Annotated in this window: 49 protein-coding genes (1 of these 49 running past the window's edge); 30 read left to right on the forward strand and 19 right to left on the reverse strand. The window is 37.2% G+C overall.

What is annotated here, in order from left to right:
• A partial coding sequence (locus tag AC1M9K_RS08715) for a BapA/Bap/LapF family large adhesin (RefSeq protein WP_481589051.1) occupies positions 1 to 3,151 on the forward strand: 3,151 nt, incomplete at its 5' end.
• A 953-nt stretch (positions 3,152 to 4,104) separates the two neighbouring features.
• Here the strand turns inward: AC1M9K_RS08715 and AC1M9K_RS08720 are convergent.
• The 6 genes from AC1M9K_RS08720 to AC1M9K_RS08745 form a co-directional block, all read right to left on the reverse strand.
• Positions 4,105 to 6,033: a TniQ family protein gene (locus AC1M9K_RS08720; RefSeq protein ID WP_481589052.1), complete on the reverse strand. Its 1,929-nt coding sequence runs from the start codon at positions 6,031 to 6,033 to the stop codon at positions 4,105 to 4,107.
• Positions 6,034 to 6,046: 13 nt separating this feature from the next.
• Positions 6,047 to 7,006 (reverse strand): TniB family NTP-binding protein, encoded by a 960-nt coding sequence (locus tag AC1M9K_RS08725; protein WP_481589053.1) that lies wholly within the window; start codon positions 7,004 to 7,006, stop codon positions 6,047 to 6,049.
• A gap of 4 nt (positions 7,007 to 7,010) precedes the next feature.
• Positions 7,011 to 8,858: a DDE-type integrase/transposase/recombinase gene (locus AC1M9K_RS08730; protein WP_481589054.1), complete on the reverse strand. Its 1,848-nt coding sequence runs from the start codon at positions 8,856 to 8,858 to the stop codon at positions 7,011 to 7,013.
• A gap of 8 nt (positions 8,859 to 8,866) precedes the next feature.
• Positions 8,867 to 9,550, reverse strand: a complete 684-nt coding sequence (locus AC1M9K_RS08735) for a PDDEXK family nuclease (RefSeq protein ID WP_481589055.1) — start codon at positions 9,548 to 9,550, stop codon at positions 8,867 to 8,869.
• A gap of 168 nt (positions 9,551 to 9,718) precedes the next feature.
• Positions 9,719 to 9,910, reverse strand: a complete 192-nt coding sequence (locus tag AC1M9K_RS08740; RefSeq protein WP_481589056.1) for a helix-turn-helix domain-containing protein — start codon at positions 9,908 to 9,910, stop codon at positions 9,719 to 9,721.
• 153 nt (positions 9,911 to 10,063) lie between these two features.
• Positions 10,064 to 10,546, reverse strand: a complete 483-nt coding sequence (locus AC1M9K_RS08745) for a hypothetical protein (RefSeq protein WP_481589057.1) — start codon at positions 10,544 to 10,546, stop codon at positions 10,064 to 10,066.
• A 331-nt stretch (positions 10,547 to 10,877) separates the two neighbouring features.
• Here AC1M9K_RS08745 and AC1M9K_RS08750 point away from each other — a divergent pair, with 331 nt between their 5' ends.
• Positions 10,878 to 11,090, forward strand: coding sequence for a helix-turn-helix domain-containing protein (locus AC1M9K_RS08750; protein WP_481589058.1), 213 nt, complete (start codon positions 10,878 to 10,880; stop codon positions 11,088 to 11,090).
• An 89-nt stretch (positions 11,091 to 11,179) separates the two neighbouring features.
• Here AC1M9K_RS08750 and AC1M9K_RS08755 read toward each other — a convergent pair whose 3' ends face one another.
• Entirely contained in the window at positions 11,180 to 11,437 is a 258-nt protein-coding gene (locus AC1M9K_RS08755) for a hypothetical protein (RefSeq protein ID WP_481589127.1), read from the reverse strand.
• A gap of 304 nt (positions 11,438 to 11,741) precedes the next feature.
• Positions 11,742 to 12,506 (reverse strand): hypothetical protein, encoded by a 765-nt coding sequence (locus tag AC1M9K_RS08760; protein WP_481589059.1) that lies wholly within the window; start codon positions 12,504 to 12,506, stop codon positions 11,742 to 11,744.
• A gap of 176 nt (positions 12,507 to 12,682) precedes the next feature.
• On the opposite strand from AC1M9K_RS08760, the gene AC1M9K_RS08765 reads away from it, so the two are divergent.
• The 3 genes from AC1M9K_RS08765 (at position 12,683) to AC1M9K_RS08775 (ending at position 19,003) form a co-directional block, all read left to right on the forward strand.
• Positions 12,683 to 13,117, forward strand: coding sequence for a Panacea domain-containing protein (locus AC1M9K_RS08765; protein WP_481589060.1), 435 nt, complete (start codon positions 12,683 to 12,685; stop codon positions 13,115 to 13,117).
• Positions 13,118 to 13,120: 3 nt separating this feature from the next.
• A complete protein-coding gene (locus tag AC1M9K_RS08770) occupies positions 13,121 to 13,732 on the forward strand; it encodes a hypothetical protein (protein ID WP_481589061.1) in 612 nt (203 codons plus the stop codon).
• Positions 13,733 to 14,314: 582 nt separating this feature from the next.
• The gene (locus AC1M9K_RS08775; protein ID WP_481589062.1) at positions 14,315 to 19,003 is read left to right on the forward strand and encodes an NB-ARC domain-containing protein; all 4,689 of its coding nucleotides are present in this window, start codon (positions 14,315 to 14,317) and stop codon (positions 19,001 to 19,003) included.
• A 135-nt stretch (positions 19,004 to 19,138) separates the two neighbouring features.
• On the opposite strand, the gene AC1M9K_RS08780 is transcribed toward AC1M9K_RS08775, so the two are convergent.
• From AC1M9K_RS08780 to AC1M9K_RS08795, 4 genes are all read right to left on the reverse strand, one after another.
• Positions 19,139 to 20,422 (reverse strand): ribonucleotide-diphosphate reductase subunit beta, encoded by a 1,284-nt coding sequence (locus tag AC1M9K_RS08780; RefSeq protein ID WP_035267248.1) that lies wholly within the window; start codon positions 20,420 to 20,422, stop codon positions 19,139 to 19,141.
• A 315-nt stretch (positions 20,423 to 20,737) separates the two neighbouring features.
• On the reverse strand, positions 20,738 to 20,974 hold the full coding sequence (locus AC1M9K_RS08785) for a DUF2188 domain-containing protein (protein WP_481589063.1): 237 nt from the start codon (positions 20,972 to 20,974) through the stop codon (positions 20,738 to 20,740).
• Positions 20,975 to 21,202: 228 nt separating this feature from the next.
• Positions 21,203 to 21,334 carry a preprotein translocase subunit YajC gene (locus tag AC1M9K_RS08790; RefSeq protein WP_481587302.1) on the reverse strand — a complete coding sequence of 44 codons (132 nt, stop codon included), beginning with the start codon at positions 21,332 to 21,334 and terminating at the stop codon, positions 21,203 to 21,205.
• A gap of 162 nt (positions 21,335 to 21,496) precedes the next feature.
• Entirely contained in the window at positions 21,497 to 24,322 is a 2,826-nt protein-coding gene (locus tag AC1M9K_RS08795) for a ribonucleoside-diphosphate reductase subunit alpha (protein ID WP_481589064.1), read from the reverse strand.
• 603 nt (positions 24,323 to 24,925) lie between these two features.
• Between AC1M9K_RS08795 and bfmR the strand changes: the two genes are divergently transcribed.
• Both bfmR and bfmS read left to right on the forward strand, forming a co-directional pair.
• Positions 24,926 to 25,642, forward strand: coding sequence for a response regulator transcription factor BfmR (gene bfmR, locus AC1M9K_RS08800; protein WP_035267251.1), 717 nt, complete (start codon positions 24,926 to 24,928; stop codon positions 25,640 to 25,642).
• A 47-nt stretch (positions 25,643 to 25,689) separates the two neighbouring features.
• Entirely contained in the window at positions 25,690 to 27,339 is a 1,650-nt protein-coding gene (gene bfmS / locus AC1M9K_RS08805) for a sensor histidine kinase BfmS (protein ID WP_035267252.1), read from the forward strand.
• A gap of 55 nt (positions 27,340 to 27,394) precedes the next feature.
• On the opposite strand, the gene AC1M9K_RS08810 is transcribed toward bfmS, so the two are convergent.
• Positions 27,395 to 27,751, reverse strand: coding sequence for a hypothetical protein (locus AC1M9K_RS08810; protein WP_481589065.1), 357 nt, complete (start codon positions 27,749 to 27,751; stop codon positions 27,395 to 27,397).
• A 469-nt stretch (positions 27,752 to 28,220) separates the two neighbouring features.
• On the opposite strand from AC1M9K_RS08810, the gene ndhC reads away from it, so the two are divergent.
• The 15 genes from ndhC (at position 28,221) to AC1M9K_RS08885 (ending at position 45,221) form a co-directional block, all read left to right on the forward strand.
• Positions 28,221 to 28,769 carry an NADH-quinone oxidoreductase subunit A gene (gene ndhC / locus AC1M9K_RS08815; RefSeq protein WP_035267255.1) on the forward strand — a complete coding sequence of 183 codons (549 nt, stop codon included), beginning with the start codon at positions 28,221 to 28,223 and terminating at the stop codon, positions 28,767 to 28,769.
• Between the two features lie 6 nt (positions 28,770 to 28,775).
• Positions 28,776 to 29,456, forward strand: a complete 681-nt coding sequence (locus AC1M9K_RS08820; protein WP_035267257.1) for a NuoB/complex I 20 kDa subunit family protein — start codon at positions 28,776 to 28,778, stop codon at positions 29,454 to 29,456.
• An 88-nt stretch (positions 29,457 to 29,544) separates the two neighbouring features.
• Positions 29,545 to 31,332: an NADH-quinone oxidoreductase subunit C/D gene (gene nuoC, locus AC1M9K_RS08825; protein WP_035267259.1), complete on the forward strand. Its 1,788-nt coding sequence runs from the start codon at positions 29,545 to 29,547 to the stop codon at positions 31,330 to 31,332.
• 12 nt (positions 31,333 to 31,344) lie between these two features.
• Positions 31,345 to 31,854, forward strand: coding sequence for an NADH-quinone oxidoreductase subunit NuoE (gene nuoE, locus AC1M9K_RS08830; protein WP_035267260.1), 510 nt, complete (start codon positions 31,345 to 31,347; stop codon positions 31,852 to 31,854).
• On the forward strand, positions 31,851 to 33,182 hold the full coding sequence (gene nuoF, locus AC1M9K_RS08835) for an NADH-quinone oxidoreductase subunit NuoF (RefSeq protein WP_481589066.1): 1,332 nt from the start codon (positions 31,851 to 31,853) through the stop codon (positions 33,180 to 33,182). Before nuoE ends, nuoF begins: the two co-directional genes overlap by 4 nt.
• Before the next feature lie 11 nt (positions 33,183 to 33,193).
• Positions 33,194 to 35,872: an NADH-quinone oxidoreductase subunit NuoG gene (nuoG, locus tag AC1M9K_RS08840; protein ID WP_035267264.1), complete on the forward strand. Its 2,679-nt coding sequence runs from the start codon at positions 33,194 to 33,196 to the stop codon at positions 35,870 to 35,872.
• A 3-nt stretch (positions 35,873 to 35,875) separates the two neighbouring features.
• A complete protein-coding gene (nuoH, locus tag AC1M9K_RS08845) occupies positions 35,876 to 36,886 on the forward strand; it encodes an NADH-quinone oxidoreductase subunit NuoH (RefSeq protein ID WP_035267266.1) in 1,011 nt (336 codons plus the stop codon).
• Between the two features lie 18 nt (positions 36,887 to 36,904).
• The gene (gene nuoI, locus AC1M9K_RS08850) at positions 36,905 to 37,447 is read left to right on the forward strand and encodes an NADH-quinone oxidoreductase subunit NuoI (protein WP_035267267.1); all 543 of its coding nucleotides are present in this window, start codon (positions 36,905 to 36,907) and stop codon (positions 37,445 to 37,447) included.
• Positions 37,447 to 37,965, forward strand: a complete 519-nt coding sequence (gene nuoJ, locus AC1M9K_RS08855) for an NADH-quinone oxidoreductase subunit J (RefSeq protein ID WP_171076777.1) — start codon at positions 37,447 to 37,449, stop codon at positions 37,963 to 37,965. The genes nuoI and nuoJ overlap by 1 nt, the downstream gene beginning before the upstream one ends.
• Positions 37,965 to 38,273: an NADH-quinone oxidoreductase subunit NuoK gene (gene nuoK, locus AC1M9K_RS08860; protein ID WP_004695395.1), complete on the forward strand. Its 309-nt coding sequence runs from the start codon at positions 37,965 to 37,967 to the stop codon at positions 38,271 to 38,273. Before nuoJ ends, nuoK begins: the two co-directional genes overlap by 1 nt.
• On the forward strand, positions 38,270 to 40,165 hold the full coding sequence (gene nuoL / locus AC1M9K_RS08865; RefSeq protein ID WP_481589067.1) for an NADH-quinone oxidoreductase subunit L: 1,896 nt from the start codon (positions 38,270 to 38,272) through the stop codon (positions 40,163 to 40,165). The genes nuoK and nuoL overlap by 4 nt, the downstream gene beginning before the upstream one ends.
• Before the next feature lies 1 nt (position 40,166).
• Complete coding sequence (nuoM, locus tag AC1M9K_RS08870) at positions 40,167 to 41,786, forward strand: NADH-quinone oxidoreductase subunit M (RefSeq protein ID WP_092766950.1); 1,620 nt, start codon at positions 40,167 to 40,169, stop codon at positions 41,784 to 41,786.
• Between the two features lie 3 nt (positions 41,787 to 41,789).
• The gene (gene nuoN / locus AC1M9K_RS08875) at positions 41,790 to 43,346 is read left to right on the forward strand and encodes an NADH-quinone oxidoreductase subunit NuoN (RefSeq protein WP_481589068.1); all 1,557 of its coding nucleotides are present in this window, start codon (positions 41,790 to 41,792) and stop codon (positions 43,344 to 43,346) included.
• Positions 43,347 to 43,478: 132 nt separating this feature from the next.
• The gene (gene upp / locus AC1M9K_RS08880) at positions 43,479 to 44,114 is read left to right on the forward strand and encodes a uracil phosphoribosyltransferase (RefSeq protein ID WP_035267277.1); all 636 of its coding nucleotides are present in this window, start codon (positions 43,479 to 43,481) and stop codon (positions 44,112 to 44,114) included.
• A gap of 117 nt (positions 44,115 to 44,231) precedes the next feature.
• Positions 44,232 to 45,221: a hypothetical protein gene (locus tag AC1M9K_RS08885; protein WP_481589069.1), complete on the forward strand. Its 990-nt coding sequence runs from the start codon at positions 44,232 to 44,234 to the stop codon at positions 45,219 to 45,221.
• Between the two features lie 28 nt (positions 45,222 to 45,249).
• On the opposite strand, the gene gigC is transcribed toward AC1M9K_RS08885, so the two are convergent.
• Entirely contained in the window at positions 45,250 to 46,128 is an 879-nt protein-coding gene (gene gigC / locus AC1M9K_RS08890) for a LysR family transcriptional regulator GigC (RefSeq protein ID WP_481587293.1), read from the reverse strand.
• An 84-nt stretch (positions 46,129 to 46,212) separates the two neighbouring features.
• On the opposite strand from gigC, the gene AC1M9K_RS08895 reads away from it, so the two are divergent.
• The gene (locus AC1M9K_RS08895) at positions 46,213 to 46,974 is read left to right on the forward strand and encodes a ferredoxin--NADP reductase (RefSeq protein ID WP_035267285.1); all 762 of its coding nucleotides are present in this window, start codon (positions 46,213 to 46,215) and stop codon (positions 46,972 to 46,974) included.
• Positions 46,975 to 47,076: 102 nt separating this feature from the next.
• Here AC1M9K_RS08895 and AC1M9K_RS08900 read toward each other — a convergent pair whose 3' ends face one another.
• On the reverse strand, positions 47,077 to 47,499 hold the full coding sequence (locus tag AC1M9K_RS08900) for a hypothetical protein (RefSeq protein ID WP_035267287.1): 423 nt from the start codon (positions 47,497 to 47,499) through the stop codon (positions 47,077 to 47,079).
• A gap of 158 nt (positions 47,500 to 47,657) precedes the next feature.
• Here AC1M9K_RS08900 and AC1M9K_RS08905 point away from each other — a divergent pair, with 158 nt between their 5' ends.
• The 3 genes from AC1M9K_RS08905 (at position 47,658) to AC1M9K_RS08915 (ending at position 50,066) form a co-directional block, all read left to right on the forward strand.
• Positions 47,658 to 47,909 carry a hypothetical protein gene (locus AC1M9K_RS08905; RefSeq protein ID WP_035267289.1) on the forward strand — a complete coding sequence of 84 codons (252 nt, stop codon included), beginning with the start codon at positions 47,658 to 47,660 and terminating at the stop codon, positions 47,907 to 47,909.
• 201 nt (positions 47,910 to 48,110) lie between these two features.
• Positions 48,111 to 49,790 (forward strand): mechanosensitive ion channel, encoded by a 1,680-nt coding sequence (locus AC1M9K_RS08910; RefSeq protein ID WP_481589070.1) that lies wholly within the window; start codon positions 48,111 to 48,113, stop codon positions 49,788 to 49,790.
• Positions 49,791 to 49,856: 66 nt separating this feature from the next.
• Positions 49,857 to 50,066 carry a hypothetical protein gene (locus tag AC1M9K_RS08915; protein WP_481589071.1) on the forward strand — a complete coding sequence of 70 codons (210 nt, stop codon included), beginning with the start codon at positions 49,857 to 49,859 and terminating at the stop codon, positions 50,064 to 50,066.
• Positions 50,067 to 50,186: 120 nt separating this feature from the next.
• On the opposite strand, the gene AC1M9K_RS08920 is transcribed toward AC1M9K_RS08915, so the two are convergent.
• Both AC1M9K_RS08920 and AC1M9K_RS08925 read right to left on the reverse strand, forming a co-directional pair.
• Positions 50,187 to 51,386: a BaiN/RdsA family NAD(P)/FAD-dependent oxidoreductase gene (locus tag AC1M9K_RS08920; RefSeq protein ID WP_481589072.1), complete on the reverse strand. Its 1,200-nt coding sequence runs from the start codon at positions 51,384 to 51,386 to the stop codon at positions 50,187 to 50,189.
• Between the two features lie 102 nt (positions 51,387 to 51,488).
• A complete protein-coding gene (locus tag AC1M9K_RS08925; RefSeq protein WP_481589073.1) occupies positions 51,489 to 52,349 on the reverse strand; it encodes a 1-aminocyclopropane-1-carboxylate deaminase/D-cysteine desulfhydrase in 861 nt (286 codons plus the stop codon).
• 144 nt (positions 52,350 to 52,493) lie between these two features.
• Between AC1M9K_RS08925 and AC1M9K_RS08930 the strand changes: the two genes are divergently transcribed.
• The 3 genes from AC1M9K_RS08930 (at position 52,494) to AC1M9K_RS08940 (ending at position 54,751) form a co-directional block, all read left to right on the forward strand.
• Positions 52,494 to 52,688 carry an NF038215 family lipoprotein gene (locus tag AC1M9K_RS08930; RefSeq protein WP_481589074.1) on the forward strand — a complete coding sequence of 65 codons (195 nt, stop codon included), beginning with the start codon at positions 52,494 to 52,496 and terminating at the stop codon, positions 52,686 to 52,688.
• 187 nt (positions 52,689 to 52,875) lie between these two features.
• Positions 52,876 to 53,499 (forward strand): LysE family translocator, encoded by a 624-nt coding sequence (locus tag AC1M9K_RS08935; RefSeq protein ID WP_481589075.1) that lies wholly within the window; start codon positions 52,876 to 52,878, stop codon positions 53,497 to 53,499.
• 133 nt (positions 53,500 to 53,632) lie between these two features.
• Entirely contained in the window at positions 53,633 to 54,751 is a 1,119-nt protein-coding gene (locus AC1M9K_RS08940) for a DUF6670 family protein (protein WP_481589076.1), read from the forward strand.
• Between the two features lie 61 nt (positions 54,752 to 54,812).
• Here the strand turns inward: AC1M9K_RS08940 and AC1M9K_RS08945 are convergent, their stop codons facing one another.
• Both AC1M9K_RS08945 and AC1M9K_RS08950 read right to left on the reverse strand, forming a co-directional pair.
• The gene (locus tag AC1M9K_RS08945; protein WP_035267298.1) at positions 54,813 to 55,169 is read right to left on the reverse strand and encodes a hypothetical protein; all 357 of its coding nucleotides are present in this window, start codon (positions 55,167 to 55,169) and stop codon (positions 54,813 to 54,815) included.
• A 75-nt stretch (positions 55,170 to 55,244) separates the two neighbouring features.
• The gene (locus AC1M9K_RS08950) at positions 55,245 to 56,213 is read right to left on the reverse strand and encodes an MBL fold metallo-hydrolase (RefSeq protein WP_481589077.1); all 969 of its coding nucleotides are present in this window, start codon (positions 56,211 to 56,213) and stop codon (positions 55,245 to 55,247) included.
• 105 nt (positions 56,214 to 56,318) lie between these two features.
• Between AC1M9K_RS08950 and AC1M9K_RS08955 the strand changes: the two genes are divergently transcribed.
• A protein-coding gene (locus AC1M9K_RS08955; RefSeq protein ID WP_481589078.1) for an ATP-binding protein crosses the window boundary here: on the forward strand, positions 56,319 to 57,671 show its 5' portion. Its footprint extends 642 nt past the window's final position; 1,353 of the gene's 1,995 nt are visible here — the first part of the coding sequence; the start codon lies at positions 56,319 to 56,321; its stop codon lies off the right edge, out of view.

Raw genomic sequence — 57,671 nt, forward strand, 5'->3', positions numbered from 1 at the left:
AGCACGTGATGATGCACTTGCTGCGAAAACAGAAGCACAAACAAAAGTGACAGCGTTACCTGAGGCAGTACAAGCAGAAAAAGATGCGCTACAAGGTCGTTTAAATGATCTGGTTGATATCACTTTACCAACAGTAAATGATCAAAATGAAAATGATATTTCTGATGATATTGATACTTTACTAGCGGGGGTCGAAGCTTTAATAGAAAGTGCTGAAGAAGCTTATACAACGGCTGAAGAGGATTTAGCTGACGCCTTGCAAGACGGTACTGTAACACAGGCAGAGGCTGATAAATTGCAAGAGTCCCTAGAAGCTGCTCAGGCAGCAAAAACTCTTGCACAACAAGCATTAGACAATATTGATCAAACTTCAGACGCGATTGAAGCTGCAAAAGCTCTATTGCAAGAAAGAATAGATGATCTCGTAGATATTGAGGTACCTGAGCCATTTGCAACAGCGAATAATGATGTGCAATTGGTATTGGATATCACACCGACTGTAGATGTTAATGAAACACCAACAGAGCTTAACTCAACAGGATTTACAGTGGGTTCTGTTGGCTTAGGTCCAGTGTTAAATGCAAGTGTGCTTGAAAGCGTATTTAGCTCTTCAGTTTCCCTTTCAGTCGAAGAAGGCACCGAAAGAGATATTAGTTTCTATGCTGATGCTGGTGGTCTTACAGCAGGGACGATGAACTTATTTATGTATAAGTTAAATGAGTCAACTGGTGAATATGAATTAAAAGAAAAAATTGATAATTGGTATCTCGTTGTATTAGGTGGTGTGTCAGAAACGATAAGTCGTTCTTTAGATGAAGGAGAGTGGCTCATTGTATTAGGTAACGGCCAAGGGTTGTCAGCTGCTACGGGGTATACATTAAGATTTGAATCAGATGCTGTACGTGATTTTAATAATCCAGAAGCTGTGACAGGAACAATAAATGGTAATGTGATTACGGATCAGGATTATCAAAATGGTACAGATGTCGTCCCAGAGGGTAGTAAAATCAGTGGAGTTATTCATGGTGAAGATACCATTAATCAATTTACCGATGGTATTGCAACAATTAAAGGGGAGTATGGCACTTTAACTATCTCTGAAAATGGACAATATACATATACAGTAGATCCATTATTTAGAGATTACGGTGAAGTTGATCGTTTTGTATATGAGGTAACGGCACCAAATGGTGAAAAACGCACAGCTGAATTAAATATTGAATTAGTGCGTGTTGCCACAGATGAAAATGCCATCATTGATAATACAGTATTACTTGATGTTACTCCTGATTTAACTGAAACCACAGGCGAAGCATTAGGTATTTCAAATGCAGTCGCATTGAATTTACTTGATCTAGGTATTGCTGGTGATGTGTTGTCTGCAAGTGTAATTGGTACGGAAGGTGTCATGGACTTCACTGTTGAAGACGGTACTTTCCAAGAAATGACCTTTACCGGTTCCGCGGGCGGGGTAACGATACTTTCAACATTTAGTTTGGTTATCTATCGTTTAGATGAGAATACTGAACAGTTGGTTCAAGTACACGAAATTCCAAATTTTGTTCAAGTGCTCATTGGCGGTGGTGTTTCAACCCCGGTAACATTGAGTTTTGGTGAGGGTACTTACGTTGGTATTATCAAGCAAACTAGTGGTGTAAACGTAATTGGAGGAGCTTCAGCTCAAGTTACAGATGTCAATATTTACGATTATGCAAACCCAGAAACGATAACTGGATCAGTTCAAGGTGATGCGACTCCGATTACGACAGATAAATTAATATTGGTAAATAACACTGATGTGGTTGAAGGTGAAGCTTTAGTTGTACAGGGTCAATATGGCTCACTCAATATTAATACTGACGGTACTTATACCTACAATGTTACAGTTCCACAAAGTACAGTAGGTTGGGCTCCACCATATGGGGAGATTGATCGTTTTGAGGTTGTAGTGGAACGAGCAGATGGCACAACTTACATTGAAGTTCTCAATATTAAGATTGATACCAATACAGTAGCTAACGATGCAGAAGTTGTAGACGTTCAAGCGGCAAACTATTCAACGCTCAATGAATCTGTAGAATCTGGAATTATTGGATCTGCAAGTCGTACATTAGAATTTAAAGTTGAAGAAGGATCTTATATTAGTAGCTTAGATCTCCAAGGTAATATCACTCGTACTTTAACTAATGATAATCCTTCAATGAGTGTTGTGATTAATAAGGTGACTACTCAGCTTGTCAACGGCGTTGAACAGCAAGTGCTTGAACAAGTTTATACCGGAAATGTTAGTATTACATGGCCAGCTGGAACAATATTGAATCCTTCGACATCAACGACTTATGCCTCAGAAATTATTTTAGATGATGGCAAAGTGCTCGATGCAGGTGATTATGTTATTTCAATTAACACAACGAGTGGTACATTTAATTCAGTGAATGTATCTAGTGCATCAATTACTGGAATAATGGTCAATAATATTACTCCAACTGATACACCATTGCTTGAGGGTGATTTATTTGAAAATGATACAGCTATCGACCAAATTGATATTCTGAAAATTGGATCTAAAGAGCTTTATGTAAATGATCCAGCTAAAGGTGGTCAAGAGTTCACAGTTCAAGGTAAGCATGGTGTCCTTACTGTGTTCAAAGATGGCACCTATGAGTATCAACCATCAGGTCTAAGTGGAGGTCTGGAAACATTCACCTATACAACAGTTTCTAAAGCGGGAACATCACAATCTGCAACACTTGAAATTAATGTTTCGATGACGTTAACTGGAAGTGAGGAGGCAGATACCGTACAAGCATCTGCTTCAATCGATACTTTTACTCTTGGTGAAGGTGCTGATACAGTCCTTTATGATGTGCTCAATCAAGCTCAACATACCGAAAGTCCAGATATTTGGACTGACTTTAATCAAGCTGAAGGTGATCGAGTTGATATTTCTGCTTTATTAAAAGATCAGAATGTTACATCGTCTAACATTGGTGAATTTGTAACGATCAAACAAGATGGTGCAAATACGGTGATTAGTGTTGATACTGATGGGGCTAAAACGAAATATAACCCAACTGAGCTTATTGTTCTGCAAAATACAGATAGCAGTCTTTATGCGATCGATGATCTGTTAAAATATAATCAAATTTAATTAAACAAATGAAAAGAGGTCTTTCGAGACCTCTTTTTATTTTTAAAAATGTGAAATCAAAAGTAACTGGTATGAAAAAAATAAAATTCTAATAATCTGAATAAATTAATTTTTGAAGAACAAGAATTTTATTTGTTATTTCGTCATTTGAAAAATATTCTAATAAAATAAAATTCATTATAGAGACGCGATTGCAACAAAAAAATCATATCTAAGCACCATTTTATAGAGCTTTATGTGTTAGTCATCAGGGATAGACTTAATCATAAAAAAATGTTGTTTAGGATTTATTGATAATAAAAAATGGTAATGATTCAAAAAATTAAATTCCTACTCCAAAGAGATTTTCATCTCTATATTTAGACCTGTTTTTTGAACGTTATTAAATAGAATATAGAAACAAACACTCGCTCCGTTAAAAAAAGTTAACCTTGCTCATTTTTATTTGTGTTTTCAGGTGGCTAGTATGGGGGGGAGTAGTAATGTCTAAGTTTATAACTCGATATGTGTTGCAGAATTAGGTTATAGAGATCATTTTGCCTGAGTTTGAAGAATAATCTGCTCATTACTCATTATTCACATTGGATTTAAAGGAGTGCTTGCATAATTCGATACTCTTAAATTGGTTGAAAACTCAGTGCTTTAACTTTGATTGATTTTGATGATCAAATAAACATGTGAATATGAAAATTTTAATCTGAAAACTTAACCCTGCTATTTTATTTTTTTATTCTTGTACCATACTAAACCTGCTTGAGTAAAAAAAATAAAAGAGCCATATAAGGCTCTTTTATTTTTAGATACAACGTAAGGCGACAAATGAAATTTCATTTTATAAAGTAATAGTCAATTGTTTACATCTCTCATACGACATAGGAATTTCATGTAACGACAAATAAAATTTCTATAATCCAGATTAACGACATATGAATTTTCTTTTATTGATTTAACTTTTAAAGACCATATTTTTCCTTTAGAGCATAAATGTCACTTTTTAAAAAAAGTCGTATTTTTTTTTCTTGTCCAAAATAATATGCTTTTACAAGCCCCTGAGTATGCAAGTTGGTTATATGTTGATGAGGCATATTTAGATATCTACTAGCTTCGACTCCAGTAAAATAATCAGTTCTTAAATTATTGATGTTGTTTAAGTCTGAATGTGAAACATATTTATCAATTTTTAAATCTATAATTTGTAGAAACTTCGTATCAATCCAATAACTCGTTAACCAATTTGGAGGACAAGCAATGATAGAAGGTACATTCTTCAAACTGATGAATTTTCCACTATTAATGATTTCGTTGACTTCATTTATAGACTCTTGAGATATATAAAAAGACTGAAGAAGAGATCTTTTGTATGATTTTAATATTCGATTTTTTATAAGTTTTTTTACATCTTTAATAGAAATATTCAGACATGAAGCGACTTTATTTATCTCATTGTTATCTCGACCATACATATAAGTTTTATGACCAAACCCTCTGTCATAATTTTTAATTGCAACGATTGATTCACGAGTTAAATCTTGTGTATCGACGCGTTTAAAAACGTCAATTTTACCATCATCAATTAGAGGACCATGTATAGCTTCAATTCCAATAGAACTTAGTTTGGCAGTGAGATATTGAGTAAGAACATTTAAATCTTTTGCTAGACGATTGACAGTTATATATTGTTGATTAAATTTTAGTAATTCTTTTCTGCTGATGACAGTTACAGGTCTATTATTTTTATAGACAGTTATTTTTTCTAAAAATCGATTTGATAATAATAATTTACATGTTAATTCATAGTAAATGCCAAGTACATTGGATGCTTCCATAAGAGTTAAATAGTCATTATGCTGTCCTTCTTTAACTGATGGGTGGGGTAAAACTCCTAACAAGTAATCATTGACCCTTTTAGCAGAAAAATAATTTTCATCTTTTAAGAAAGAAAAATAATTTTCGTCTAATTTTGCTCTGTTGGCACCGATCAGAATAGCTGTTGTTCTTTTTGTTAAAACAAAATCATTTTGTAATGAAGTAAAGTCGGCATTATTAAAACTATATTTTTTAAATATTTTGTTTGAAAATGCATGTATTTCAGGATGCATAGATGTTAAAAAGTGAACTAGTAACAATTTAGGATGTCCATTGGATTGATTATTATTAATAATTCTGAGGAAAACTTCCTCTGCTTTCGCCTGATTTGAGAAAAATAAATAAGTTAGTAGTATGGGGGGCTCTTCAATAATGAAATTTTTAAAAGTGATATAGGTCGCTTGTATAGCAGATAGAAAAATCTTAATCGATTTAATTAAATCTAAGTCATCAGATGAAAGTTGATCTAAAAACCATTGATTTGCTTTAACCTCATCCTGTAATAATTTTGTTGATGAGTCGTGATTAAAGATTTTCTGGCATTTATAGCATTCATTGATTGTTTTTCGATTCGAACTTATGGGGTGGTTACAAAAAGTGCATTCTGTTAACAATTTTAATTTATGTTTTGTACAACAGGTTAGGTGCTTCAACAACCATTCTTTTTTTAATATGCCAGATTCTTTCACACACTCAGAGCAAAGTTTTGAACCATCTGAATTAAAGAAATGATATGAAATTGGATGATTATTCCAAATTCGCTGTGATCTTTTTGTTGGACCATAAATACAAGGAATGATATCTACACTAGACTGACAAATAGACAATTTATCTATAATTTTTTTAAATTTTTCTTGATCACTTAACATGATATTTAAACTTTTCGTATGTACTGGAAATCCATAAGCATTTAAAAAAGATGAAAGTGATGGATAACCATTATTATAAGATGCTCTAAGTAATAAACTTGCTGCAGACTCATTTGGAAGCGGGATAGGGGTGTATATTAATGTCATTGTGTTTGACCAATTATTTTGTAATAGAATCATAAAAATTAAGTAGTTCTTGTTCTTTCATTATGAAAGGGTTTTTATCAGATAATTTTGATCTATCAGTAATTCCTGTATTCCAAGTAATTTCGAAATGCCGAAGATTTAGTACTGGGTCTGATGATTTAATTTGTAAAATTAGTGCACGTTTAATAAATTTCTTTAAAAAGTCAATATTTCCATTTGTCGCTATATAAATCTGAAGTACAAGTTCATCATTTGTTAAATCTATCGTATCTATATGGATCTCATTCCTAATAAATTCTTGTAATTGCTTAAGAAAAGGTTTGATATGTGTTCTATTATTATCTCTGTGAATAGTAAGTGGATGAATGTAAAATATATCTTTAAATCTTCTACTTTGTTGCGTATCTCGAAGAAATATATCTTCATATCCGGGTAGACTAGCTAAACAAATTGATATTTGATTTTCATCACCTAGAGATTTAATCCAATTTGCAATACTTTCATTGATGCTGCTATTTTTATCTTTAGAGTTTTTACTAGAGTAAATGTGATGAAACTCATCAAAAATTATGAGTTTAGTTTTACTTATTCTAAGTTTTGCTGTAAGTCTTAAATATCGATCAAAGGCAGTACCATAAGAAGGCTTCTCATCACCTAGTTTATGAAGAATTATTTTTGTTAAATTGTCAATACTAGAGTTTGGTGGTATTTTTATATATAGGGCTGGATTTACTAAAATTTTATGACCTTCACTAGTGACTTCTATTGAGGGGAACATTTCAATAACTTTATTGCATACAGTAGTTTTACCTAGGCCACCATCAGCGATTATCATACAGTTAATAGACTCACTTGGAGAGTAAAATGTCTCTTCATAACAATTAATAATGCCATTAATTGCTGAGTTATATTCAGTATGAGTAATTATGCAGTTTTCATAATTTTTTAATAGTAACTCTAATTTATTATTCATTATATTATCCATTAATAGACTCATAAGAAAATTCATCAAAATTACCAAATTCAATTTTTTTAATTTCCAAGTTGTTGTTAAATTTATTTTCTTTAGGTATTGTATTAATTGATTCATACAGAAAAGATGAAGGGTCGTGTGACTCTAAATATCTCTTTCGAGTTTGCTTATTTTGTTTTGTGTAATTTGCTACTAATTTATTTAAAGCTATACGTGCTAAAACATTTTCTGAAAATGGATAATTTTTTAAATCATTTTCTTTAATATGTTTTTTTATAATTTGAGCATCTATATGATCACTAAGAGTAAGGTTTGATGTATATTGGGAATCTGTTGAAATTGCTTCTAGTATCTCTTTATTTATAGGTGTCTTTACATAAATTTTACTAAGATCAGATTCATTTACATAAATTGTTACTTTATTTACTCCTTTATTTTCGAGTGATCTAAGTGCATGTGAATAATAAAATAAATTTTCATATTGAATTTGTCCATTTGAAATAGTTCTAAAATGTGGAATACGACAAATAAAATCTGCATAATCCTCTTCAATAATAATAGGACGATATGACTTAATTGCTTCATTATATTTAGCAAGTGGTACACGATGAATCCCAGAATGCATTGTTTTTTGGTATGTTGCTAACCAATCTAAGATGCAATGTTCAGCTTGTTCTAAAGTTAATGCTGCATACTTTTTAGATTTATATTCTTCTACTTTATATCTATTGGAGAATGTTGTACCGCTAATTTTTTGGACAAAATTTTGTGCTATTGTTCTAAAAAAACGTTCAATATGTGGTTTGTTATCTGGCGTTTTCACTTGAGATGGTGATAACGTTATTTGAAGCTCTCTGGCTAAAGCTAGAACTGAGTTATTTATAAATTCTGAGCCATTGTCTGGTACTATTACATCTGGCACACCAAACTTTGTAACCATTTTTTTTATAACTTGAAGTGTACTATAAGCATTAGGTGGATTTTCAGAAATATAAAATCCTACTGGAATCCTTGTATAAATATCAATGGCAGCGGTAATCCATGGCCGATTCTTAACTTCTAAATTTTCGTTATCAATTATGATTAGATCAAGTTGATGAGAATCTATTTCTACTAAATTTAGAAAGCCTTCACTCTGAATTTTTTGGCCACTGGCTTTAGCATTGTTCTGTGCAAATCTTACAGAATTTTTAGCTCTGTCTTTACTAAACTGGTCATTGTGTCTTTTCAGATAGCGTTGAATTTGTCTTAATGAATATAACTCATTTTCAGAATATTGAATTTTATTGTCAGTAAGATATTGCACCATGTCTATAAGTATATCTTCAGCACTATGCAAAAATGGAGAATTAAGTTTGTTTTCTAAAGCCAATGTTAATGCCTGATTAATATAGTAAGGTTTTCTAGAAGAAGTGTTTCCATCTCTTTTGTCAATTAATCCATTAAGATCAAAATTATTAGTAATATATAAATTAATCCAATTTGAAAGTGTTCGTGAAGTCGGAGGAGATTGATCATTAATTTTGTTAGAAATGATTTTTATAGTATTTTCTAGATTTGATTTGCTATGTGGGGAATGAATTTGTTCAAGAGCAAGTTTAATATATTGGTATTTTCTATTTAAAACTTTATAGTTGTTACTATCTTCTAAAATTTTATTTTTACTAAAAGTAATGGTTATTAATTTTTTTTGTGAAATTTCATCAAAATAGCTTCTTTTCCAATTCTTTCTTTTTCCACCGATAACTGTAGATACCCCAATAGTATCGAGAAATGTAGAAACAACTTCATACTCAGTATTTTTATATAAAAACTTCATTCCGAAATGAGGTATTATTAATAAATTTTCCATGATTCACCTCAAATATCAATCTTAACTTGAATATGTTTGTAAAAAACCAAGTAGCATATTTCATTGTAAGAAAAATTATACTTTGATAATTGATTTAAAAGGTGAGTAAAGTTTTTTATGGAATTTTTCGTTATTTTTTTTGAAAATTCTATTTTTGATTCATCAATTTTAATATTCTTAATGTTTTTATAAATTCTTAGTATTTCATTTACTTCTTTTTTATTTGGTAAAGTAGCTTCATCAAAAATTTTATAATTGATATTATGGGATTTAACAAAATTTTTTATTAATTCTAGTTTTTCTAATTTTTCACATGATAGAGATTTAAAATTTCCTTTAACTTCATGTATTTCATATTGTTTTAAATTGTTTAAAATTAAAAAATCTGGTATGGCATACATTTCTTCCGAGATATTAATTTTTAGGGCTTGTGTTCTATAACCAAGAATTCTGGAATCACGTTCTAAATTTATAGCATGTGCTAATTCAAGCTGGCTTTCTAATGAAAATGATCCTGAATTCTTAATACTTGAAAAAATTACTGTTCGTTTATTAAAAGAACCATGATGAATATTTCTTAGTCCAAGAAATTGCCCAGAAACTGTTGTAGGTTTATCAAAGGCTTCATTTAGTTGAGTGTTTAGATTGTTAGATATATTGAATTTTTTTCTATGGTTAGGCTTAAAACCCATTTTAGTTACCTCTAAAATAAATAGATATATTTATCCTTCGACTTTAAATTTAAGTCGAATCTTGACTAATTTGTGCAATCAAGAGATACTAAAAACACCACATAGTTAGTGATCTCTGGATTACAAACTGGTAGAGCGGATTCTTAGAATCCGCTTTATTTTTTTAAGTCATATTTTTGCCTCATTTTCAATTAAGCCTAAAGCAATTGCTATTCGTTTGCTTTCGCCTCGTTTGGGAATACGATTCGTATTTAATATTCGATATACAAGATCACGCGAAAAATTATGCTGAATGCTCCATTCTGAAATGGTAGTACCAGATCTTTCAAAATCATCTTTAATCTGTTGAATTGTCTTCATAGTAATAAGAGTAATCAGATTGATATTTACAGAATATTGTTTTTAGCTAAAAAAACAACTTCTAATTTTTTAGTATATTTATTTTTATTATGAATTTTATTTTTAAATAATAAATTTATTCTTAAATATTATTATTTTTATTTTATATAATAATTAATAAATGCAGTGTTCAATTCTTTTAATAATATTATTGATATTGTTTTTCTTTTTTATAATATTTTCTACATCAAAATTAATATTATTTATATATTTTTCTAGGCAAAAATCCAATTCTGGAATTTCTTTGATTAGATCATTAGTTAATTGAATTTCATAAATTTTCTCCATTTCTTGTTGCTTAATTTCAATTAATTTATTGTTTAATATTTCTGTTGCTTTTAACTTGCAATGATCAAATCTGAATTCTTCCAATTTTGAGGTTTCTGAATAATATTTTTTTCCGTTCGGACAGAAAATTTCTGTTAAATAATCGTGCTTAACGAGCTCTTTTAGAAGAGCATAAGTCTGTTGTTTTATTTGATCAGAAATTGTATCAAATTGTGTCCATATTTCTTTCGGTGTAAACATTACAAGAACAGTTTGTCGCTCGATAACCAATACGAACTGCTCTTTAACAGGATTTTGGATTTCTTTCATACTAGAACATAAATTTAAAAAGAGGATTATAGTCCGTAAAATTATGATCATCAAATTGTAAAAATACAAATTTAAAGCTTCGATCAATTAGTAGCTTAAGTCACTTTCACTAGATTGAAATTAATGTGATATCAACAGGAACTGATCTTAATAAAAATGAGCCAAATTTATATTTAGTACATAGTTACTTGGGAACAATGAATACTAGCTAGAAATATTATGGCTTTATAATTTTATGAAACTTTTAAAATGTTCTCCTGTTGAGGATTATAAGCCGTGGATACTTAGTCCTCAAAAATGAATAGTTCTATTCTTTGAGTGAATAGAACTTATGATCGATTTAGCACAACAAATTGGACATGCAATTCGGAGTTGTCGAGTTGAGCAGAAAATTTCCCAAGAAAAATTAGCATTGCTTTGCAATATTGACCGTAGTTATTTAGGGCGGATCGAACGAGGAGAAGTAAATATCACAGTGTTAAAACTCTATGAGATTGCAAAAATTCTTGAAATTTCTCCACAAGATTTACTACCTAAGAACTAGTAAGGCTTTTATCAATTTCTTAAGTTATAGCTTTATTAATAGATTTTAAATTTCTGTTTGAAGAGGAGTTGCGTTAGTTAGAAGGTAATTTAATTTTTGAAAGAATCAACACAACGTTTTTTGATTTTATAAGTCCCTCTAGCAGCAAACCTTTTTGCGAGTTCAGGGTTACGAGCAGATAGCTTTTTGATCAATACAGGTGTGCTATTTGGAGCTTTACTCCATATAATATCATTCTCTACATAAAGTACTGTTCTTGTACGTGCAACTTCAATAAAGCGTTTTTGAAGTATGAGAGCCACTGCTTTAGCTATTTCACGTTCATTCTCTGGGTCTTTAATTATCATATCTACAACCCTAAGTTGATTAGATTTCATTGATAGTGTTATTCACTACATCAAGATCAGATAACAATAAAAATTGAATATAGCTGTCTTTAGGTTTAATTCCAATAGCCATTATGACTAGGGACTGCAAAATTTGAATTTCTATACGTCTTGAAATTGATCCTTTATAAAAAGTTATTTCGCAGTTATGAAAAATTAAAGATCTAGTAGGATAGGTGGCAGAGTAATGGCTGTTGTCATTGCTCTGCACCATGTTCTTTCAAAGGTAACTTTAGCGTATTTCACTTCTTATCAATATAGGTAGTTAGAAATTCCCTTTTCTCAATGAAAAATTCCATCCTCTATTTATATATCCTTTGCTATCTAAATTTTTTATGATTCCCTGTGTCACTTCTTTTGAGGGGAAGCTAACAATAACTGAATCGCTCTTATCAATTATCTTTGCATTGTAGTGATCATTTGCAAATTTCCCCAAAACTTTGTCTTCTGTATTTAGATCTAAGTTCTGATTCATTGCTGTAGCTAGAATAAGCATGTCGTTAACTGTGTTCTTTATATTGTTTTTTACTTGAAAAGCTTTTGTAAATTCTGAAAGTAGAACCATCGCTAATTCGCAATCATTATTTCTTAAGCGATGACAAAAAACATTGTTATCAATAAGAAACTCCATTTTCTCTTTAAGTATTCTCTGCTTTTTCTTATTCATGTGAGCAATACTTATTTCGAAGATATTCATTGATTTATTGTTAATAATCTCCGAAATTGCTTCATTGCCAAACATTCGATATGGGTCAAAATAGCCATTTAAGTCTATTGTGATACTGTCAGTACGACGAGCACCTAATTTTGCCCATTTGGGATTTTTAAAACTCTCATTCATATATTGTAAAGCATGCTCATTGCCAAACCACATCGGGTTTATTACATAGTAATCGACCTTATTGTTCTCCCTTGTATGAAATAAAAGGAATTCACTGGCAGTTACAGAGGAAATTTGTGCATCAAGGACACCCATATCCTTCCAATGCCCTGAATAGCAATAAGATATTATTTGAGTATCGTAAATCATCATTTACTCGTCAGAAGAATCCTATTTAACAAATTCTATTTTGAATTCTAAAAGTTTATTGTCTAAACTTCAAATTAATCACTATTAGTTCAAAAATAGTATAGAATTTATCTATAGGGTAAGTTTTCAGATAACTTACCATTTTTTATATCCATAGTTTTTGTAAGGTAAAAAATATGGCTCAATTTCTTGATGTTGCAAAATATATTACAGAAAGAATGGGTGAAATTTCAGCAATGAAATTACAAAAATTAATGTATTACTCTCAAGCTTGGCATATGGCATGGGAAGATGAAGAGTTATTTTCAGAAGATTTTCAAGCTTGGGCAAATGGTCCTGTAATTCCAGAACTTTATCAGAAGCATAAAGGAATGTTTAAGGTTTCTTTTGAATTATTTTCAACTGCCAATGCAAATCTTTTACTTGATGGCGAGCGTGAGTCTATTGATGAAGTTTTAGATTATTATGGTGAGAAGAGTGCACAATGGCTAAGTAACTTAACTCATCAAGAAGATCCTTGGGTAAATGCCCGTGGAGAATGTACACCAGGTGAACGCTGTAATACAGTTATTTCAAAAGCTTCTATTCATGAATATTACACTGCGCTTTAATCTATGGGTTCTAAAAAAGAAAAAAGACTAATAAGACAGCAATTAAAATTAGATGAACATCAGCAAAAAAGTATTCGGACTAGAAATGTACTATTGTGTGAAAAAGAGCCTAAACAAGCTGAAATTGTAAAAACCTCAAAAAAAGAATTGAGTTTAGCTCCTCATCTGGAACGACAACAGCTTGAAGAAGAATTAAAAGCATTTCCAAAGCCTATTATGAAAACTTCACGTTTCTCCAGTAAAGTCACTTGGTGTATATCTAAAGCAGATATATTGGATTGTTGGTCTTGGGGAGAGAGTAGGACGTGGAGTGCTACTGAGTGGAATTCTGAAATTGAACCCAAATTTACAGACTTTGCAAAACTAACTTGGAAAGAAATAGACTCTTTTTCCTCTGATACTGGACATAAAATGCATCACAGTCATGAATTAAATGACTTACATGATGAAGCACAAATAAGATGGCTCTTAGATTTGGAATTAGATGAATTTTCAGATAACATTTTTCGATTCAGATTGGGAAATACACAAAGAGCTTGGGGATATATATTACAAGCACATTTTTTTCTCGTTTGGTATGAGCGTAAGCATATTATTTATACTGTAAATAGCTAAAGAACAAATAACCAAAAAATCTTTTAAAATTAACACATTTTATAGTAAGCCCGTGTTTTTCTTTATCTGTGTCTACTGATGACCTACTAGCTGTCAAAACTTACTACTGCCATGATTAATGGGTTATACGCAAAGGATATAGCATTTAAAAATGTGGTGTAGTCCTGATTTGCTTGGAACCTAAGGTAAGTCATGTCTACGGTATGTTTACTGACAGAAAGTTTATCGAGATTAGCGGTACTTTGATGGATTCACTGGAAAGGATTTATGGTGGGGTTTGGTAGAGTGAACTAGCTTGAGGAGGAAAGTTTGATACCCAATCACAGGTGGATTAAGTCACGTAATCAGTTGACTCAAAATTACTTCAAATGGGATCAATTGCTTATAGTGATATAAGTAATATTGTTAAATAAAGGGCTTAGCTAGTTTACACTCATTCATAGGGTGTTCAATTGTTATATTTAAAACTGTAGAAGATAAAATTTGTTTTTTAGTACTTTCAAATATTTTGATTGACTAAAAATTCTTTTAAATTAAATAATAAGTATAGATATTAATATTTTATACAATGGAAACTAAGCATTGATAAAGCCTGACTGGAATATTTTTAAAGCTAAATTTTCTGAAAATCCACAAAATAACTTTGAATGGTTAGCTTATTCATTGTTCTGTCGAGAGTTTAACCTTAAGACAGGTATGTTTAGGTTTAAAAATCAGAGAGGTATTGAAACTGAGCCAACTCGATATGATAAAGAATATATTGGTTGGCAGGCTAAATTTTATGATACTTCTTTAAGTAGTCATAAAGCTGACTTCATTAAGATGCTTGATAACACAAAAAAATCTCATCCAGATATTACTCAATTAATTGTTTTTACCAATACTGAATGGGGGCAGTCTAAAGGGCAGGAACCAAAGACTAAGACAGCTATTGATAATCATGCGAAGAAGAAAAATATCAAGTTAGAATGGCGTTGTGCTAGTTACTTTGAGACACCAGATGTAATTTCTGAAAATAAAGATTTATATAATCACTTTTTTTCTTTATCGCAAAGCATTTATGAAAAGTTAGAATTAATCCAGAAGCACTCAAATCGATTAATGGCAAGAATTTCTACATACATTGAATTTGATAATCAGAAAATTGTTGTTGATAGAACGTCTATTAAGGATTTTTTGTTGCAATCCTCCTCGCAAGTTGTTCTTCTCACGGGAAGTGGTGGCGTAGGGAAAACAGCAATTATTAAGCAAATTTACGAAGAGAATAAAGAGTCAGAAAGCGTTTATTATGTTCATAAAGCAAGTGAATTTAATGTAACGAAAGTAGCAAATTTCCTATTTGAAATTGACCTAGATGATTTTATTAAGGCTCATGAAAATTTATCAAATAAGGTAGTAATTATTGATTCTGCGGAAAGTTTATTGAGTATCAGTAACTTAGATCCATTTAAGGAGTATTTAGAAGCTCTATTAGCTGCAGATTGGAAGATTTGGTTTACTACAAGAGATCAATACAAAAGTGATTTCAGTTTTTTACTAGTACAGTCTTACCGAGTGTTATATGAAGATATTAATGTCCCTTTACTGAGTTCTTTAGAACTGAGAGAAATAGCTAGTAAGTACCAGTTTGAATTACCCCAAGATGATAAACTAAATGATTTATTAAGAAATCTTTTCTATTTTAATGAATATTTGAAATTTTACGAAAAGAATATGAACTTAGATTATAATAAGTTTAGCAATTCTTTATGGTCACAAGTAATCAGTAAGAATAATCCTCGAAGATCTAACTTGTTTATTGATATAGCAAAAAAACGTGCTAATACTGGGTGTTTTTTCGTCAATATTGGCATAGAACCAATTGAAGAAACACTTTTGAATGAGTTGATAGAAGATGGAATTTTAGTCAATGATCAATCGCATTATTATATTGCACATGATATCTATGAAGAGTGGGGGTTGAATCGATATATTGATCTCCAATATCAACTTCATGAGGAAGAAAAAGACTTTTTTCTAAATATAGGGGAATCACTACCGATCAGAAGAGCTTTTAGAAAATGGCTATCTGAAAAGTTAGTTAGTGAGTCTTATGAATTTATAGACTTTATTAAATATTGTTTTAACTCAAAAGATATATCTGTAATTTGGCTAGATGAGTTAATAACTTCTATTCTTCTATCTGAAAATTCAAAATTTTTCTTCAATTCTTATAAAGATCATATTTTAAATAATGATAATAAAATATTTAACAGAATAATTTCTTTCTTAAACATGTCATGTAAGCAATTAGATGAAAATATTTTTGGTGAATTAATGTTGAATTCACTTTCTGTTAAAGAATTAAATTATCTATTTACTAAACCTAAAGGAGATGGTTGGGTTCAATTTATAGATTTTGTGTACAAACACGTATCCCAGATAGAGGAATCTCAATTTAAAAATATAATTCCAATTTTAAAAGAGTGGAATAAAACTAATAAATCAGGTAAGGCTAATAAACAAGCTGGATTGATTGCAAAGTATATTTTTGAGAAAATAGTTGAAGATGAATTAAATTTTACACTCAGTGATGACCTTATATTAATAATAGTTAACTCAGTTAATGAAAATGAAAATGAAGTATCAGAACTGATAGATTTAGCAATCAAAGATAAAGTAAAGGAACATAATAGTCCTTATTTAAAATTTATCAATTACCTTTTAGTTAAGGTGGAAGGATGGCTATGTGCTTCACATTTGCCAGAAAAAATTAGAAATCTCGCAGAAGAAGTATGGTTTATAGAAGAAAACTCTCAAATTACTCGTTTAAATTCTTCATCGCGAAGAAATAGTATAAAATTTGGAATATCCTCAGATAATTACGAATACTATCCAGCTAGTGCATTTCAAACACCAACATATGTTTTGCTAAAAAATGACTTTGCAAATACACTGAATTTTGTATTAAAAATAGTAAATAAATCAGTAAATCAATATATTAAGCATGTTAGTGATTATAAAACTATTGCATTAAATATAGATGGGATAGAAGTTGAACAATATATAAATTCAACTTTATGGCTTATTTATCGTGGCAATCAGAACTGTCCAGATGTTTTAATATCAGTACATATGGCTTTAGAAAAATACTTACTAGAAATATGTGAAAAAACTAATGAAGAACAAACCATTAATCTTTTAAAAATAATTTTAAAACAGACACAATCAGCTTCTATAACAGCAATAGTAGCAAGTGTTGCTATGTCTTACTATGAGAAGTGCTTTGATATTATAAAAATACTAATAAGTAATAAGGATATCTTACTAAATGATGAAATTAGATTTAGACATGAGAGAACAGCACAATTTAGCCCATTTGTAAGAAATAATTACTTACAAGAAATTTTCGATAAAGAAAGAGAGGAGAGTAATAAGCTTGCTCATAGAAATTGCAGTTTAGACCATGTAATTAGATATTTTTCTTTCTTTAGTAATGAGGGTATTCCTAAAGAAACGGCAGAATCTCGTCTTAAAGATTTGTATTGTATTATTGATAATTATTACGAGGAATTAGAAAAAAAGGAATCGGAAAATTTTGAAGATAAGACTTGGCGTATTTTTTTGTCAAAAATAGATAGACGTCTTTTGCAAACCAATGTTAACGAACAAAATGGTCAGTTAGTTGTGGAATTTAAGCCACAGATATCTGAGGATCTAATAGAGTTTCAAAATGAAAATTTAAAGGATCTTAATGAGAGAACTAAGTATGTAAGTGTAGATTTATGGATTAGGTATAAATTAGATAATGATGAAAAAAGCAAGAGATTTGAAAATTATGAGGAAAATCCATTAACAGCATTAGATGAACTATTACCAATTTGGGAAGCACTAAAGACTGATAGTCTACCGGACCATTTATCTCCACATAGAGCATTGCCACTTTTAATAAGTGTTGTATTGATACGAGAGTATGTAGAATTACTAGATGAAAATAGGTTGGCTTTATGCGAGGAGATGCTCTTACGGTACGTTAGTGAAATATTCTTGCCAAATTTTCATTATGGTACTGAAAGAGGTGTTGTAGAAGCTATTAACATTCTTCCTAAGCTACTATGTCTTCAGAAAAATAAAAACTCTTCACTTAAATATTTGATAGTAGCCATTTTATTAAGACCTTTCCAAATTAATATGGGAAGTAGCTTATCAAGCGATGAACTAATTGACAGTATTTATAAATATTTGGCATCTGAATATGAAGAGATTCTTTCTATTTACAAAGGTTATTTGTATCTTGAAAGAAAAAGACAAATCGAATTTAAGAGGTTTGAGAAAGATAATACAAAAGATATTTTTCAACATGTTGATTATCATAAATTCTTTTTCGATTTCATGAAAAATAGTGAAATATTTTTTGAACAGATTTCTAGCAATGAAATTAATACTATTGAAATAGATGATTTCGAAGAATATGAAAAAGCATCACTTATTTCAGCTTTCAGATTTTCCTTATCGAACAATCATTCAAATTTCCAAATACCTTATACTGAAAAAATTATTAATGCTATTTTTACTAGCATCTTAAAAGATGATAGAAATGATTATGAAACGGGGTCTTACAATAAATCTAGATTCTTCCGTACCTTCGTTACATATGTCCTAGAATCGAAGAAAGCAAAGGATGTTGAGCGATTAATAGCCCCTATCTTACTAGATACTAATATATCAGAACCTTTAGCAGATTTGATAAATGAGTTTGTGTTAGCACAGGATAGACTAAATAAAAATGATAATTTCTGGATTGTATGGAATCTATTAAAGGATAAAGTCCTAAATATATATATAAACTATGGCTTTAGATATGATAGTGAAAGAATTATTAGTTCTTACATGTTTGCAAATACTAGATGGAAACAAGAGGCTAAAAGTTGGCCGGCTTTGGGAGCAGATAAAAAATTCTTCTTCGATGAATTAAGTAGTGAAATAGGTTCTAGTTGTACATATCTAAATAATTTAATAGACCTTGTCACTGGAATAGGTGAGATATATCAAGAAGATTCGATATATTGGCTTGCTCGTTCTATTAAAGAAAATGAAGTTAAAATTGTCAAACATAGGGATTTCAAGGGACTAATAGATAGATTAGAAAATCTACTGAGAAAATTTTGTTTGAGAAATAGAGATAAAATTAAGACAACCGTACGATTAAAAAAAGCAGTAACTAGTTTATTGAATTTTTTAGTTATTCAAGAATCAGTGACAGGCTATATGTTGAGGGATGAGATAGTTTAGTTTTTATATTGTTGTCATTTAATGATTTTCGCTAATTGAAAAAAGCCCGTCTATATAGACGGGCTTTTTTTCGATGAAATTTTATATGTCGCTAACGAAATTTTATATGTCGTCTTACGACAATAACGTGATCTATTACCAGCTTAACGCACCACCAGTTTGATAGTCTGTTACGCGAGTTTCGAAGAAATTCTTCTCTTTACGTAAGTCCATCATTTCTGACATCCACTGGAATGGATTGTTCACACCAGCAAATTGCTCAGGTAAACCTAATTGAGCTAAACGACGATTTGCGATGAACTTCAAGTATTCTTCCATCATTGCAGCATTCATACCTAATACACCGCGTGGCATTGTGTCACGTGCATATTCGATTTCAAGCATCGTACCTTCAAGAATCATTTGAATGATTTCTTCTTGGAACTCAGCAGTCCACAAATGTGGGTTCTCAATCTTGATTTGGTTAATCATATCGATACCAAAGTTCAAGTGCATTGACTCATCACGTAAGATGTACTGGAATTGCTCAGCAACACCATTCATCTTGTTACGACGACCCATTGACAAGATTTGAGAGAAACCACAGTAGAAGAAAATACCTTCAAGAACACAGTAGAATGCGATCAAGTTGCGAAGCAAGATTTGATCTGTTTCAGGTGTGCCTGTTTTGAATGTTGGATCACTTAATTCTTGAGTGTACTTCAAGCCCCATGCCGCTTTACGCGCAACTGATGGAACTTCGCGGTACATGTTGAAGACTTCGCCTTCATCCATACCTAAAGATTCGATGCAATATTGGTAAGCATGCGTGTGAATCGCTTCTTCAAATGATTGACGTAAGATGTACTGACGGCATTCAGGGTTAGTAATGTGTCGGTAAATCGCAAGAACCAAATTATTTGCAACCAACGAATCGGCAGTAGAGAAGAAGCCTAAAGAACGCATCACGATGGTACGCTCATCTTCAGTTAAGCCATCTTCTGACTTCCAAAGTGCGATATCGTGGTTCATGTTAACTTCTTGTGGCATCCAGTGGTTTGCACAACCATCTAGATATTTTTGCCAAGCCCATTCGTATTTGAATGGTACAAGTTGGTTCAAGTCAGCGCGACAGTTGATCATTGCTTTATCATCAACTTGAACACGTTGAGCGCCCATCTCTAACTCTTCAAGACCTGGAGCAACGTCCAAATGTTCTAAGGCGTTAGATGCTCTTGCCAACGGATCGGCTGAATTTGTTGTTCCGTTTGAACTGGTTCGAGCGGGTTGTGCAGCTGCCACACGCGTCGGTTCGTTGCGTGCATCAGATACCACTTGTGGATTAGGCGCTTTTTGCGGTTCGATGGGCGCAGACTGCTGTGCTTGTGCAGTTTGTTTCGGTTCATCATCTTCGAAATCGTCCCAACTGAGGATAGACATACTAATACTCTCAAAAATTATACGCTCCATTGGATGAATTTGTGAGTAACAATAAAGTAAGTGCTGCTCAAGTATTCAAAGGGGCGAAATAGTTTTAATTAAAAAATTGAAGATATTGTAGTTATCATTACCTAAATTTGATAGTTATTTCAAATGTGATTATATAAAAAATAAGCGTTTTTTTAGATATATTTCTGTTTTTTAATGAAAATTAAAAATGTAATAAAATCATTCACTTATAATATTTTTTTGAAATTATTTTACCCCGAATATATCGAGGTAAAATGCTTGATTTCTTGACGTTGTAAAGAAGATTTATCCTTTGATATGCCTTGGATCATTCCCAGGCGCAATGGTATTTTTCTCTCTAATCAAACCATTTGTGCCCTTGATAGTGATTTCACCACCACCTGATTTTTTAATCATGGTTTTGGCAGCGTTATAAGCGTCTTTTTGGGTGCTGTGTGCTGAGGAAGCTTTAGAGTTACCATTTGCTTTATTCAGCCATTTACCATCTTGTTGATAAACCATACGATCATTTGGCTTGCTCATGAGAAATACTCCTATTATTTGAGCGATCGAAAGAAGACTTATTTGACGATGGCTTAAAACTAATAGAGAATATTCCCTAGCTTTTTCGTAAGAAAAGTCATCGCCTGAAAGTTAGTCATATATCTTTCAGGAAAAGGGGGTATCGTTGGCGCGATATCCCTTTTTTCATTTTCTGGTATCAGCTAAAGAGCTGGCATAACCAAAAGAAGTTGCACTAAAACTTGAGAACTACTTATTTTGCTTACGCTTCTGTTGTTTGCGAATGGCTAAAAATGCATAGACCATCGGCGTGTAAAAGAAAATAAAGGCAAAGACCAATACCGCAAGTCCTAACATATAGTTATGGGTCATATGGTGCATGGTGATTTCCTTTTAAATTTGATGGCAGTGGTTATGCCCCTTATGGGGCATAACTGAATTAAACAACGATTTTTAAGGTTAATACTAAGAAGCCTGTTGAAGCTACTAATGCTGCTAACGCATAAATAAAGTTAGATAAATCTGCCATTTGTAAAGCTCTCCCTACTGACAAGCTTCACAATCAGGGTTGTCAATTGAACATGCCATTGGCACTGGCGCTGCTTGTTCGAAGCCTTCTTCTGACGCTGCTGCTTCAGGTTTAGCTTCTTGAGCAACTGCTGCTACTGGTGCTGCAACTGTCGCAGGTTTAACTGCGTTTAATGCACCTGTGTTAATCGTAGATTTCTCAGCAGATGTCGCACCCAATGCACGAAGGTAATAAGTCGTCTTAAGACCACGTAACCATGCCATCTTATACGTGATGTCCAATTTCTTACCATTCGCACCAGAGATGTAAAGGTTAAGAGATTGTGCTTGGTCGATCCATTTTTGACGACGTGATGCAGCATCAACAATCCAGCGTGCTTCAACTTCAAATGCTGTCGCGAAAATTGCTTTTAACTCTTCAGGAATACGCGCAATTTTTTGTACTGAACCTTCGAAATGTTTCAGGTCATTGACCATCACAGAATCCCAAAGACCACGTTCTTTTAATGCACGAACGAGGTAAGGGTTGATGACAGTGAACTCACCAGACAAGTTCGATTTCACATATAAGTTTTGGAATGTTGGCTCAATAGATTGAGATACACCACAAATATTTGAAATGGTTGCAGTCGGTGCAATGGCCATCACGTTCGAGTTACGCATACCATCTTTTTGGACTTTGGCACGTAACGTGTCCCAATCCAAACGTTGTGTGCGATCGACTTCAAACATACGTTCTGGGCGAGATTTCGCAACGAGCTCAAGAGAGTCAATTGGTAAAATACCTTGATCCCACAATGAACCTTTAAATGTTTCATACGTACCACGTTCAACCGCCAAATCGCTTGAAGTTTGAATCGCGTAGTAAGAAATCACTTCCATAGACTCATCTGCAAACTCAACCGCTGCATCAGAACCGTAAGCGATCTTCATTTCGTATAGTGCATCTTGGAAGCCCATGATACCCATACCCACTGGACGGTGTTTCAAGTTTGAATTACGCGCTTGTGGAACCGCATAGTAGTTAATGTCGATGACGTTATCGAGCATACGAACTGCAGTTTTAATCGTGCGAGCAAGTTTCTCACGGTCTAATTGACCACCTTGAACGTGTTGAACAAGGTTGATTGAACCCAAGTTACATACCGCAATTTCATCTTTGCTTGTGTTCAATGTAATTTCAGTACACAAGTTAGAAGAGTGCACCACACCTACGTGTTGTTGCGGTGAACGTAAGTTACATACGTCTTTGAATGTGATCCACGGGTGACCTGTTTCAAATAACATTGATAACATTTTGCGCCATAAGTCTTTCGCACGGACTTTCTTATGAAGCATGTCTGTTTCTTTCGCAATGCTTTCGTAGTAAGCATAACGTTCTGCGAATTCAGCACCCGTTAAATCATGAAGATCTGGCGTTTCTGACGGTGTAAAGAGTGTCCATTCAGCATCTTCAAATACACGTTGCATGAACAAATCTGGAACCCAGTTTGCAGTGTTCATGTCGTGTGTACGACGACGGTCATCACCCGTGTTTTTACGAAGCTCTAGGAATTCTTCGATATCCAAGTGCCAAGTTTCAAGATATGCACATACCGCACCTTTACGCTTACCACCTTGGTTAACTGCAACTGCTGTATCGTTCGCTACTTTAAGGAATGGAACAACACCTTGCGATTTTCCGTTAGTACCTTTGATGTATGAGTTCAAGGCACGAACTGGTGTCCAGTCATTACCTAAACCGCCTGCCCATTTAGACAACATTGCGTTATCACGCATAGCGCCATAAATATCGAACAAGTCATCATCAATCGTTGTTAAATAACAGCTTGATAACTGAGGACGTAATGTACCTGAGTTAAATAGAGTCGGCGTAGATGCCATGTAATCGAAGCTAGAAAGTAAGTTATAGAATTCGATTGCACGATCTTCACGGTTGTCTTCATTGAGCGACAAGCCCATAGAAACACGCATGAAGAATAATTGTGGTAATTCGAAACGTACGCCATCAGAGTGGATGAAGTAACGATCAAATAATGTTTGAAGACCTAAATATGTAAATTGATTAGAGCGTTCTGGTTTAATCGCAGCCGCTAATTTTACAAGATCAAAATTTAATAATTCTGGAGAAAGAAGCTCTAGCTCAACACCTTTTTTCAAGAAGGTTTCAAGCGCATCATTTTCAAGCGTGTCTTTAGATAGGCCAAGAAATTCAAGACCGGTTGCAACTAAGTTGTCACGCAACAAACGTGCAGTGACATACGTATAGTTTGGTTCTTGTTCAATACGTGTACGTGTCGCCATCATCATCGTTGTAGAGATGTCTGATGCTTTAACACCGTTGTATAGGTTTTTTACAGTTTCATCGATGATTGCTTGAACATCAATGCCTTCTAAGCCTTCGCTAGCTTTTTCAATCTTCGCTTGTAAACGACTCAAATCTAATGGTTGGAGCTGACCATTTTGACCTGTGATCTGAAGAGTAGGGTGATGATGAGCACCTAACTCTTTACGCGCTTCAGCACGTTGTTCACGATAGATCACGTATGCACGTGCCACTTTTTGTTCACCTGTGCGCATTAAAGCTAATTCAACTTGATCTTGAATTTCTTCAATATGAATCGTGCCACCTGAAGGTAAACGACGCTTAAACGTGTTCATCACCATCTCAGTCAGCTGAGTAATACGATCGTGAATTCTGCTCGAATCTGCACTTGGTTGACCTTCAACAGCCAAAAATGCTTTACCAATTGCTACAGAGATTTTATCTGCATCAAAAGTGGCAACATCACCAGTGCGTTTAATCACTTGAAGTTGACCAGGGGTTGTATTAGCGCTCATTTCAGCGTCGCTCCATTCTCATCATTTTTATGCTTATGGACCATTTGAATCGGATACAAACTCAAAAAATGAGCTATCGCGATATTTGAGGGTAAACACAAGACTTAGTGGTTTAATGTAAATTAAGACACAAGATACGGTAAATTTCAGGGTAGATCAATATTGACATTTTGATAATTTTTTTTCTGAGTTTAACACTCAAATTTCCCTATACTTTTTCCATGTTCCGCCATTTTGTTATGTAGTCAGCGTCACAGGGTGCTAAGCATAACAGAGACTTTTTAGAGTGCTTATAGATAAGTTTGTGGATAACTCTGAAAGTGCAAATTGCTTCTCGAAAATAATTTTTTTGAAATATTTTGTTTAAAATATCATCAAATTGATTTGTGTTTGAAAGTTTAAAGTTGATTGAAAATATTGATCGACTTGGCAAAACTATCTATTTATCAATAGTTAATAAAAAGATAACAAAAGACTACGCTCGTGTATCAGTTTCGTGAACAGGCTCTTGTTTACAATGTAAACGTGTGTATATTGCAAAACATATCGATGTAAATCTGTGAAGTTTAATCAGCAGATATCGTAACAATATAGGGGCATTCTATGAGCCAAGAAGAAAAGTTACCAAAGATTTTGATCGTTGAAGATGACGAGCGTCTTGCGCGTTTAACGCAAGAGTATTTAATTCGTAATGGATTAGAAGTTGGGGTAGAACCAGACGGTAATCGTGCAATCCGTCGTATTATCGCAGAGCAACCGGATATGGTGGTGCTGGATGTTATGCTTCCTGGTGCTGATGGTCTAACTGTTTGTCGTGAGGTTCGTCCACATTATCATCAACCGATTTTAATGTTGACTGCTCGTACTGAAGACATGGATCAAGTATTGGGTCTTGAAATGGGTGCAGACGATTATGTTGCGAAACCAGTTCAGCCACGCGTTCTATTAGCGCGTATTCGTGCTTTGCTTCGTCGTACAGACAAAACACCAGAGGATGAAGTTGCTCAACGTATCGAATTTGATGATTTAGTGATTGATAATGGTGGTCGTTCTGTAACCTTAAACGGTGAGCTTGTAGATTTCACAAGTGCAGAATATGACTTATTATGGTTGTTGGCATCTAATGCTGGTCGTATCCTTTCACGTGAAGACATTTTTGAGCGTCTACGTGGTATTGAATATGATGGTCAAGACCGCTCAATTGATGTTCGTATTTCTCGTATCCGTCCAAAAATTGGTGATGATCCTGAAAATCCTAAACGTATTAAAACAGTGCGTAGTAAAGGATATTTATTCGTTAAAGAAACCAACGGGATGTAATCACATCCCCGCGGTAATGCCCTCACTCCTCAGAAGGTCATACCTTAGTGTCTAAACACAGTATATTCCTGCGCATCTACGCAGGTCTCGTCATTTTGGTGGTGCTGGTTGCCATATTTGGTTATTTGCTTGTGCAAATCATCAACTATCAACGCGCGCAGGAATACCGTGAGTCATTGACTGATGGGATTTCGTACGTCATCAGTGAGGGTGTTTCAAGACAACAAACCATGCAACAAAGAATGGATTGGATATCAGATGCATCTGATTTGCTCGAACTTCCAATCTATTATCTAGAATCTGATAAAGTCGAACTTTCACGCACCGAAAAATACCGTTTAGAAAAGCGCAAAGCAGTGGTGCGGTATGACGCCAAAGAAAGTATTGCTTATGTCATTATTGGTTTAATAGATGACCCTGAGCATTTACTTTATGTGAAAGTGGATAATATCGGTGAGCGTCAAATGAAGGCCTTGCCAATCTTTGTATGGGAATACTTGGTTTATTATCCAGGGCAGGAAAGGGAATATCTTGCAAAAATTAAGCAACACTTTTCTTATGATTTAAGCATTCAAAATCTGTCTGATCTCAATTTAGATTCCGAGCAAATTGGTCGTTTACGTGCGGATCAAGGGGTTATCCTGTATCAGGATAGCGCTAGCATTCGTGGTACTACGATTTCTGTCATTTCTCCAATGACGAATTCGTCTGGTGATGTCTTGGTGATGGGACCAGTGCCAATGTTCAATTGGATGCCATTCCAATTGGCGGCAGGGATTACTTTGCTGAGTATGTTTATTTTGTCGCTTGGTGTGTATGGTCTGATTGTCCCAATGCAACGCAAGTTGAAGCAAGTTAACTCAGCCTTAAATGTTATGCAAAAAGGGGATATGTCCGTTCGCGTTCCTGTCGAAGGATATGATGAGTTAGCACATTTGGCAGCCAGCTATAACAGTATGTCAGATCATATACAGCGTTTGATCGAAGCTCAGCGAGAGTTAATGAGAGCTGTATCACATGAGCTGCGAACGCCAGTCGCACGTATTCGCTTTGGTATGGAAATGTTGGTTGATGAAGAGGATTATGAGTATCGTCAGCAACAAGTAGAAATGATTGATAAAGACATTGAGGCTTTAAACACGCTCATTGATGAAATTATGACCTATGCTAAACTTGAGCAAGGCATGCCCTCTATTGATTTTAAGGAAATTCGACTATACGAAGTGCTTGAGCAAGTCGCTATTGAAACTAAAGCATTAAAAACCAATAAAAATATTCAATTACACTTGCCATCACAAGCTTTGGTGGTGGATGCGGAACGCCGTTATTTGCATCGTGTAGTACAAAACTTAGTCGGAAATGCGATCCGATACTGCGATGATACAGTGCTGATTACTGGTGGAATTGATGCTCAGGGGATGGCGTATATTTCAGTTGAAGATGATGGTCCGGGGATTCCAGAAGAGGATCGTAAGCGAGTGTTTGAAGCTTTTGCTCGCTTGGATGATAGTCGTACACGTGCCTCAGGCGGATATGGTTTGGGCTTGTCTATTGTAAGCCGAATCGCCTATTGGTTTGGTGGTACGATTCAAGTGGATCAAAGTCCTAAAATGGGCGGTGCACGATTTACTATGCAATGGCCAGCCAAAAGATTTAAAAAGAAGAAGATTGTTCAAACCAGTCAAACATCAGAGTAAAGCGAGAATTAAAAAAAGCGCGATTAAGCGCTTTTCTTATAATTTATATTGCCTTTTATTGGTAATTATTGGCATTGGGTTCAATAATGCTTTTTCCTTCCTTAAGTGCATTTAAGGCATCGGCATTGAAATCGATCAGTAAACTGTTATTGGTTGCATCAACATGATAATTGCTAATCAGTTTTTGATCGCCGTGAATGGTCTCAACTGTATATTCATCTGCGATGTTGAGAATAGCATCAAGATTAGTGGTTGTTGAGGCGAGGTCTTGGCGGAAAATTTGATAAATATCGCGTAAATCAAAAATAGCATTCGTTGCATCAGGATGTTTTTTGATATAGCTGTCTAAATGATGGACGATCAACTGAGCAAATAAAAAATAGTTAGGTTTGTGTGTGAATTCTAGACTCATAGATCTTCTCCTTATTATTTAATTGAGCATATAACGAAAATCAGCACGATTTGTATAAAGTTAATTAAAACATTGTAAGCAATTAAAATTTAAAACTTTTAAAATAGAATAAATCAAAAATAATTGAGCCATATTGGTGCAAAAAAAGCTGACCTAACACGAATGGTAAAACTAAAAAAGTGATAGTGTCTGGATTGACGCCTCTTGAATTTTTTGAATGATTATTCGGAAAAAATAATCAGTTGTATCACCTTGATAACTTTCTACGATTAAATAAGGTTTTATTGACTTTAATCACCATGAAATCTGGAAAAAGGGCAAAATTCATCCTAAAGACTTAGAGGGATTGGCTAGCAACAGAAATCATAAATCAGGTACAATTGGCGGGATTAATTTTGTGTTTGGTGTATTTGAAGGCCAATACATACATTCTTTGTTAATAAATAGGCCTGCCAGGAGTTATCCCCGCATGAGTGCCATTACTCCATACGATTGGGCAATAATTGCCTTCGTGATCGGCGTTACATTTTTATGCGTCTTTATGCTCACTGTCCCGCTACTCCTAGGGGGTAAATCGTGGGGACGTGCTAAGCAAGAGCAGTTCGAGTCAGGCGTAGTTAGTGCTGGTGGAGCACGAATTCGTCTATCTGCAAAATTCTATTTGGTTGCAATCTTCTTCGTTGTGTTTGACTTAGAAGCGCTCTATCTCTATGCATGGGCTGCGTCAGTTCGTGAAGTGGGTTGGATCGGTTTTGCAGCAGCAGCTGTATTTATTTTAGTTTTACTCGTTGGCTTGATTTATGAGTTGTCTACTGGTGCATTAAATTGGGCGCCATCTGATAAGCGTAAAGCAGCAGGGATTAAACCTAAAATTGGTTCGCCAAATATGGATCTCGCAGAAATTACTCGCTTCAACTCAATTGAGGAGTTGGTGGTTGACCCTACAGGTCAAATTCCAGCGCAATCATCTGGTCGTGTAAAAGCTTCGCCAACGACTACATCATCTGATAAGGAGTAATACGGGATGAAATATACATTAACCCGTGCGAATCCGGATGCTGATCAGTATCCACTTCAAGAGCGTATCGTTGTAGAAGATCCGCTTCTACAAGAAGAAGTGAATAAGAATGTGTTCATGACTCGTTTAGAGGATTTGGCGCATACAGCAGTAAACTGGGGTCGTAAAAACTCAGTTTGGCCGTTCAACTTTGGTACATCTTGCTGCTACGTAGAGTATGCAACGACTTTAACAGGCGTGCATGACTTGTCACGTTTTGGTGCCGAAGTAATTCGTGCTTCACCACGTCAAGCGGACTTGATGATTGTTGCGGGTACATGCTTCGTGAAGATGGCACCTGTAATTCAACGCCTTTATGAGCAAATGTTAGAACCTAAATGGGTGATCTCAATGGGTGCATGCGCAAACTCTGGCGGTATGTATGACATTTACTCGGTTGTACAAGGTGTCGATAAAATCATTCCAGTGGATGTGTATATTCCAGGTTGCCCACCGCGTCCTGAAGCATTAATCCAAGCGTTGATGTTATTGCAAGACCAAATTCAATTAGAGCGTCGTCCGCTTTCTGCGGTGATCGGTGATGATCTTAAGCCAGTTTATAAGCCAAAGATGCAGCCTGAACGTGACCGTAAGAATGCTGAACGTATTGCAGTAAAACACTTACGCTCTATGGATGAAATTAAATAATCTTAACGGCAAATAATATTGATGCACCCGCTTGGGTGTAATTGTCGTTTTGGTTGAATGAATTTGTATTAAATAGGAAGCCAAGCCAATGGCTGAAACTGACATTGCTATGCCAGAATCAACTCCAGTTGATTCACGCCCAGCATTTGCAATTGTAGAAGAGCTCAAAACCAAGTTTGGTGAGAATTTCTACGTGCAAACGACTTTTGAAGACTTTCCAACAGTCTGGGTTGAGCGCTCACGTGTACAAGACGTATTAATGTTCTTGCGTACAGTGTCACGTCCTTACGTGATGTTGTTTGACTTGTCAGCGGTAGATGAGCGTTTACGTACTCACCGCGATGGGTTACCTGCGTCTGACTTCACTGTGTTCTATCACTTGTTGTCACTAGAGCGTAATACGGATATTCGTATTAAAGTTGCGTTGAATGAGTCTGATCTCAATATTCCAACAGCAACCAACATTTGGCCAAATGCCAACTGGTACGAACGTGAAGCTTACGATATGTTCGGCATTAACTTCGAAGGGCATCCAATGCTCCGTCGTATTTTATTGCCAACGTATTGGGAAGGTCATCCGTTGCGTAAAGAATATTCTGCACGTGCGACTGAATACACACCTTATCGTCAGAACCAAGCGAAACAAGATTTCGAACAAGAGCATTTACGTTTTGTACCTGAAGATTGGGGTCTAAAACGCGGTAATGCTGATGAAGACTTCATGTTCTTGAACTTGGGTCCTAACCATCCATCTGCGCATGGTGCATTCCGTGTGATCTTGCAGTTAGATGGCGAAGAAGTGAAAGACTGTGTGCCTGATATCGGTTATCACCACCGTGGTGTGGAAAAGATGGCTGAACGTCAAACTTGGCATTCATTCATTCCGTATACTGACCGCGTTGACTACTTAGGTGGTTGTGCGCAGAACATGCCTTATGTGATGGGTGTGGAGCAGATGGCAGGGATCACTGTGCCAGAACGTGCGCAATGTATTCGTGTCATGATGTCGGAACTATTCCGTATTAATAACCACTTGCTTTATATCGGTACAGCGATTCAGGATGCCGGCGGTATGACCCCAGTATTCTATATGTTCGCCGATCGTCAAAAGATCTATGACGCGATTGAAGCAATCACTGGTTACCGTATGCACCCAGCATGGTTCCGTATCGGTGGTACTGCACACGATCTTCCAAACAACTGGCAACATTTGATCCGTGAAATTTTGGATTGGATGCCTAAACGTTTGAAGGAATATCATACTGCAGCACTTAAAAACTCGGTATTTGAAGGTCGTACCCGTAATGTTGCGCAATACGATGCAAAATCTGCATTGGCATGGGGTGTAACAGGTACAGGTTTACGTGCAACAGGTATTGATTTTGACGTACGTAAATATCGTCCATATAGCGGTTATGAAAATTACGACTTCGAAGTGCCTGTAGAATACGAAGGCGATGCATATGCACGTGTGATCGTTCACTACCGTGAAATCGAACAATCTTTAAAAATCATCAAACAGTGCTTGGATAACATGCCATCTGGTCCTTATAAAGCGGATCACCCATTGGCTGTTCCACCACCGAAAGATAAGACACTACAAGACATTGAAACTTTGATTACGCACTTCTTAAGCGTGTCATGGGGTCCTGTCATGCCAGCAGGTGAAGCATCTGTTATGGCGGAAGTGGTAAAAGGTGCATCGAACTACTACTTGACTTCAGACAAGTCAACGATGAGTTACCGTACCCGTATTCGTACACCAACCTTCACGCACTTACAGCAAATTCCTTCTGTAATTAACGGCAGTCTTGTATCTGACTTAATCATTTATTTAGCGACGATTGATGTCGTAATGGCTGACGTGGATCGCTAAGGGGTACGCATTATGATGATTTTGACTGATAAAAAGCCACGTGTGAATGTCGAAGGGATTTTAACTGCGGAAGAAATCCACGAAATCGAGCATCACATTGGTCATTACCCATACCCACGTGCGGCATGTTTAGATGCGCTTAAATGCGTTCAACGTCGTAATGGTTGGGTGGATGATGCGCAAATGAATGCGATTGCGCAGATGTTGTCAATGAGCCTTGCTGATTTGGAAGGTGTGGCAACATTCTATAACCGTATTTACCGCCAGCCAGTAGGTCGCAACGTAATTTTGCTTTGTGATTCTATAGCTTGCTTCTTGATGGGTGCAGAAACTTTAGCAGAAGCATTCCAACGCGAACTCGGGATTTCATTTGGTCAAACGACTGCTGATGGTCGTTTTACTTTGCTCCCGATTTGCTGTTTAGGAAACTGTGATAAGGGTCCAACCTTGATGATTAATGAAGATACTCACGGCCTAGTAGAAGTTTCTTCAGTGAAACAGTTATTGGAGAAGTATGTATGAATACTGAACCAAAACCGATTTATGGCGACGGTAACCCAGAAACTCACCCATTAACATGGCGTTTGAGCAAGCAAGAATTTGTTCATAGTGTAGAAGACTATGAATCTCTTGACGGGTATGAGGGTTTCAAGAAAGCACTCACAATGCCGCCTAAAGATGTATTGGAAATCATTAAAGCAGCGACTGTGAAAGGTCGTGGTGGTGCTGGTTTCCCTGCAGGGATTAAATGGTCGCTCATGGCGCCAAATGACAATTCAGGTCCTCGTTACTTGATTTGTAATGCCGATGAGATGGAACCAGGTACATTCAAAGACCGTTTGTTGATGGAAAAGCTTCCTCATCAATTGATCGAAGGGATGTTAATTGCAGGTTATACACTTGAAGCAACCCATGGTTATATTTTTATCCGTGGTGAATACATCGAAGCTGCGAAGTATTTGAACCAAGCTTTAGAACAAATTCGTGCCAAAGGCTACTTGGGTGAAAACATCCTTGGTTCTGGCTGGAACTTTGAGTTACATGTGCATACTGGTGCGGGTCGTTATATCTGTGGTGAAGAAACTGCATTGATTAACTCGCTTGAAGGTCGCCGTGCAAATCCACGTACAAAACCACCATTCCCGCAAGTTGCAGGTGCTTGGGGTCGTCCTACGATTGTGAACAACGTAGAGACTTACAATAACTTACCAGCAATTATGCTGCGTGGTCCTGAGTGGTATATCAATTTATCTGCAGGTAAGTCGAAAGATCCTGGCACTAAAATTTATGGTGCATCAGGTAAAGTGAAATTCCCTGGTCTTTGGGAGCTTCCATTCGGTACAACTGCACGTGAAGTGATTGAAGAACATGCGGGTGGTATGCGTGATGGCTTAAAGCTTAAAGCATGGTTACCAGGTGGTGCATCAACTGACTTTTTGGCAGCTGAACACATCGATCTTCCAATGGATGCGGAAAGTATCATGAAAGCAGGTTCGCGTTTAGGTACGTGTTTGCTCATGGTGGTTGATGAAACTCAATGTATGGTTTCAGCAACACGTAACTTAGAAGAATTCTTTGCGCGTGAATCATGTGGTTTCTGTACACCATGTCGTGATGGTTTACCTTGGGCGGTGAAAGCGCTTAAAGCACTTGAAGATGGTACAGGCAAGAAAGAAGACATCGATCATTTGCAAGAGCTTACACGTAAGCTTTGGATTGGTAAGACTTTCTGTGCTCACGCTCCTGGTGCTATGGAACCACTCATGGGTGCACTCAAATATTTCCGTGGCGAATTTGAAGCAAAAGTGGTGAATGCCGCAGCTCAAGTTAGCAACGTAGAACAAGCTTAAGGAATTCGACTATGGCTACAATTCATGTCGATGGCAAATCGTATGAAGTCAATGGCTCAGAGAACTTGCTACAAGCATGCTTGTCTTTGGGTATTGATATCCCGTACTTTTGTTGGCATCCATCCTTAGGTTCTGTCGGTTCTTGCCGTCAATGTGCTGTAACTCAATACGCGAATCCAGAAGATACTCGCGGTCGTTTAGTTATGTCATGTATGACACCTGCAGCTGACAATACCTACATCTCGATTGAAGACAAAGAAGCAAAAGATTTCCGTGCGTCTATTGTTGAATTCTTGATGACGAACCACCCACATGACTGTCCAGTCTGTGAGGAAGGTGGTCACTGTCACCTCCAAGATATGACGGTGATGACACAACATGACCGTCGTCGTTACCGTTTCACGAAACGTACGCATTACAACCAAGAACTTGGTTCGTTCATTGCACACGAGATGAACCGTTGTATCGCATGTTACCGTTGTGTTCGTTACTATAAAGACTACGCAGGTGGTACAGACTTCGGTGTGTATGCAAACGCTTCACGTGTTTATTTTGGTCGTCCAGAATCAGGTACTTTAGAGTCTGAGTTCTCGGGTAACTTAACTGAAGTATGTCCGACGGGCGTATTCACAGACAAAACACACTCTGCACGTTATAACCGTAAATGGGACATGCAGTATGCGCCAAGCGTCTGCCAAGGCTGCTCTTCAGGTTGTAACATCTCTCCGGGTGAGCGTTATGGTGAATTACGTCGTGTAGAAAACCGTTTTAACGGTGAAGTCAACCAATACTTCCTGTGCGATAAAGGCCGTTTCGGTACGGGTTATGTGAACCGTGAAGACCGTCCACGTCAACCGCAATTCCGTTCAGGTAGCAATGTAGAGACTGTTTCAGTTGATACAGCGTTAGACACCGTGATTGAGAAAATCCAAGGCAAAAAAGTATTGGGTATTGGTTCTCCACGTGCATCTCTTGAGTCTAACTTTGCGCTTCGTGAATTGGTTGGACAAGCAAACTATTCAACAGGTATGTCTCAAAAAGAGCAAAACTTGGTTGAACTTGCTGCATCAATCATGCAAACCGAGGGTGTATATAACCCAGGTATGCGTGAAATTGAAAGCTACGATGCTGTCTTAATTCTCGGTGAAGATTTAACACAAACTGCACCACGTATGGCATTGTCAGTACGTCAAGCTGCGAAGAACAAAGCCAAAGAAATGGCTGCAGAACGCCGTACACAAGAATGGTTGGCTGAGCCAGTACAACGTATTGCTCAAGACGAAAAATCACCAATTTATATCTTGGCTGCGACTCAAACACGTTTATCTGACGTAGCTACTGGTGAAGTCGTTGCTTCTCCAAATGATATCGCACGTTTAGGTTTTGCTGTTGCTGCGGCGGTGAAAGGTGAAAGTATTACCGGTTTAGAAGAAGATGCAAAAGCATTTGCTCAAACCATTGCTGACACTTTAAAAGCTGCAAAAAAACCATTGATTATCTCTGGTACAAGCTTGCAAGAAGCTGCAATTATGGAAGCTGCTGCACAAGTTGCACAGAATCTGGGTAATGCGGGTCTAACTTTGACTGTTCCTGAAGTGAACTCAATGGGCTTAGCAATCTTTGGCGGTAACAGCCTTGAGCAAGCATTTGCACAAGACTATGACACTGTCGTGATTGTAGAAAACGACCTTTATCGTCGTTTACCTGCAGTGCAAGTAGATGCTGCTTTGTCTGGTAAAGACGTGATCGTGCTTGACCATTCAGAAACTGAAACGGTGAAAAGAGCGAATATCGTTCTTTCTGCAGCGAGCTTTGCTGAAGGTGACGGTACTGTGGTATCTCAAGAAGGCCGTGCACAACGTTTCTATCAAGTATATGACCCAAGTTACTACAAACCAGAACTTGCGATCAAAGAATCTTGGCGTTGGTTACATGCCATTGAAACTGGCGTGAAAGGCAAAGCAATTTCTTGGACTGTGCTTGATGATGTCATCGAATCAGTTGCCAAGAATGTACCTGCGCTTGAAGCGATTCAAGATGTAGCACCAGATGCAGGATTCCGTGTCCATGGTCTTAAAGTGGCACGTGAACCACGTCGTTACTCTGGTCGTACTTCACTTCGTGCGCCGTTATCTGTCCATGAGCCTAAACAACCAACTGATCAAGACTCTGCATTAACATTCTCTATGGAAGGTTATGTCGGGAACCAAACGCCGTCAGCGTTAGTTCCATTTGCATGGTCAGCAGGTTGGAACTCACCACAAGCTTGGAATAAGTTCCAAGAATCAGTGGGCGGTTCTTTAAAAGGTGGTGATTCAGGTATTCGTTTATTTGATCGCCTTGCGAAATTACCAGCACGCACATACGTTGCACCAGCACCAGTTCTTGTAAATGCTGAGAGTTTCCGCCTTGTTCCAATGCATCATATTTTTGGATCTGGTGAATTCACAGTGAAAACACCTGCAATGGAGTCTCGTATTCCAGAAGCGGTATTTGCAGTGGGTGAGCAAGATGCAGCGCGCTTGAATGTGAAAGATGGCCAAAACATTACTGTGAAAGCAGGTGAGGCTTCGATCGTTCTTCCTGTTCAAGTCATTGAATATTTACCTACAGGTTATATTGGTTACCCAATTGGTCTCGCGCCAACGGTATCGTTAGCTGAGCCTGTATCAGTCGCGGTAGGAGCATAATTCATGGAACAAGAATTAATCCGTCAAACGCCGCTTTGGGCTGAGAACTGGCCAATTGCCTACTCTGTAGTTCAAGCGATTGTGATCTTGCTCGTTGTAGTTTTGATTGCTGCGTTGATGTCTTTCATTGAGCGTCGTTTACTTGGCTTATGGCAAGACCGTTACGGTCCAAACCGTGTAGGTCCTGGGGGGATGTTCCAGATTGTTGCCGACATGCTGAAAATCATGTTCAAAGAAGACTGGACACCAAAGTTTGCAGATAAATTGACTTTCCGTTTAGCTCCAGCAGTTGCAATGGCAACTGCGGTGTTATCGTTCATGGTTATCCCTGTATCACCTTATTTAGGTGTTGCAGACATGAGTATCGGTCTATTGTTCTTTATGGCAATGGCGGGTATTGCAGTGTATGCAGTTTTATTTGGTGGTTGGTCATCAAACAATAAATATGCATTACTCGGTGGTCTTCGTTCAGCAGCGCAAACGATTTCTTATGAGGTCTTCTTAGGTATTTCCTTGATGGGTGTGGTTGCAATTGCAGGCTCATTCAACATGCGTGAAATCGTAGAAGCTCAAAAAGATGTATGGTTTGTCATTCCACAATTCTTAGGTTTCCTCATCTTCGTGGTTGCAGGTGTTGCGGTAACGCATCGTCACCCATTTGACCAACCAGAAGCGGAACAAGAATTGGCGGAAGGTTACCATGTCGAATATGGTGGTATGAAATGGGGGATGTTCTTCGTTGCGGAATACGTCAACGTTGTCCTGATCTCAGCTTTGATCGTAACCTTATTTTTCGGTGGTTGGTTAGCACCATTTGGTCTAGATTTCCTACCTCCAGCATTTTGGTTCATGATTAAAACAGCATTCTTTGTGATGATGTTTGTCTTGGCACGTGGTTCATTAATGCGTCCACGTTATGACCAAGTGATGAACTTTGGTTGGAAGATTTGTTTGCCTTTAGCGTTGGTCAACTTGTTGGTGACTGGTGCTGTGATTCTGATGAATCAGGCCTAGGACAGCAGGGAGAACATTATGTATAAAATTCTAGCTGGGTTTGGGTCAATTGTACGTTCGTTGTGGATGGTATTTAGCCACGCAACACGTAAACGTGACACTATTTTATACCCTGAAGTTAAAGCTGAAGAAATCGTTCCACCACGATTCCGTGGCCGTATCGTATTGACACGTGACCCAGATGGTGAAGAGCGTTGTGTAGCTTGTAACTTGTGTGCTGTAGCTTGCCCTGTTGGCTGTATTTCATTACAGAAAGCTGAAAAAGAAGATGGTCGTTGGTATCCGGAATTTTTCCGTATCAACTTCTCTCGTTGTATTTTCTGCGGTATGTGTGAAGAAGCATGTCCTACAACTGCTATTCAGATGACACCTGATTTCGAACTCAGTGAATACGTTCGTCAAGACTTAGTTTATGAGAAAGAAAACTTGCTCATTTCTGGTCCTGGTAAATATCCAGACTATAACTTCTACCGTGTAACGGGTATGGCTGTAGCTGGTAAAGACAAAGGTCAGGCTCAGCGTGAAAGCGCACCTGTCGATGTACGGAGCTTATTACCATGATGTGGCCATTTTATTTGATGGCACTTGTGGCCATCGTTTCTACGGTTCGTGTTGTGACTAATGCGAATCCAGTACACGCACTTTTAAGCTTAATCGTTTCGTTACTTGCAGTCGCTGGTATGTTCATGATCGTTGGTGCACCATTTGCAGGTGCACTTGAGATTATTGTTTACGCTGGTGCAATTATGGTTCTTTTCGTCTTCGTTGTGATGATGTTGAACCTTGGTTCTCAAACTGTTGAACAAGAACGTAAATGGTTAACATCTGATGCTTGGGCTTACCCTGCATTGATGAGCTTTTTAATGGGTCTGGTTTTAGTTTGGACAATGACTTCAGAGCACAGCATTTCTGGTCCTTTAATGGGTACAGAAGTTGTAGGCCCTAAAGAAGTTGGTCAAGCACTCTTTACACAATATTTATTATTGGTTGAAGTTGCCGCAATGTTATTGCTTGCTGCGTTAGTTGCTGCATTCCACTTAGGCAAACGTGAACCAAGTGCAGAAGAGGAAAAAGAATAATGGGTAATATCCCTTTAGAGCATGGTTTGATTGTTGCAACCATTCTTTTTGCACTCGGTTTCTACGGTGTAATGGTGCGACGCAACCTTTTATTTATGTTAATGAGCCTTGAGATCATGATGAATGCAGCAGCGCTTGCATTCGTCCTTGCTGGTAGTGCATGGGTGCAACCAGATGGTCAGATCATGTTTATCTTGATCTTAACGCTTGCTGCGGCAGAAGCGTGTATCGGGCTTGCGATCGTCCTTCAGTTCTATCATCGCTTCCATCATTTGGATGTAGATGCTGCTAGTGAGATGCGCGGATGAGTTTATTAGCATTAACCATATTATTTCCGCTCATTGGTTTTATCCTTTTAGCGGCAGGGCGTAATAAGCTTCCTGAAATTGTAGCTGCCATTATTGGTGTGGGTTCAGTTGGTCTTTCTGCACTATGTGCATTATTGGCTGGTATGAATTTCATCAACAGCGGTGAAACATCTCAAGTGACTCACCTTTGGACTTGGTTCAGTGTGGGTGGTTTTGAGCCAGGCATTAGCTTGCACTTAGATGGTTTATCTTTACTTATGCTTGGCATGATTACGGGTGTGGGTTTCTTAATTCATATCTTTGCATCATGGTATATGCGTGGTGAAGAAGACTTTGCACGTTTCTTCTCTTACTTCAACTTATTCGTAGCAAGCATGTTATTGCTTGTGTTGGGTGACAACCTTGCGTTGTTATTCTTAGGCTGGGAAGGTGTTGGTCTGTGCTCATACTTGCTGATTGGTTATTACTACCAAAATCCAGCAAATGGTGCTGCTGCAATTAAAGCATTCACCGTGACACGTATTGGTGACGTTTTCTTACTCATTGCATTATTCTTAATTTTCCAACAATTTGGAACATTGAATATTACTGAAATCGTTGCTGCTGCGCCTGTGGTAATGACACAAAGCTCATCGTTAACCATTTGGACTGCATTAATGTTGTTCTTGGGTGCTGCAGGTAAATCTGCGCAAATCCCATTACAAACATGGTTAGCAGACGCGATGGCGGGTCCTACACCAGTATCTGCATTAATCCATGCTGCAACAATGGTAACAGCAGGTGTTTACCTATGCTGCCGTATGTTCTCTGTATTTGAAATGGCACCAGAAGTCATGGTGTTTATCTCAATCACAGGAGCGGTGACATTATTAGTTGCAGGTTTTGCTGCACTGGTTCAAACAGACATCAAACGTATTCTTGCTTACTCAACCATGAGTCAGTTGGGTTATATGTTTATGGCTGTAGGTGCTGAAGCATACCAAGCTGGTCTATTCCACATGTTGACACACGCATTCTTCAAAGCGTTGTTGTTCTTGTCATCAGGTGCGGTGATTCTTGCATACCATCACGAACAAAACATTTTCAAAATGGGTGGTTTGTTCAAGCGTAATAAATTTTTATTTGCTTGTTTCGCGATCGGTGGCGGTGCCTTAGCAGCGATTCCATTCTTAACGATTGGTTTCTTCTCAAAAGATGCAATCTTGGCGGCTGTGTGGACACAAAGTCATATCGCAGGCTTACCTGTATTCAATACATTGTATTGGGTCGGTGTTGCTGGTGCATTCTTAACGTCAATCTACACGTTCCGTTTAATTTGGATTGTGTTCTTTGGCGAAGAGAAAACGCCATATCACGAAATCAAAGGTGCAACTTACTGGGCTCCTTTAGCGATTCTTGCTGTCCTTTCTACAGGTTTGGCAATCGTACTTAAAGCGCCAGTCATGAGTATTCTTGATGCAGCACAAATCCCTGCATTTGTTATTCCTGAAGCGCTAGAAGCTGGTGCGCATGGTGCAGAATATGTCGCTATTGCAATCGCACTTGCTGGTTTAGCGGTTGGTGTTGTCTTATTTGCTTTTGCTTATAAAGCAGTTCAAGGTTTTGCTCGCACTTCATTGGGTGCTGGACTTGCAAATATCTGTCGTAATGCGCTTGGTTTCGATGCGTTATATGACCTCGTGTTTGTAAAACCTTACTTATTTATTGCAAAAATGATTGGTCGTGACCCGATTGATGGCGTATGGCTTGTATTGCCAGCGATTGTTAAAGGTGGTCATAGCTTCACTAGTTCACGTCAAACAGGTTCTTTGCGTGAGTACGCATCGAGCATGGCGTTCGGTATCGTGGTGATTATCATGATTCTGATCGTGACTCAGATCGTGGGGAAATAAGATGGAAAACATCAATAACTGGTATTTACCCGCGCTGATCCTCATTCCGTTCATTGCTGGTTTTATTTGTTGGGTCGTTGATAAATTAGATCAACACCTACCACGTTATATCGCACTTGTGGGTATGCTCATTACTTTGGGCATGACCGTTGCTTTATGGCAATCAGGTACCTACAGCTACCAAATTGGTGAAACTGTACCGACTTGGTCTGCAGAGTTCTATGTACCTTGGATTCAAACCCTTGGCATTAACATCCACTTAGCGGTGGATGGTCTTTCACTTCTCATGGTCGGTTTAACTGCTTTACTAGGTGTATTGGCGGTTGGCTGTTCTTGGGGTGAAATTCAGAAGAACGTTGGTTTCTTCCACTTAAACCTTTTATGGTCTTTAGGTGGCGTGATCGGTGTATTCTTGGCTGTTGATTTGTTCTTGTTCTTCTTCTTCTGGGAGATGATGCTCGTTCCAATCTACTTCTTGATTGCACTCTGGGGCCACAAAGGTGCTTCTGGTAAATCTCGTGTTTACGCTGCGACTAAATTCTTTATTTACACGCAGGTGGCTGGTCTGATCATGTTGATTGGTATCTTAGGTCTTGTGATCTACGGTTTCATGATGACAGATACAATCAGCTTCAGTTATAACCATTTACTCGCTGTTGCGAATACATTGGATGCTAACCCACAAACGTCATCAATTGCCTTTGCATTTATGATTTGTTTGTTTATTGGTTTTGCAGTCAAACTTCCTGTTTTCCCATTGCATGGTTGGTTACCAGACGCGCACGCACAAGCACCTACAGCAGGTTCTGTAGACCTTGCGGGTATCTTAATTAAGACAGCGGCTTACGGTTTACTTCGTTTCGTCATTCCATTCTTCCCAGTTGCTTCAGCGCAGTTTGCTGATGTAGCAATCATTTTCGGTTTAATCGGTATCTTCTACGGTGCTTGGTGTGCTTTCCAGCAAACCGATATGAAACGTTTGTTGGCGTATACGTCGATTTCACACATGGGCTTTGTTTTACTTGCAATCTACGCAGGTAACATCCTGACCTTCCAAGGTCTGATGGTCATGATGTTGGCTCACGGTTTATCGTCAGCAGCATTATTCATTATGTGTGGTCAAGTGTATGAGCGTCTTCACACACGTGATTTACGCTTGATGGGTGGTATTCGTGGTCAATTCCAGTATTTACCATTCTTCTTGATGTTCTTTATTGCTGCGCTTGTAGGTATCCCTGGCTTAGGTAACTTCATTGGTGAGTTCCTCATCTTGATGGGTGCATTTGCTCAATTCCCTACATTCACGATTATTGCTGCGATCAGCTTAGTATTTGCGGGTCTATATGGTTTAATCCTGATTCATAAAGCGTTATTTGGTGTGCCAAACGAAGAGCAAAAACAACACTATGCGAACCCATTAAAAGATCTTAATGCGCGTGAGCTTGGTATTTTGTTAATTTGTGCGTTCGGTCTGTTATGGCTTGGTTTGTATCCACAAAGCTTCCTTGATATTTCAGAATCAAGTTTGGCTTGGATTGCGAATAGCTACATTCCAGTACAAGAAGTAGTTGAAGTGGTTGAACAAGCCACAACTCAACTCGAAAATGTGGAGATGCAATAAGTCATGAACTTCACACTATCATTTTCTGAGCTAATGCCATTAGCTCCTGTGATGATTGTTGCTTTAACAGCAATCATCGTAATGATTTTGACTGCAATCAAACGTAATCATAATTTGATTGCGACAGTATCTGTTATCGGTCTTAACCTTGCATTGTTGAATATTCTATTCACGTTGTTTACAGGTTCTCAGATCTCACCAAATGTCATGAACCTATTTATGGTTGATGCTTTTGGTCTGTTCTATCAAGTGATTATTTTGATTGCTGCATTGGCTTGTTGCACACTGTCACATGCATATATCGAAACCTATAAAGATAATCGTGAAGAACTTTATCTATTAATGTTGATCTCTGTTTCAGGGGCAATGTTAATGGTAACAAGTTCACACTTTGCATCATTCTTCATTAGCTTAGAGTTAATGTCGATTCCAGTGTACGGTCTGATTGCTTATACCTACCAACGCGGTAAGTCACTCGAAGCAGGTATTAAATATCTTGTACTTTCAGCAACTGCTTCTGCAATGTTGTTGATGGGTATGGCTTATGTTTACTCAGTTCTAGGTTCATTATCATTTGCGGGTCAAGTGGATGATATGTTCTGGGCGTTAACTAAGTCTCAAGATCCTCAATTAATGATGGCGCTGCAATCTTATATTCCTCAATTTGGTGAGAAACTTACCACTGTATTTGGAATCTTAGGTCTTGGTTTAATCATCGCAGCTGTTGCATTTAAATTGTCTTTAGCGCCATTCCATAAATGGACGCCAGATGTGTATGCAGGTGCTCCAGCACCAATTGCAACATTCCTTGCTACTGTAGCTAAAGTTGCAATGATTGGTTTATTCGTACGTTACTTACTGTCTTCAGGTGTAATTGGTATCGAATCGATCAAAACGATTTTGATCGTCATTGCAGTGTTATCAATCTTGATTGGTAACATGCTTGCAGTGAAACAAGTGAACTTAAAACGTATTTTGGCATACTCGTCAATTGCGCATTTTGGTTACTTATTCCTTGCTGTTGTTACGACATCTTTCTTAAGCTTAACGTCAGTAAGTTTATATGTATTAACGTATGTATTAACGACGATTGGTGCGTTTGGTGCTGTAGCGTTGATGTCTAGCCCATACAACAACAATGACGAAGCAGAATCACTTGCAGACTACCGTGGTCTATTCTGGCGTCGTCCAGTATTGACGGCAACACTGACTGTGATGATGCTATCTCTTGCAGGTATTCCGTTAACTGCAGGCTTCATCGGTAAATTCATGCTGATCATGACAGTTGTGTCTGAAGCACATTGGTTCTTCGCTGCGATGATCATTGTGGGTTCTGGTATTGGTCTATACTATTACCTACGTGTCATGATCGTCATGTATATGACGCCACCAGACACTCCACGTATTGATGCTGATAAACATTGGGGTCAAAAAGTGGGTGGTATTATGGTATTGCTTGCTGCGCTTGCAGTGCTTGTAATCGGTGTATATCCAGATCCAGTCATTGCGATGGCAAATCAAGCACAATTGATCGCGCCATTACATATCGTTCTTCAATAGTTGATCGATTAATCTAAAAAAACTATTGTTGTTAACAAAAAAAGCCCTCATTCATTGAGGGCTTTTCTTATTTCTTATATTAAAAACATTTATAATAGACAGAATTTACATTTATGCTTCAGGTGTTCTCCCGTGCCAATCCAAGAAATTCGTCATCCGCTCATTCGTCATAAATTAGGTTTATTACGCCGTGCAGATATCAGCACGAAGAACTTCCGTGAGTTAGCGCAAGAAGTCACAATGTTACTGACTTACGAAGCAACCAAAGATTTACCTGTTGTAGATCACGAAATTAATGGCTGGAATGGCCCGGTGACAACACAGCGTATTGCAGGTAAAAAAATTACTGTTGTACCAATTTTACGTGCTGGCATTGGTATGCTTGATGGTTTCTTAAATCTTATTCCAAGTGCAAAAGTTTCTGTTCTTGGTTTAGAGCGTGATGAGGAAACATTAGAAGCACGTACATACTATAAGAAATTGGTACCTGACGTACAAAACCGTATAGCGATGATTATTGATCCAATGCTTGCGACTGGATCATCATTGGTTGCTGCTATTGATGTCCTTAAAGCGAGTGGTTGTAAAGATATCCGAGTGATGGTTTTGGTTGCAGCACCAGAAGGTATTAAACGTGTGGAAGAAGCACATCCTGATGTTGTCATTTTTACCGCAGCTGTAGACAACGGTTTAAACGAGAATGGTTATATCGTTCCGGGTCTTGGGGATGCTGGCGATAAAATTTTTGGTTCTGTACAAAAAGATTAAAATTTGATTAAATTATAGAGGAGGCTAAGGCCTCCTTTTTTATTAAGATTTTGATTCAACGATAAATTTAAAAAACTAATTACTAAGAATCAATCTTTTTTATGCTGGGGAAATAACATGTTTTACAGGGGTGTTTTACATTCGTACGACCCTGCATTGAAAGCAGGAATTATCAAAATCAATGATCATGATTTTGATGTACATTTCGTATTGAATGACATGGCAAATTCCAGTATCGCGCCTCAAATTGGTGAGCGTGTGAAATGTATCGTGGTCGATAAAGACGACCAACGTCATGCAAAATTTATCGTGCGGTTGGACAATAAACATGCACGCGTCGAACAACCCTTGAATCAACTTTTTTATCGTGCGCACGAAGATTTAGAAGGTGAGTCTAAGAAGTTTGAACAAGAGCTAGATGAGCTGATCGAAAAGCGTCTTGCAGATCAGGAAAGTACGCTTGACTCACAAACACAAATCCAAGATTTTGAACTAAATTTTAATACACTGAGTAAAGAATCAATCGTGTTGGATGGTTCTGGTGCTGAACATCATGCAGATCAAGTTTCAGATCCAGTATCTAAAATTTCCTTAGGTGAACCTCTTGAGGAAGAGCAAATTAAAGAAATGCTCGAATCAAAGCCAAGTCGCCGTGTGCCAGTCTTAGATGAGTCAGCTGTCGTACCACTTACGAAAGTTCAACCATTGAATGAGAGTACGCCTGAAGAGAACGTAGATGATCATCTACCCGAGCCAACCCATGCAAAAGGGCGCCCACCAAAAGTTGTACGTAAAGAACTCCCTGATGTTAAAACGCATTTTCAATTAAAATTTAATGCGCAAAAATTCATTACGAGTTCGCGTGTTGATGAATTCGGAGCTGATAAAAAATCAAAGAAAAAAGCCAAGAAGATAAAAGATCCAAACAAGCAATTTAATCCATGGATATTTGCAAGTATTGTCCCTATTTTAGTGTTCATTAATCTGGGTGTTTGGGGATTTCAAAAATATGAGCAATACAGAGAAGAGCAAGACGCAAAAGCAAAAATTTATGCGGTAGAACAAGAACACATTATCAAAGAACAAAAGAAAGAAGCTGAGAAATAAAAAAAGCTCCAATGAGGAGCTTTTTTTATTAAGCATCACAGAATTTCATAAAGGCTTTTAAACCAGGTCCCTGATATTTTTGACGGTGTACTAACATAAATAAAGGGCGTGTGAGTTGCCAGAACGGCGTTTCTAAAATCACCAGTTGCTGTTTCTCTCTTAATGGTTCAATGGCTAATTTTGAAATACATGACATGCCTAAACCACCAGCAACAATTTTCAAAATAGCTTCATTATGACCCAAAGTTAAACGAATATTGGCATTCGGTAAGTCTTGCAGGATTGCGTTGTCAAAGACTTCACGAGTCCCTGAACCTTCTTCACGTAAAATCCATTCAGCCTGTTTAAAGTCTTCAATGGTCAGAGGGCGGTCTAATTTCGCTAGGGGATGATCTGGTGAGCAACACACAGCAAGCTCATCATCACGCCAGTGGATCGATTGTAATTGAGGTAAGTGACATGAACCTTCAATAAGGGCTAAATCAAGTTGGAATTGATTAACAGCTTCAATCATTTGACGCGTATTGCCCACTTGAAGTTGCAAATGTGCTTGTGGTTGTAATTGAAGAAAATCAGCCATTAAATCAGGCATCAAATAATCACTAATGGTCAAAGTCGCCCCAATACGGAGATCAATACTTTGAAGCTCGCCTTTTGCCGCTTGTTCAAATGATTCACATCGACCTAAAATTTCAAGCGCCTGTGGGAGTAAAAAACGACCCAAGTCATTCAGTTGAAGTCGTTTTCCTAAGCGATCAAATAATGGTGCACCGAGACCATCTTCAAGATCTGCTAACGCCATACTTGCAGCACTTTGTGTGAGTCGTACAGCATCACTTGCTTTAGTTACTGTACCCTCTTGAGCGACAGCTACGAAAACAGCCAGTTGGCGTAATGTCATGCGCATGAATGAAGCCTTAATGTGAAAAAATATTAATAAATTATATTGTCATGCTACCATGAGCGCAGTCTGTCATGCCACGTAGAAATTATGTCAATTGAAAAATTTAGCGTAGAAAAAGTCCTTTCTGTACATCGTTGGACCAACACTTTATTTAGCTTTACCATGACGCGTCCCGCACATTTTAAATTTACCGCAGGGCAGTTCGCGCGTATTGGTTTGAAAGTTGGCGATGATTTAGTGGTACGTGCGTATTCTGTCGTTTCATCGCCTTTTGATGAAACCTTAGAATTCTTTTCAATTGTTGTACCAGATGGTGCTTTTACATCAAATTTACAACATCTCAAAGTTGGTGATGAACTTTATTTGGAAAAGATTCCTTATGGATTTTTGACGTTAGCACGTTACCAGTTACCTATGCCAAATGACCTGTGGTTATTGGCGACAGGCACGGGGCTCGCACCATTTATTTCTATGTTGCAAGACTTTGAAGTATGGCAAAAATATAAAAATATTCATTTGGTTTACAGTGTGAGAACAGCAAGTGAATTGGCTTACGTAGACCGAATTCAGGAAGTCGCGGATACCTTTGGTGAAGGTCATACAGGATTTAAATTTGTGCCAATTATTACACGTGATCCAAATGCACCATTGCATGATCGATTGCCAGTATTGATCGAAAATAGAGCGTTAGAGAAAACCGTAGGTGTCGATTTTAATCCGCAAACGTCACATATCATGCTGTGTGGGAATCCCCAAATGGTTGAAGATACAAAAGAGGCACTGAAAGCCCGTGGTCTAACCATGAATCGCCGTGGTGAAGGAAATATTGCAGTAGAGAACTATTGGTAAGTCCTAATCACCCTCTCCCTTTGGGAGAGTGAATTACGGCACAAAAAAAACCTCCATCTCGGAGGTTTTTTTCTAATTACATAGGAATACTATGCGACATACTTAATGGACAAACATATCCATAAATTGACGAATCTCTTGAATCGCAGTATCGACATCACTCGTGAGCCAAGTCGGTTCAAATAAACCTGCATAATGTTCCAAACGATCGTGTGGAACCACTAAACGAATTGGGCATTCTTCCTCGAGTAAACGCCAAGGAATAATGGGCACTTCATTATCTAAGAAGCAAGCGATGTTACGAATGTCGATGATCATGCCGTTGACACATTCAGGAAAGGGCATCACTGAAAATTCTTCAGTGCGACGGCGGAAATACTCTAAGTCACCCCACTTCAGCACATAGCTTGGTTTCGTAAACTCAATAATTCCAATCAAATGCCCATCACGGGTATGATGCAAAGAACAGGCATGAGTGACATCTGTGTCTAAATCTAAAGAGACACTTTGTCGGCGATAGGTCATACAGATCGACAATAAAAATGAGGAGGGTGCATATTATACTCTATTTTGCATCACAGCTCATGTGCTTTGATCGGTACGAATTGATAATGTTTTTTCACACAAAACAACATGATAGATTGCTAGTATAAAAAATCATCAAAATACATAAGAGGGGCATCATGGTAGATCAATCCAATCATCCGACCCATAATGATCAAAAGAAGAAAAGTAAGATCCCAGTGTATATTCTGATTATCGTTGGTATTTTTTTAGCAGCCTTCATTTTCTATATGCTCGCTGATCGTGAACCAACACCAGGTCAAATTCCTGCTGATACGACTATTCCTGCAACTCAAGATAATGCAGATACAGCAACGGCAACAGATTCAGCAGTGGATAATACCGTTACTGCGGTCGCAAACGATCAATAAACCACTACACTTTTCATGTTTAAACCCAGCTTAGGCTGGGTTTTTTCTTGATTTGCAACAATGTGTTGTATTTATGATGCTTTGAGTTGATTAAAAAATATTCGAAATTTATGGTGTGATGACGCGATCGAAAAATGATCTAGGGAAAAGAATTAAATCAATCGTAATTCAGAACACTTAACATAAGAAGAGGCGTAACCAATGAATGATGAATATAACGGCTTCACTCGAAATGGGGGCTTTGATGCAATGTATTATTGGGAGCAATTCCAACCAATTATTGCTGCAGTGGCCATTTTACTCATAGGATGGATCATCGCTTTAATCGTTGCCGCAGGGGTTAAGAAGGTACTTGCAAAATTAAATACCAATCAAAAATTGAGTAGCGCGACAGGACATCGCTCAAATATAGAAAATATCATCTCCAGAGTCGTTTTCTGGCTGATCCTCATTATTGCTGTTATCGGTTCACTCAACGTTTTAAACCTGACCAGTGTGAGTGGTCCGTTTAGTAATATGGTTCAACAATTCTTACTATTTATCCCACAATTATTGGCTGCGGTAGCAGTTGGTTTTATTGGATGGATCGTAGCAAATTTAGTCAAAGTTGGATTAACTCGACTACTCAGTCGTACACAATTGGATGAAAAGCTCAGTCAAGACGTTGGTGTGAGCTCATTTAGTCAAAATATCAGTGAAATTGTTTACTGGCTCATTTTATTGCTGTTCTTACCGATCGTGCTGTCTATTTTGGGCTTAAATGGTTTGTTATATCCAGTTCAGAATATGGTGACTGAAGCCGTTGCATACTTGCCGAATATCTTTATGGCAGGTGTGATTTTATTTGTTGGTTACATTTTGGCAAAAATTGTACGCGGTATTGTCGAAGGGCTACTTTCAAGTTTGAATGTCCAACAGCAAGCTGAAAAAGTCGGAGTTTTTAAAAATTCTAATCTGCCTAAGCTATTAGGATCATTTGTATTTGCCTTAGTCATCATTACTTCACTGATTATTGCGTTTGAGGCTTTGGGTGTAGACGCGATTTCACAACCAGCAACGGCTATGTTGTATGAAATCATGAATGCAATTCCACATATCATCGCAGCAGGTTTAATCCTGATCATTGCTTATGTGGTCTCACGTTTCGTATCTAATCTTGTGGTTGAAGTGATCGCTGGGACAGGTGTTGATAACATTCCTCAAAAGCTCGATATGCAACGATTTTTGGGTCAAACCAAAATATCAAAAGTTGTCGGTCATTTGATTGTATTCTTCACCATGCTCTTTGCGGTGTCTGAAGCTGCGAATCGTTTGGGCTTCGATCAAATTAGTGATTTGATTGCGATGTTCATTTATTTCGGAGCGAATGTACTTTTAGGTGCAGTTATCCTCGTCATTGGTTTCTGGTTAGCAAATCTTGTTGCCAATGTGGTGAAGCGTGGTGAGACCAATAGCGCACATTGGTTAGCGAATCTTGTCCGAGTACTGATCATTGGTTTAGTCGTGGCAATGGGCTTGCGTGCAATGGGAATCGCTGACTCAATCGTAAACTTAGCCTTTGGATTAACACTTGGAGCGGTTGCTGTCGCTTTTGCGCTTGCTTTTGGTCTAGGTGGTCGCCAACCTGCAGAGCGATTGTTGACTGACTTAATCGATAAAGCGAAATCTGACGCGAATAAGCCAAGACCAAATCAGCCTGAACAAGTCACTCCACCACTTACTGAGCAAATGGATGCTTCAACTGTTGCGGAAGAATATCAAGACGAAGACATTCCACCCACGCAAATTGATGTAGAGGCACCAACTCAACCATTGAATAATCCTTATGGATCTACAGGAGAGTCGGATCAAAATACACCATCAAAAAATGACCCTGAATAACATGTAAATTTGTGTCGGGATCAGTCAGCATGGTTTGGCTGATCCTCATGAAAAAGAGTAAAAGTTATGAGTAAGAAATTTAATAAATTATTCGCCCCAATAGTGATTGCGGGTATCACCGTGGGTTTTTTAGCAAGCGCTTACCGCTTTATTTTTGCAAATTCAAAAGCTACTGAAAACAACAGACTCAATACACCATCTATTGATGATGCAGTAACAGATCCAACCACACAAATGATTGATTCAACTGATACCAACGCCCAAAGACCCTCATAAATTACTTCCTTTAGAAAAGATAAATCAATAATGAAGCATTCGATTGATCAATAGGGACGATATTCAAAGAGGGCAAAGGATGCCCCCTTTAATGAAAAAATGAACAATACTCGTTGTTAATTAGACATACTCAGATGCGGCATGTGCAGATGACCAAGCCCATTGAAAGTTAAATCCACCTAAATGACCAGTTACATCGAGTATTTCACCGACGAAGAAAAGTCCTTTTTGCTTTTTACTTTCCATTGTTTTTGAGGAAACTTCAGTGGTATCAACTCCACCTAAAGTCACCTCAGCCGTACGGTATCCTTCAGTCCCAGAAGGTTTAACTTCAAATGCATGAAGGCGCTGGGCAATCGTCTCTAACTTCTCATCACTGATATTACCGATTGATATTTCAGCTTGATCCATCCAAATCAACTGTTGCAATTCAACTACGACACTCTTGGGTAAGTGTTCAGCGAGTAAGGTGCGGAGTAACACTTTAGGTTGATTTTGTTTTCTAGTTTTAAAAAAATCCAAGAGATCAAGACTCGGTAAAAAGTCGACTTTAAAACTTTGACCCACATCCCAATAGTTTGAGAGCTGTAAAGAACTTGGACCACTTAAACCACGGTGCGTAAACAAGAGTGCTTCAGTAAAGCTATTGAGATGATTGCTTAATGTCGCTTCAACAGCATTGCCACTGAGTCGTGTCGTCACTTCTTTGAAACCATCAGAAAAAGTAAAGGGGACTAGACCTGCACGAGTCGGATAAACATAGTGTCCAAATTGTTTAGCAATCTCATAGCCAATGCCTGAGCCTCCAAGCGTTGGAATTGAGAGACCACCAGATGCGACCACGACAGATTCAACTTCAAAAAAACCTAAATTGGTTGCCACCTGAAAATCGTGTTCCTCCAGGGCGTTAACGGCTTTCACCTCGCAACTGGTTTTGATGTCGACTAGACCAGTTTTATCACACTCAACAAGTAACATGGCTAAGATTTCTTTCGCGCCGTTGAGGGTAAAGAGCTGACCGTGTTTACGTTCTTCGTATTCAATGCCATATTCGCAGACCAAGCCAATGAAATCCCAATTGGTATAACGAGTGAGTGCTGAGATAACAAAATGCGGGTTATGTGAAATATAGTTATCAGGCTCAACATACAGATTGGTAAAGTTACATTTACCGCCACCTGACATGAGAATTTTTTTCCCCACTTTATTGGCTTTTTCAACCACCACGACACGACGCCCACGTTGAGCAGCCATATATGCGGTCATTAAACCAGATGCACCCGCACCTATTACTAAAACATCGTATTGCTTGGAAGACATGAAAATAATCAAAAAACGAAACAGCGCAATTATAACGGTAAATTAAGATGAACTGAGCATTATCGGATTAATTCAAGCCAACAGAAGCAGAATGAAGATCAACTAAATCGTTCGACCTTGAAGCCCGCCTGAATGAATGACTAAAACTTTAGCGCCATTTGGGAAATAGTTTTGTCCTATAAGATCATGAAGACCAAACATCATTTTTCCCGTATACACCTGTTCAAGTGGAATAAGGAATTCATGCTCAAACTTTTCAATAAATTGAATTAGTTCAGGTCGGGTTTTGGCATAGCCTCCGAAGCAATAATCATCCGTGATATGCCAGTTGTTTTTACCCGTCAGTAGTTTTACTTCATCATTCAGAAAATCTCCTTTTAACGCAGAAAATCCAATAATTCTTTGATGGTTTAAACTGCGCTCAATCAATCCTGAAATCGTACCGCCTGTTCCGACAGCACAACAAATGAAGTCAAAGGTCTGATCAGCATCTTTTAAAATTTCTTGAGTGCCCTGAATGGCAAGCGAGTTGGTGCCACCTTCTGGAATTAAATAACTTTCAGGAAAGCGTTGCGCTAAGTGAGCTAAAAACTCAGGATCATTTTTGTATCGATATGCTTCTCGTGAGATAAAATGCAGCGCCATACCAAAACGTTCTGCGGTGGCGAGGGTGTGATTGCGGGCTGAGTTTTTGAGTTCTTCACCACGAATGATCCCAATAGACTGAAAGCCAAATTGATGCGCAGCAAACGCTGTGGCGGCAATATGATTTGAATACGCCCCTCCAAAGGTCATTACTTTTTGAAAGCCTTGACGTTTTGCCTCAATAAAATTGTATTTCAGTTTATAAAACTTATTTCCAGAGATATGTGGATGAATTTGGTCTAAACGGCGAACGGTGATGTTTAAACCATTTAAAGAAATTTCCTGATCTTGAACCTGTTGGGCAATCGTATCAAACATAGTGCGAGCATTTGGTTTTTTAAGAGTATAGCGGATTTCGAATCTTAGCTCTTACTCGGAGAAATTAAAAAACAGTGAAAAAATATGTTTAAAAAATAATCAAAAGTGCTAATCTGAAAGAAAACGGAATTTTGGGAGGGTGGCATGAAGCAATCTCTATCCATTTTAGTATTGGGTTTGTTTATTTTAACGGCCTTAGGCTGTGAGCAGGATTTTCTAAATAAACCCAAAACAGAAGCTCGAAGTATGGTTATTGCTGGCGTACCTGTACAGGAAAGGGACTATCGTCTGTCTCCACATGAAACTGCATATAATGAAGCACTGTCAGATGATGATTAGCATGACTTGGCTATTTTTATAAAATCAATTGTATTTAATTTATACAGTAAATTAATTCGCTAAAAATAATGAAATAAATAGTGAATAATTTTAATATTTAAAAAAATCACTCAAATAATTAGGGAAATATTCATAAGGCTTCCAAGTAGAATAACGCGATAAATCAATCATCTACTATGGAATTAATGTGGAATCAATTTGGATTTTAGGTTCGATTGCAGCAGCACTTTTACTGGGCGCAATGAGTCCGGGGCCGACTTCAATCTATGTCGCTAAAAATTCAATCGCTATTTCGCGTAAACATGGTTTATTTACTGCACTGGGAACTGGTCTCGGTGCTGCAATTTTTGGTTTATTGGCAGTATTAGGTTTACAGGCATTCTTACTTGCAGTGCCTTCAGCATATTTGGCTTTGAAAATCTGCGGTGGATTATATTTATTGTTTTTGGCTTATAAAATCATTAAACATGCCAAAGATCCAATCGAAGCTGATCATTCCGCATCGCATCCGATGAGTTTACGACGTGCATTTACCACAGGCTTAATTACTCAACTGTCGAATCCTAAAATTGCCATTGTACTTGCCAGTATTTTCACAGCTTTATTACCCAAAGAGATTCCGTTGTATTTTTACTTTGTGTTACCAATGCTGTGCTTTTTTATCGATGCTGGTTGGTGCTCGTTGGTGGCGGTTGCATTATCAGCGGAAAAACCGCGTGCGGTGTATTTAAAATTTAAGAAAGTATTTGATCGTGGTGCGGGCATTGTAATGTCTGTGCTCGGATTGAAATTGATTTTTAGTGTGAAGTAGATCGCATTTTTAATCTTGTCTAACAATTTTTATGATCTGACCTGAATTCACATTTGCCAGTCCTGATCAGCTATAAAGAACTGAGGAGAGGTTGTTTAGGGTGTAAACATCTCTCATTGTTTGTGAGTTTGTTATGTATTCTCTCCTCAGTAGTCATTCAAAAAATAAAAGTCTACAACAAAAGTTCTACTATCAATTGGGTCAAATGGCCAAAAACCTTTTGGGTGCAGTAGAGCCAGAAGAACAAGCATTTTTACCGCGTGAATATAATTTAGATGCGCATGTTTTTCATCGTCAATTCGCGAGTACGCATTATGGAATTATGATTCCAGATTTGCCTGAGCCTTTTCGGTATCTGTCCTATGCTTCTGTCATTGGTGATGTTGGTGCGAAGATAACGCATTTACCCAAGTCGATTTCTGGTCTTAGTCCTGAAAATACTGCTACTTTGGTCCATGGAACAGCCTTATCGACAGATGAAGAAGCCTTTCGCATTTATAATATTCAAGACGAAATTGTATTCCATCAAAAGCCATTTAAGGTTGAGTTTGGTCGAGAATCTTTCCTTGCTGAAATAGAAGGGAGTTATCATCTAGTATCTGAACGTGATGATCTGCAAGTTGATCTTTGGTTAACCCCAACGCCTGCCATTACGTGGTTTGCACATAGCATGTTATATCAGCACTTTAGTATATTGATGCAATATGACGGTCATCTGACCCAACATGGAAAACGTATTGAAGTTAAAGGGTTATGTACACTGGAACATTGGAAAGCAGTCTCAAGCTCAATGTTGCCGACTCCCATTAAACCGACCACAGGATTGGTGCCTTTAGACAGTTTTAGTTATCAAGTCATCAACATAGATGATGAGTCACAATTGGTCTTGGCCTATATCGGTTTCGCAGGTGAACCGACTTATACCGCCGTGTCTTATCGCCATATTGATGGTACTTCTATTCAATATGATGGTGAGGTTGCTTTTCAAGTGATTGCATTAAAGCCTGATCCGAAAATAACACCTGACGGTTTTGAAATGGAGGTGCCTCAGTCTTTTAGATGGATTGCACATCATCAAGGTGAGAAAGTGTTAGATATTCTTGCGGTGGCAGATACGGAATATTGTTATGGTTTAGCCGCAGGTTATGTGAGTTCTTATCAGTGGAGTGGTTTGCTGAATGGAACTGAACGTAAGGGGCGAGGTTATGTTGAATATATCGACCGAAGACAGAACGTAAATTTAGACACCTAATTTTTGATTTAAATACGCCCATAAAAAAGCCTCTAAACGTATTAGAGGCTTTTTTAAAATCTTATTTCTTACATTCAGGCTGTGAACGGTCAATTACTTGTGTACCTTCTACACGATAACCAATTTGACCAACAATGAATGCTTGATTCAATTGAGTGATCACCACATCAGAAAGAGCCACAGCGCAACGGTTTTTTTCAATAGCACGATCTACAGCAGTTTTAAAGTTTGGAACCCCTAAAGGGAACAAGACAACTGGGACCTTATCTTCACCTGTTACACGTTCACCTTTCACAAACTGATTTGAGTTGAGATTGTAGTTTTTAGTTGAAGCAACTGTCATATCAGCCATACGAACTGAACAGCCTGTCGCCAATACTGAAGTTGCTGCGATAATTGAAATTAATAATTTTTTCATTAGTTTACCCCCGTTTTTAAGCGAGGGAACTTTAAATAAAAATAATTGAAATTTCAACCATTACGTGACTTTAGTTTAATCTTTAAAGTGAACTGGCACCCACTGATAGCTTTGTCCATCTTTGGAATAAATGTGCCCAAGCCCTGGGAATGGTAAATGCGGTGCTGCAATCAACTGACCATCTTTGGCATATTCAGCAAAATGTTTTAAACGTGTTTGAATTGCTGTTTGTGGATCGATATCGAACTCAATCGCGGTTTCAGGTTTGTCGAACTGCAAGGTATGTGAATGTACGATGTCACCAATAAACACCACTTCTTGTTCATCAGCTTTCAGTTTAAAGCTGTAATGTCCTGGTGTATGACCAAAGGATGGTTTAAATTCGACATCGCCGAAGCGTAAAGATTTGTCTGAAAAGACTTTAATCTGTTTGGCTTTTTCATATGGCGCAAGTGCTGCTTTGATTTTTTCAACTGTTCCTAAAAAGCCTGCTTGCTTATCTTTTGGCAGTTTTTTTACGGTGTTTGGACTCAGCCAATAGTCATATTCGGTTTTTGAAATATGTAGTGTCGCATTTGGATAATTCGCTACGCCGTTGTTTGAAATACCACACACATGGTCAGGGTGTAAGTGAGTGAGGAAGATACCATTCACTTGCGTAGGCTGATAGCCCGATGCTTTGAGGTTGTTATAGATTGAACCTAAGTGTGTGCCAAAGCAGCTAGCTGCACCGCTGTCGACCATGAGTAGTTGATCGCCTGTATTGATGAGAAAGGCATTCACAGAGGTTTGGATGCCTTTGTCATTCACCGCAGCATATTTTTTTAATATGTCAGTTTTTTCACTGTCGCTTAAGCCTTTAAACATGGATGGATTTAAGTAGTTTGTACCATCGAGTAGGGCAGTGATTTGGGTGTTGCTGATTTGGTGATGGTAGTAGCCAGCGACTTGTTTTTGTTGGGCAATAGTCGGTTCAGTGGCGTAAATGGTGAGGGCTGTGGTGCTTAGAGCGAATGCAAGGAATAAGGGTTTTAACTTTTTCATAGGGATTCTTATTAACTTATAAATTTAAATTTTTAACATAAATTGACATTGGAAAGTTGGATTAAGTATAAACAGTTATTAAATAAAACATATAAGGCCTGATATATGAAAAGTTTTAAGGGAGTAGCTCAAATAACGGATGAGGGGATAAAAAAGCACTTCAAAAGTACTGAGCCTTATAAAGCAATTTTTGAATACGTATGGAATGGGTTTGATGCTAAAGCAACGAATGTAAATATTAATATAATAAGAAATGAACTAGGTGGGTTAGAGTCAATTTCCATTATGGATGATGGAGATGGGATTGATTTAGAAAACATGTGTAACAGCTTTGAAAAATTTAATGAATCGCATAAAAAATATGATGATGATTTACATGGTTCACATGGTAGAGGTCGTTTAGCATTTCATAAGTTAGCCAAAGATGCGATATGGTTTACAAAGTGGAAAGGTAAGAGTGCAAAAATTTGTATTTCTGCTGATACCATCTCTCACTATATTGGTGAGTTTATTAATCATGATAACCAGTATGAAAAATTGAAGAATATAAAGTCAGGTACATGTGTCATATTGAATCCAATATATCCAAAGACACAGTTTCCTAATGATGACATATTCATAGAAAGTTTAAAAAAAGAATTTAGTTGGTCTCTAATAATAAACTCTCATAAAAAATTGTTTTTGAATGGTATTGAAATCCCAATTTTAGAAAATACTTGTTTTAATAAATCTGTTAGGGTTGAAGGTGTTGACTTTGAGATCAAAGCTATAAGATGGCACCATAAGCTAAGTCATGAAAAATCCTGTAATTACTTACTAGACTCTAATCACAAAATTGTTTTTAGCGAACTTAGTAAAGCTAATAATAAGATTGATTTTTATACAAGTTGTTATGCTTTATCTGTATGGAATGATTCCTACGATAAAGATGAATTAGAAATGAATCCCAATTCAGAATTAAAACAAAAAATACTTAAAAAAATTACTTCTGAAATGAGTTTGTTTCTTAAAGAAATTTATGAAGATTACTTGAGAGAATATGTTGATGCAAAAATAGATAGCTATGATGAAAAAGGGTATTTCCCATCATATACTGGATATGATAACAGTTATGCGTTATGGCGAAAGAAAAATACAAAAGATGCACTTAAAAGTATATATTTAGCCGATCCACAAGTCTTTGCAAAACTTGCTATAAAACCGCTAAAAATTATTATTAGAATGTTGGATAAGCTTTTGGTATCTAAAGAGAATGATGCAATATTTGATGTTTTAGATGAAGTTTTAGATTTAAATGATACTCAAGTTGATTTATTAGCTAAACAATTAAAATCGACCACTTTAGAAAATATTATAAGTACTATTGAAACCTTACAAAAAAGAGAGTTGGCAGTAAATAAGCTTATAGAGCTAATGGATAACCATTATGAATCAGTATTAGAAACACCTGATCTACAA

It is taken from the genome of Acinetobacter sp. 24-47-67 (assembly GCF_056779735.1).

What these genes read in the sequence shown, in the direction of transcription:
- AC1M9K_RS08720 (WP_481589052.1), bottom strand. Translation starts at nt 6,033, where the DNA reads ATGACATTAATATACACCCCTATCCCGCTTCCAAATGAGTCTGCAGCA.
- AC1M9K_RS08725 (WP_481589053.1), bottom strand. Translation starts at nt 7,006, where the DNA reads ATGAATAATAAATTAGAGTTACTATTAAAAAATTATGAAAACTGCATA.
- AC1M9K_RS08730 (WP_481589054.1), bottom strand. Translation starts at nt 8,858, where the DNA reads ATGGAAAATTTATTAATAATACCTCATTTCGGAATGAAGTTTTTATAT.
- AC1M9K_RS08735 (WP_481589055.1), bottom strand. Translation starts at nt 9,550, where the DNA reads ATGGGTTTTAAGCCTAACCATAGAAAAAAATTCAATATATCTAACAAT.
- AC1M9K_RS08740 (WP_481589056.1), bottom strand. Translation starts at nt 9,910, where the DNA reads ATGAAGACAATTCAACAGATTAAAGATGATTTTGAAAGATCTGGTACT.
- AC1M9K_RS08745 (WP_481589057.1), bottom strand. Translation starts at nt 10,546, where the DNA reads ATGAAAGAAATCCAAAATCCTGTTAAAGAGCAGTTCGTATTGGTTATC.
- AC1M9K_RS08750 (WP_481589058.1), top strand. Translation starts at nt 10,878, where the DNA reads ATGATCGATTTAGCACAACAAATTGGACATGCAATTCGGAGTTGTCGA.
- AC1M9K_RS08755 (WP_481589127.1), bottom strand. Translation starts at nt 11,437, where the DNA reads ATGATAATTAAAGACCCAGAGAATGAACGTGAAATAGCTAAAGCAGTG.
- AC1M9K_RS08760 (WP_481589059.1), bottom strand. Translation starts at nt 12,506, where the DNA reads ATGATTTACGATACTCAAATAATATCTTATTGCTATTCAGGGCATTGG.
- AC1M9K_RS08765 (WP_481589060.1), top strand. Translation starts at nt 12,683, where the DNA reads ATGGCTCAATTTCTTGATGTTGCAAAATATATTACAGAAAGAATGGGT.
- AC1M9K_RS08770 (WP_481589061.1), top strand. Translation starts at nt 13,121, where the DNA reads ATGGGTTCTAAAAAAGAAAAAAGACTAATAAGACAGCAATTAAAATTA.
- AC1M9K_RS08780 (WP_035267248.1), bottom strand. Translation starts at nt 20,422, where the DNA reads ATGTCTATCCTCAGTTGGGACGATTTCGAAGATGATGAACCGAAACAA.
- AC1M9K_RS08785 (WP_481589063.1), bottom strand. Translation starts at nt 20,974, where the DNA reads ATGAGCAAGCCAAATGATCGTATGGTTTATCAACAAGATGGTAAATGG.
- AC1M9K_RS08790 (WP_481587302.1), bottom strand. Translation starts at nt 21,334, where the DNA reads ATGCACCATATGACCCATAACTATATGTTAGGACTTGCGGTATTGGTC.
- AC1M9K_RS08795 (WP_481589064.1), bottom strand. Translation starts at nt 24,322, where the DNA reads ATGAGCGCTAATACAACCCCTGGTCAACTTCAAGTGATTAAACGCACT.
- bfmR (WP_035267251.1), top strand. Translation starts at nt 24,926, where the DNA reads ATGAGCCAAGAAGAAAAGTTACCAAAGATTTTGATCGTTGAAGATGAC.
- AC1M9K_RS08810 (WP_481589065.1), bottom strand. Translation starts at nt 27,751, where the DNA reads ATGAGTCTAGAATTCACACACAAACCTAACTATTTTTTATTTGCTCAG.
- ndhC (WP_035267255.1), top strand. Translation starts at nt 28,221, where the DNA reads ATGAGTGCCATTACTCCATACGATTGGGCAATAATTGCCTTCGTGATC.
- AC1M9K_RS08820 (WP_035267257.1), top strand. Translation starts at nt 28,776, where the DNA reads ATGAAATATACATTAACCCGTGCGAATCCGGATGCTGATCAGTATCCA.
- nuoC (WP_035267259.1), top strand. Translation starts at nt 29,545, where the DNA reads ATGGCTGAAACTGACATTGCTATGCCAGAATCAACTCCAGTTGATTCA.
- nuoE (WP_035267260.1), top strand. Translation starts at nt 31,345, where the DNA reads ATGATGATTTTGACTGATAAAAAGCCACGTGTGAATGTCGAAGGGATT.
- nuoF (WP_481589066.1), top strand. Translation starts at nt 31,851, where the DNA reads ATGAATACTGAACCAAAACCGATTTATGGCGACGGTAACCCAGAAACT.
- nuoG (WP_035267264.1), top strand. Translation starts at nt 33,194, where the DNA reads ATGGCTACAATTCATGTCGATGGCAAATCGTATGAAGTCAATGGCTCA.
- nuoH (WP_035267266.1), top strand. Translation starts at nt 35,876, where the DNA reads ATGGAACAAGAATTAATCCGTCAAACGCCGCTTTGGGCTGAGAACTGG.
- nuoI (WP_035267267.1), top strand. Translation starts at nt 36,905, where the DNA reads ATGTATAAAATTCTAGCTGGGTTTGGGTCAATTGTACGTTCGTTGTGG.
- nuoJ (WP_171076777.1), top strand. Translation starts at nt 37,447, where the DNA reads ATGTGGCCATTTTATTTGATGGCACTTGTGGCCATCGTTTCTACGGTT.
- nuoK (WP_004695395.1), top strand. Translation starts at nt 37,965, where the DNA reads ATGGGTAATATCCCTTTAGAGCATGGTTTGATTGTTGCAACCATTCTT.
- nuoL (WP_481589067.1), top strand. Translation starts at nt 38,270, where the DNA reads ATGAGTTTATTAGCATTAACCATATTATTTCCGCTCATTGGTTTTATC.
- nuoM (WP_092766950.1), top strand. Translation starts at nt 40,167, where the DNA reads ATGGAAAACATCAATAACTGGTATTTACCCGCGCTGATCCTCATTCCG.
- nuoN (WP_481589068.1), top strand. Translation starts at nt 41,790, where the DNA reads ATGAACTTCACACTATCATTTTCTGAGCTAATGCCATTAGCTCCTGTG.
- AC1M9K_RS08885 (WP_481589069.1), top strand. Translation starts at nt 44,232, where the DNA reads ATGTTTTACAGGGGTGTTTTACATTCGTACGACCCTGCATTGAAAGCA.
- gigC (WP_481587293.1), bottom strand. Translation starts at nt 46,128, where the DNA reads ATGCGCATGACATTACGCCAACTGGCTGTTTTCGTAGCTGTCGCTCAA.
- AC1M9K_RS08895 (WP_035267285.1), top strand. Translation starts at nt 46,213, where the DNA reads ATGTCAATTGAAAAATTTAGCGTAGAAAAAGTCCTTTCTGTACATCGT.
- AC1M9K_RS08900 (WP_035267287.1), bottom strand. Translation starts at nt 47,499, where the DNA reads ATGACCTATCGCCGACAAAGTGTCTCTTTAGATTTAGACACAGATGTC.
- AC1M9K_RS08905 (WP_035267289.1), top strand. Translation starts at nt 47,658, where the DNA reads ATGGTAGATCAATCCAATCATCCGACCCATAATGATCAAAAGAAGAAA.
- AC1M9K_RS08910 (WP_481589070.1), top strand. Translation starts at nt 48,111, where the DNA reads ATGAATGATGAATATAACGGCTTCACTCGAAATGGGGGCTTTGATGCA.
- AC1M9K_RS08915 (WP_481589071.1), top strand. Translation starts at nt 49,857, where the DNA reads ATGAGTAAGAAATTTAATAAATTATTCGCCCCAATAGTGATTGCGGGT.
- AC1M9K_RS08920 (WP_481589072.1), bottom strand. Translation starts at nt 51,386, where the DNA reads ATGTCTTCCAAGCAATACGATGTTTTAGTAATAGGTGCGGGTGCATCT.
- AC1M9K_RS08925 (WP_481589073.1), bottom strand. Translation starts at nt 52,349, where the DNA reads ATGTTTGATACGATTGCCCAACAGGTTCAAGATCAGGAAATTTCTTTA.
- AC1M9K_RS08930 (WP_481589074.1), top strand. Translation starts at nt 52,494, where the DNA reads ATGAAGCAATCTCTATCCATTTTAGTATTGGGTTTGTTTATTTTAACG.
- AC1M9K_RS08940 (WP_481589076.1), top strand. Translation starts at nt 53,633, where the DNA reads ATGTATTCTCTCCTCAGTAGTCATTCAAAAAATAAAAGTCTACAACAA.
- AC1M9K_RS08945 (WP_035267298.1), bottom strand. Translation starts at nt 55,169, where the DNA reads ATGAAAAAATTATTAATTTCAATTATCGCAGCAACTTCAGTATTGGCG.
- AC1M9K_RS08950 (WP_481589077.1), bottom strand. Translation starts at nt 56,213, where the DNA reads ATGAAAAAGTTAAAACCCTTATTCCTTGCATTCGCTCTAAGCACCACA.